This is a genomic window from Pseudomonas sp. ADAK2 TE3594 (assembly GCF_053628675.1).
On record NZ_JBRJGV010000001.1, the window covers coordinates 5,298,774 to 5,356,444 of the forward strand.

Annotated in this window: 49 protein-coding genes, 2 tRNA genes and 2 rRNA genes (2 of these 53 cut by a window edge); 25 read left to right on the forward strand and 28 right to left on the reverse strand. The window is 58.5% G+C overall.

Features of this window, described 5'->3' with window-relative positions; all coding sequences use genetic code 11:
* The 5 genes from AB7M22_RS23840 to tyrS form a co-directional block, all read right to left on the reverse strand.
* Nucleotides 1-1,933, reverse strand: a 23S ribosomal RNA gene (locus tag AB7M22_RS23840); it reaches 959 nt to the left of the window's first position.
* A gap of 229 nt (nt 1,934-2,162) precedes the next feature.
* Nucleotides 2,163-2,238 (reverse strand) — tRNA-Ala (locus AB7M22_RS23845).
* A 9-nt stretch (nt 2,239-2,247) separates the two neighbouring features.
* Nucleotides 2,248-2,324 (reverse strand) — tRNA-Ile (locus AB7M22_RS23850).
* A gap of 123 nt (nt 2,325-2,447) precedes the next feature.
* A 16S ribosomal RNA gene (locus AB7M22_RS23855) occupies nt 2,448-3,986 on the reverse strand.
* Together the 16S and 23S rRNA genes with 2 tRNA genes alongside form the textbook arrangement of a ribosomal RNA operon.
* A 563-nt stretch (nt 3,987-4,549) precedes the next feature.
* Complete coding sequence (gene tyrS / locus AB7M22_RS23860; RefSeq protein ID WP_305483466.1) at nt 4,550-5,749, reverse strand: tyrosine--tRNA ligase; 1,200 nt, start codon at nt 5,747-5,749, stop codon at nt 4,550-4,552.
* Nucleotides 5,750-5,959: 210 nt separating this feature from the next.
* Here tyrS and AB7M22_RS23865 point away from each other — a divergent pair, with 210 nt between their 5' ends.
* Both AB7M22_RS23865 and AB7M22_RS23870 read left to right on the forward strand, forming a co-directional pair.
* A complete protein-coding gene (locus AB7M22_RS23865; RefSeq protein WP_454187954.1) occupies nt 5,960-7,375 on the forward strand; it encodes a peptidoglycan DD-metalloendopeptidase family protein in 1,416 nt (471 codons plus the stop codon).
* Between the two features lie 3 nt (nt 7,376-7,378).
* The gene (locus AB7M22_RS23870) at nt 7,379-8,470 is read left to right on the forward strand and encodes an anhydro-N-acetylmuramic acid kinase (RefSeq protein WP_454187955.1); all 1,092 of its coding nucleotides are present in this window, start codon (nt 7,379-7,381) and stop codon (nt 8,468-8,470) included.
* A 75-nt stretch (nt 8,471-8,545) separates the two neighbouring features.
* Here AB7M22_RS23870 and erpA read toward each other — a convergent pair whose 3' ends face one another.
* Both erpA and argC read right to left on the reverse strand, forming a co-directional pair.
* Nucleotides 8,546-8,896, reverse strand: a complete 351-nt coding sequence (erpA, locus tag AB7M22_RS23875) for an iron-sulfur cluster insertion protein ErpA (protein WP_007906865.1) — start codon at nt 8,894-8,896, stop codon at nt 8,546-8,548.
* A gap of 167 nt (nt 8,897-9,063) precedes the next feature.
* Nucleotides 9,064-10,098, reverse strand: coding sequence for an N-acetyl-gamma-glutamyl-phosphate reductase (argC, locus tag AB7M22_RS23880; protein WP_008008353.1), 1,035 nt, complete (start codon nt 10,096-10,098; stop codon nt 9,064-9,066).
* Between the two features lie 135 nt (nt 10,099-10,233).
* Here argC and hemJ point away from each other — a divergent pair, with 135 nt between their 5' ends.
* From hemJ to coq7, 6 genes are all read left to right on the forward strand, one after another.
* Nucleotides 10,234-10,665, forward strand: a complete 432-nt coding sequence (hemJ, locus tag AB7M22_RS23885) for a protoporphyrinogen oxidase HemJ (RefSeq protein ID WP_454187956.1) — start codon at nt 10,234-10,236, stop codon at nt 10,663-10,665.
* A 34-nt stretch (nt 10,666-10,699) separates the two neighbouring features.
* Entirely contained in the window at nt 10,700-11,668 is a 969-nt protein-coding gene (locus AB7M22_RS23890; protein ID WP_454187957.1) for an NAD(P)H-dependent flavin oxidoreductase, read from the forward strand.
* Nucleotides 11,669-11,761: 93 nt separating this feature from the next.
* Nucleotides 11,762-12,739, forward strand: a complete 978-nt coding sequence (locus AB7M22_RS23895; protein ID WP_454187959.1) for a DUF805 domain-containing protein — start codon at nt 11,762-11,764, stop codon at nt 12,737-12,739.
* 62 nt (nt 12,740-12,801) lie between these two features.
* Nucleotides 12,802-13,590: an SDR family NAD(P)-dependent oxidoreductase gene (locus AB7M22_RS23900; protein WP_032835131.1), complete on the forward strand. Its 789-nt coding sequence runs from the start codon at nt 12,802-12,804 to the stop codon at nt 13,588-13,590.
* Nucleotides 13,591-13,671: 81 nt separating this feature from the next.
* Nucleotides 13,672-14,010, forward strand: coding sequence for a histidine triad nucleotide-binding protein (locus AB7M22_RS23905; RefSeq protein WP_454187960.1), 339 nt, complete (start codon nt 13,672-13,674; stop codon nt 14,008-14,010).
* Nucleotides 14,011-14,197: 187 nt separating this feature from the next.
* Nucleotides 14,198-14,845 carry a 2-polyprenyl-3-methyl-6-methoxy-1,4-benzoquinone monooxygenase gene (gene coq7 / locus AB7M22_RS23910; RefSeq protein WP_454187961.1) on the forward strand — a complete coding sequence of 216 codons (648 nt, stop codon included), beginning with the start codon at nt 14,198-14,200 and terminating at the stop codon, nt 14,843-14,845.
* A gap of 173 nt (nt 14,846-15,018) precedes the next feature.
* Here coq7 and AB7M22_RS23915 read toward each other — a convergent pair whose 3' ends face one another.
* Nucleotides 15,019-15,441 carry an OsmC family protein gene (locus tag AB7M22_RS23915; RefSeq protein WP_003176451.1) on the reverse strand — a complete coding sequence of 141 codons (423 nt, stop codon included), beginning with the start codon at nt 15,439-15,441 and terminating at the stop codon, nt 15,019-15,021.
* A 246-nt stretch (nt 15,442-15,687) separates the two neighbouring features.
* Here AB7M22_RS23915 and crp point away from each other — a divergent pair, with 246 nt between their 5' ends.
* Complete coding sequence (crp, locus tag AB7M22_RS23920) at nt 15,688-16,332, forward strand: cAMP-activated global transcriptional regulator CRP (protein WP_007941656.1); 645 nt, start codon at nt 15,688-15,690, stop codon at nt 16,330-16,332.
* 24 nt (nt 16,333-16,356) lie between these two features.
* Here crp and AB7M22_RS23925 read toward each other — a convergent pair whose 3' ends face one another.
* The 4 genes from AB7M22_RS23925 to AB7M22_RS23940 form a co-directional block, all read right to left on the reverse strand.
* Nucleotides 16,357-17,058, reverse strand: coding sequence for a lipoate--protein ligase family protein (locus AB7M22_RS23925; protein ID WP_454187962.1), 702 nt, complete (start codon nt 17,056-17,058; stop codon nt 16,357-16,359).
* Between the two features lie 145 nt (nt 17,059-17,203).
* Nucleotides 17,204-18,040, reverse strand: a complete 837-nt coding sequence (gene trpC / locus AB7M22_RS23930; RefSeq protein ID WP_454187963.1) for an indole-3-glycerol phosphate synthase TrpC — start codon at nt 18,038-18,040, stop codon at nt 17,204-17,206.
* On the reverse strand, nt 18,037-19,086 hold the full coding sequence (gene trpD / locus AB7M22_RS23935; protein WP_007906883.1) for an anthranilate phosphoribosyltransferase: 1,050 nt from the start codon (nt 19,084-19,086) through the stop codon (nt 18,037-18,039). The genes trpC and trpD overlap by 4 nt, the downstream gene beginning before the upstream one ends.
* A gap of 9 nt (nt 19,087-19,095) precedes the next feature.
* A complete protein-coding gene (locus tag AB7M22_RS23940; protein ID WP_007906885.1) occupies nt 19,096-19,689 on the reverse strand; it encodes an aminodeoxychorismate/anthranilate synthase component II in 594 nt (197 codons plus the stop codon).
* Between the two features lie 405 nt (nt 19,690-20,094).
* Between AB7M22_RS23940 and estP the strand changes: the two genes are divergently transcribed.
* A complete protein-coding gene (gene estP, locus AB7M22_RS23945; RefSeq protein ID WP_454187964.1) occupies nt 20,095-22,002 on the forward strand; it encodes an esterase EstP in 1,908 nt (635 codons plus the stop codon).
* A gap of 79 nt (nt 22,003-22,081) precedes the next feature.
* Here the strand turns inward: estP and trpE are convergent, their stop codons facing one another.
* From trpE to AB7M22_RS23995, 10 genes are all read right to left on the reverse strand, one after another.
* The gene (gene trpE / locus AB7M22_RS23950; RefSeq protein ID WP_454187965.1) at nt 22,082-23,563 is read right to left on the reverse strand and encodes an anthranilate synthase component I; all 1,482 of its coding nucleotides are present in this window, start codon (nt 23,561-23,563) and stop codon (nt 22,082-22,084) included.
* Nucleotides 23,564-23,634: 71 nt separating this feature from the next.
* Nucleotides 23,635-24,453 carry a phosphoglycolate phosphatase gene (locus AB7M22_RS23955; protein WP_007906890.1) on the reverse strand — a complete coding sequence of 273 codons (819 nt, stop codon included), beginning with the start codon at nt 24,451-24,453 and terminating at the stop codon, nt 23,635-23,637.
* Complete coding sequence (rpe, locus tag AB7M22_RS23960) at nt 24,450-25,124, reverse strand: ribulose-phosphate 3-epimerase (protein ID WP_008008336.1); 675 nt, start codon at nt 25,122-25,124, stop codon at nt 24,450-24,452. The genes AB7M22_RS23955 and rpe overlap by 4 nt, the downstream gene beginning before the upstream one ends.
* An 86-nt stretch (nt 25,125-25,210) precedes the next feature.
* Nucleotides 25,211-26,359, reverse strand: coding sequence for an iron-containing alcohol dehydrogenase (locus tag AB7M22_RS23965; RefSeq protein ID WP_454187966.1), 1,149 nt, complete (start codon nt 26,357-26,359; stop codon nt 25,211-25,213).
* Between the two features lie 222 nt (nt 26,360-26,581).
* Nucleotides 26,582-27,406, reverse strand: coding sequence for an ABC transporter permease (locus tag AB7M22_RS23970; RefSeq protein WP_008008331.1), 825 nt, complete (start codon nt 27,404-27,406; stop codon nt 26,582-26,584).
* Between the two features lie 12 nt (nt 27,407-27,418).
* A complete protein-coding gene (locus AB7M22_RS23975; RefSeq protein WP_008008329.1) occupies nt 27,419-28,666 on the reverse strand; it encodes an ABC transporter permease in 1,248 nt (415 codons plus the stop codon).
* A 206-nt stretch (nt 28,667-28,872) separates the two neighbouring features.
* The gene (locus AB7M22_RS23980; RefSeq protein WP_007904291.1) at nt 28,873-29,916 is read right to left on the reverse strand and encodes an ABC transporter substrate-binding protein; all 1,044 of its coding nucleotides are present in this window, start codon (nt 29,914-29,916) and stop codon (nt 28,873-28,875) included.
* Nucleotides 29,917-29,965: 49 nt separating this feature from the next.
* Nucleotides 29,966-31,090: an ABC transporter ATP-binding protein gene (locus AB7M22_RS23985; protein WP_007904290.1), complete on the reverse strand. Its 1,125-nt coding sequence runs from the start codon at nt 31,088-31,090 to the stop codon at nt 29,966-29,968.
* Between the two features lie 336 nt (nt 31,091-31,426).
* Complete coding sequence (locus tag AB7M22_RS23990; protein ID WP_032835147.1) at nt 31,427-32,056, reverse strand: response regulator transcription factor; 630 nt, start codon at nt 32,054-32,056, stop codon at nt 31,427-31,429.
* A gap of 155 nt (nt 32,057-32,211) precedes the next feature.
* Nucleotides 32,212-34,608, reverse strand: a complete 2,397-nt coding sequence (locus AB7M22_RS23995) for a PAS domain-containing sensor histidine kinase (protein WP_454187967.1) — start codon at nt 34,606-34,608, stop codon at nt 32,212-32,214.
* Between the two features lie 73 nt (nt 34,609-34,681).
* On the opposite strand from AB7M22_RS23995, the gene AB7M22_RS24000 reads away from it, so the two are divergent.
* Nucleotides 34,682-35,671 (forward strand): alpha/beta hydrolase family protein, encoded by a 990-nt coding sequence (locus AB7M22_RS24000; RefSeq protein ID WP_454187968.1) that lies wholly within the window; start codon nt 34,682-34,684, stop codon nt 35,669-35,671.
* A gap of 132 nt (nt 35,672-35,803) precedes the next feature.
* Here AB7M22_RS24000 and AB7M22_RS24005 read toward each other — a convergent pair whose 3' ends face one another.
* Genes AB7M22_RS24005 through AB7M22_RS24015 form a run of 3 tightly spaced genes read right to left on the reverse strand, consistent with a single transcriptional unit; the run spans nt 35,804 to nt 38,257 of the window.
* The gene (locus tag AB7M22_RS24005) at nt 35,804-36,568 is read right to left on the reverse strand and encodes a TerB family tellurite resistance protein (protein ID WP_454187969.1); all 765 of its coding nucleotides are present in this window, start codon (nt 36,566-36,568) and stop codon (nt 35,804-35,806) included.
* Between the two features lies 1 nt (nt 36,569).
* Nucleotides 36,570-37,241: an N-acetylmuramate alpha-1-phosphate uridylyltransferase MurU gene (murU, locus tag AB7M22_RS24010; protein WP_454187970.1), complete on the reverse strand. Its 672-nt coding sequence runs from the start codon at nt 37,239-37,241 to the stop codon at nt 36,570-36,572.
* On the reverse strand, nt 37,238-38,257 hold the full coding sequence (locus AB7M22_RS24015; protein WP_454187971.1) for an aminoglycoside phosphotransferase family protein: 1,020 nt from the start codon (nt 38,255-38,257) through the stop codon (nt 37,238-37,240). Before AB7M22_RS24015 ends, murU begins: the two co-directional genes overlap by 4 nt.
* A 130-nt stretch (nt 38,258-38,387) precedes the next feature.
* Between AB7M22_RS24015 and AB7M22_RS24020 the strand changes: the two genes are divergently transcribed.
* From AB7M22_RS24020 to AB7M22_RS24070, 11 genes are all read left to right on the forward strand, one after another.
* Entirely contained in the window at nt 38,388-41,186 is a 2,799-nt protein-coding gene (locus AB7M22_RS24020) for an LPS-assembly protein LptD (protein ID WP_454187972.1), read from the forward strand.
* The gene (gene surA, locus AB7M22_RS24025; protein WP_454187973.1) at nt 41,167-42,483 is read left to right on the forward strand and encodes a peptidylprolyl isomerase SurA; all 1,317 of its coding nucleotides are present in this window, start codon (nt 41,167-41,169) and stop codon (nt 42,481-42,483) included. Before AB7M22_RS24020 ends, surA begins: the two co-directional genes overlap by 20 nt.
* Nucleotides 42,480-43,469, forward strand: a complete 990-nt coding sequence (pdxA, locus tag AB7M22_RS24030; RefSeq protein WP_454187974.1) for a 4-hydroxythreonine-4-phosphate dehydrogenase PdxA — start codon at nt 42,480-42,482, stop codon at nt 43,467-43,469. The genes surA and pdxA overlap by 4 nt, the downstream gene beginning before the upstream one ends.
* Entirely contained in the window at nt 43,466-44,284 is an 819-nt protein-coding gene (gene rsmA, locus AB7M22_RS24035; RefSeq protein WP_454187975.1) for a 16S rRNA (adenine(1518)-N(6)/adenine(1519)-N(6))-dimethyltransferase RsmA, read from the forward strand. Before pdxA ends, rsmA begins: the two co-directional genes overlap by 4 nt.
* Before the next feature lie 115 nt (nt 44,285-44,399).
* A complete protein-coding gene (apaG, locus tag AB7M22_RS24040) occupies nt 44,400-44,780 on the forward strand; it encodes a Co2+/Mg2+ efflux protein ApaG (RefSeq protein WP_454187976.1) in 381 nt (126 codons plus the stop codon).
* The gene (locus AB7M22_RS24045; protein ID WP_454187977.1) at nt 44,780-45,661 is read left to right on the forward strand and encodes a symmetrical bis(5'-nucleosyl)-tetraphosphatase; all 882 of its coding nucleotides are present in this window, start codon (nt 44,780-44,782) and stop codon (nt 45,659-45,661) included. Before apaG ends, AB7M22_RS24045 begins: the two co-directional genes overlap by 1 nt.
* Nucleotides 45,662-45,694: 33 nt before the next feature.
* Complete coding sequence (gene glpE / locus AB7M22_RS24050; RefSeq protein ID WP_007904261.1) at nt 45,695-46,024, forward strand: thiosulfate sulfurtransferase GlpE; 330 nt, start codon at nt 45,695-45,697, stop codon at nt 46,022-46,024.
* A 297-nt stretch (nt 46,025-46,321) separates the two neighbouring features.
* Nucleotides 46,322-48,244: a PrkA family serine protein kinase gene (locus AB7M22_RS24055; protein WP_007904259.1), complete on the forward strand. Its 1,923-nt coding sequence runs from the start codon at nt 46,322-46,324 to the stop codon at nt 48,242-48,244.
* 201 nt (nt 48,245-48,445) lie between these two features.
* A complete protein-coding gene (locus AB7M22_RS24060) occupies nt 48,446-49,717 on the forward strand; it encodes a YeaH/YhbH family protein (protein ID WP_007904257.1) in 1,272 nt (423 codons plus the stop codon).
* On the forward strand, nt 49,714-51,276 hold the full coding sequence (locus AB7M22_RS24065) for a SpoVR family protein (protein ID WP_454187978.1): 1,563 nt from the start codon (nt 49,714-49,716) through the stop codon (nt 51,274-51,276). The genes AB7M22_RS24060 and AB7M22_RS24065 overlap by 4 nt, the downstream gene beginning before the upstream one ends.
* A 65-nt stretch (nt 51,277-51,341) precedes the next feature.
* Nucleotides 51,342-52,571, forward strand: coding sequence for a multifunctional CCA addition/repair protein (locus AB7M22_RS24070; RefSeq protein ID WP_454187979.1), 1,230 nt, complete (start codon nt 51,342-51,344; stop codon nt 52,569-52,571).
* 105 nt (nt 52,572-52,676) lie between these two features.
* Here AB7M22_RS24070 and folK read toward each other — a convergent pair whose 3' ends face one another.
* Nucleotides 52,677-53,195, reverse strand: a complete 519-nt coding sequence (gene folK, locus AB7M22_RS24075; protein ID WP_454187980.1) for a 2-amino-4-hydroxy-6-hydroxymethyldihydropteridine diphosphokinase — start codon at nt 53,193-53,195, stop codon at nt 52,677-52,679.
* Nucleotides 53,186-53,542, reverse strand: coding sequence for a dihydroneopterin aldolase (folB, locus tag AB7M22_RS24080; protein ID WP_454187981.1), 357 nt, complete (start codon nt 53,540-53,542; stop codon nt 53,186-53,188). The genes folK and folB overlap by 10 nt, the downstream gene beginning before the upstream one ends.
* Nucleotides 53,543-53,616: 74 nt before the next feature.
* Here folB and plsY point away from each other — a divergent pair, with 74 nt between their 5' ends.
* Complete coding sequence (gene plsY / locus AB7M22_RS24085; protein WP_007904248.1) at nt 53,617-54,186, forward strand: glycerol-3-phosphate 1-O-acyltransferase PlsY; 570 nt, start codon at nt 53,617-53,619, stop codon at nt 54,184-54,186.
* 23 nt (nt 54,187-54,209) lie between these two features.
* Here the strand turns inward: plsY and tsaD are convergent, their stop codons facing one another.
* Complete coding sequence (tsaD, locus tag AB7M22_RS24090; protein WP_454187982.1) at nt 54,210-55,235, reverse strand: tRNA (adenosine(37)-N6)-threonylcarbamoyltransferase complex transferase subunit TsaD; 1,026 nt, start codon at nt 55,233-55,235, stop codon at nt 54,210-54,212.
* 199 nt (nt 55,236-55,434) lie between these two features.
* On the opposite strand from tsaD, the gene rpsU reads away from it, so the two are divergent.
* On the forward strand, nt 55,435-55,650 hold the full coding sequence (rpsU, locus tag AB7M22_RS24095) for a 30S ribosomal protein S21 (protein WP_002551877.1): 216 nt from the start codon (nt 55,435-55,437) through the stop codon (nt 55,648-55,650).
* A 481-nt stretch (nt 55,651-56,131) separates the two neighbouring features.
* On the forward strand, nt 56,132-57,671 hold the 5' portion of the coding sequence (gene dnaG / locus AB7M22_RS24100) for a DNA primase (RefSeq protein WP_454187983.1). Its footprint extends 434 nt past the window's final position; 1,540 of the gene's 1,974 nt are visible here — the first part of the coding sequence; its start codon is at nt 56,132-56,134; the stop codon falls past the right edge of the window.

The following is a 57,671-nucleotide window of genomic DNA, read 5'->3' on the forward strand; positions in this document are numbered from 1 at the left end:
CAAGGAATTTCGCTACCTTAGGACCGTTATAGTTACGGCCGCCGTTTACCGGGGCTTCGATCAAGAGCTTCGCGTTAGCTAACCCCATCAATTAACCTTCCGGCACCGGGCAGGCGTCACACCCTATACGTCCACTTTCGTGTTTGCAGAGTGCTGTGTTTTTAATAAACAGTCGCAGCGGCCTGGTATCTTCGACCGGCGTGGGCTTACGCAGTAAATGCTTCACCCTCACCGGCGCACCTTCTCCCGAAGTTACGGTGCCATTTTGCCTAGTTCCTTCACCCGAGTTCTCTCAAGCGCCTTGGTATTCTCTACCCAACCACCTGTGTCGGTTTGGGGTACGGTTCCTGGTTACCTGAAGCTTAGAAGCTTTTCTTGGAAGCATGGCATCAACCACTTCGTCACCCAGAGGGTAACTCGTCATCAGCTCTCGGCCTTAGAATCCCGGATTTACCTAAGATTCCAGCCTACCACCTTAAACTTGGACAACCAACGCCAAGCTGGCCTAGCCTTCTCCGTCCCTCCATCGCAATAACCAGAAGTACAGGAATATTAACCTGTTTTCCATCGACTACGCTTTTCAGCCTCGCCTTAGGGACCGACTAACCCTGCGTCGATTAACGTTGCGCAGGAAACCTTGGTCTTTCGGCGTGGGTGTTTTTCACACCCATTGTCGTTACTCATGTCAGCATTCGCACTTCTGATACCTCCAGCAAGCTTCTCAACTCACCTTCACAGGCTTACAGAACGCTCCTCTACCGCATCACCTAAGTGATACCCGTAGCTTCGGTGTATGGTTTGAGCCCCGTTACATCTTCCGCGCAGGCCGACTCGACTAGTGAGCTATTACGCTTTCTTTAAAGGGTGGCTGCTTCTAAGCCAACCTCCTAGCTGTCTAAGCCTTCCCACATCGTTTCCCACTTAACCATAACTTTGGGACCTTAGCTGACGGTCTGGGTTGTTTCCCTTTTCACGACGGACGTTAGCACCCGCCGTGTGTCTCCCATGCTCGGCACTTGTAGGTATTCGGAGTTTGCATCGGTTTGGTAAGTCGGGATGACCCCCTAGCCGAAACAGTGCTCTACCCCCTACAGTGATACATGAGGCGCTACCTAAATAGCTTTCGAGGAGAACCAGCTATCTCCGAGCTTGATTAGCCTTTCACTCCGATCCACAGGTCATCCGCTAACTTTTCAACGGTAGTCGGTTCGGTCCTCCAGTTAGTGTTACCCAACCTTCAACCTGCCCATGGATAGATCGCCCGGTTTCGGGTCTATTCCCAGCGACTAGACGCCCTATTAAGACTCGCTTTCGCTACGCCTCCCCTATTCGGTTAAGCTCGCCACTGAAAATAAGTCGCTGACCCATTATACAAAAGGTACGCAGTCACCCAACAAAGTGGGCTCCCACTGCTTGTACGCATACGGTTTCAGGATCTATTTCACTCCCCTCTCCGGGGTTCTTTTCGCCTTTCCCTCACGGTACTAGTTCACTATCGGTCAGTCAGTAGTATTTAGCCTTGGAGGATGGTCCCCCCATATTCAGACAAAGTTTCTCGTGCTCCGTCCTACTCGATTTCATGACCAAGAGATTTTCGCGTACAGGGCTATCACCCACTATGGCCGCACTTTCCAGAGCGTTCCGCTAATCTCAAAGCCACTTAAGGGCTAGTCCCCGTTCGCTCGCCACTACTAAGGGAATCTCGGTTGATTTCTTTTCCTCAGGGTACTTAGATGTTTCAGTTCCCCTGGTTCGCTTCTTAAGCCTATGTATTCAGCTTAAGATACCTAACTTATGTTAGGTGGGTTCCCCCATTCAGACATCTCCGGATCAAAGTCTGTTTGCCGACTCCCCGAAGCTTTTCGCAGGCTACCACGTCTTTCATCGCCTCTGACTGCCAAGGCATCCACCGTATGCGCTTCTTCACTTGACCATATAACCCCAAGCAATCTGGTTATACTGTGAAGACGACATTCGCCGAAAATTCGCGATTAAACTCACAAATTTTACCTTAGCCTGAACAACACCAGTGAAAGTGCCATCCAGTCTATCTTTCTATCACATACCCAAATTTTTAAAGAACGATCTAATCAAAAGACTAGAAATCAATATTCACACCAGAATATTCATTTCTAAACTCTCAAACGTTTCGAAGCAGTTAATGGTGGAGCCAAACGGGATCGAACCGTTGACCTCCTGCGTGCAAGGCAGGCGCTCTCCCAGCTGAGCTATGGCCCCATACAAAATTGGTGGGTCTGGGCAGATTCGAACTGCCGACCTCACCCTTATCAGGGGTGCGCTCTAACCAACTGAGCTACAGACCCAATTTCGAGCGCGTAACTGTTAGCGTTGAGCTATCAGCTTGGAGCTTAAAGCTGCTTCTATCGTCTTCTTCAATGAATCAAGCAATTCGTGTGGGAACTTATGGAGCAGCTGATGTCGTCGATTAAGGAGGTGATCCAGCCGCAGGTTCCCCTACGGCTACCTTGTTACGACTTCACCCCAGTCATGAATCACACCGTGGTAACCGTCCTCCCGAAGGTTAGACTAGCTACTTCTGGTGCAACCCACTCCCATGGTGTGACGGGCGGTGTGTACAAGGCCCGGGAACGTATTCACCGCGACATTCTGATTCGCGATTACTAGCGATTCCGACTTCACGCAGTCGAGTTGCAGACTGCGATCCGGACTACGATCGGTTTTATGGGATTAGCTCCACCTCGCGGCTTGGCAACCCTCTGTACCGACCATTGTAGCACGTGTGTAGCCCAGGCCGTAAGGGCCATGATGACTTGACGTCATCCCCACCTTCCTCCGGTTTGTCACCGGCAGTCTCCTTAGAGTGCCCACCATGACGTGCTGGTAACTAAGGACAAGGGTTGCGCTCGTTACGGGACTTAACCCAACATCTCACGACACGAGCTGACGACAGCCATGCAGCACCTGTCTCAATGTTCCCGAAGGCACCAATCCATCTCTGGAAAGTTCATTGGATGTCAAGGCCTGGTAAGGTTCTTCGCGTTGCTTCGAATTAAACCACATGCTCCACCGCTTGTGCGGGCCCCCGTCAATTCATTTGAGTTTTAACCTTGCGGCCGTACTCCCCAGGCGGTCAACTTAATGCGTTAGCTGCGCCACTAAGAGCTCAAGGCTCCCAACGGCTAGTTGACATCGTTTACGGCGTGGACTACCAGGGTATCTAATCCTGTTTGCTCCCCACGCTTTCGCACCTCAGTGTCAGTATCAGTCCAGGTGGTCGCCTTCGCCACTGGTGTTCCTTCCTATATCTACGCATTTCACCGCTACACAGGAAATTCCACCACCCTCTACCATACTCTAGCTCGTCAGTTTTGAATGCAGTTCCCAGGTTGAGCCCGGGGATTTCACATCCAACTTAACGAACCACCTACGCGCGCTTTACGCCCAGTAATTCCGATTAACGCTTGCACCCTCTGTATTACCGCGGCTGCTGGCACAGAGTTAGCCGGTGCTTATTCTGTCGGTAACGTCAAAACAATTACGTATTAGGTAACTGCCCTTCCTCCCAACTTAAAGTGCTTTACAATCCGAAGACCTTCTTCACACACGCGGCATGGCTGGATCAGGCTTTCGCCCATTGTCCAATATTCCCCACTGCTGCCTCCCGTAGGAGTCTGGACCGTGTCTCAGTTCCAGTGTGACTGATCATCCTCTCAGACCAGTTACGGATCGTCGCCTTGGTGAGCCATTACCTCACCAACTAGCTAATCCGACCTAGGCTCATCTGATAGCGCAAGGCCCGAAGGTCCCCTGCTTTCTCCCTTAGGACGTATGCGGTATTAGCGTCCGTTTCCGAGCGTTATCCCCCACTACCAGGCAGATTCCTAGGCATTACTCACCCGTCCGCCGCTCGCCACCAGGTACAAGTACCCGTGCTGCCGCTCGACTTGCATGTGTTAGGCCTGCCGCCAGCGTTCAATCTGAGCCATGATCAAACTCTTCAGTTCAAACATCTTTGGGTTTTTAAGAAACCCTAAACTTGGCTCAGCAATCGTTGGTTACATCTTTGATTTCTCGCGGAGTAACTTGTGATGCTGATAATCTTGTTGACTATCAGTCTGACTCCACAAGCACCCACACGAATTGCTTGATTCAGTTGTTAAAGAGCGGTTGGTTAAGATCTTTCGTCTCAACCGAGGCGCGCATTCTACAGCAGCCTCTGTTGCTGTCAAGCGGTTATTTTCAGAAGTTTTCAAAGTTTCGCTTGGAAATCTTTAACAACTTCAACCACTTGCGCTTTCGATCTCTCGTTAGCGGGAGGCGAATTCTACAGCGTTACTCGCTGCTGTCAACACCTCTTTTTCTCCGCTTTCGACCGAGATGATCGAACCGTCAATAAGGCGAAAACACACTGCCCTACCAACTCCTTCTGGCTTCGATGAACTGAAGCGTAACCGCTGCCGAAAACTGCGTAACTCTTTGTTTACCAAGGAGTTTTCCGTTTCGACTGCGCCGGAAGTGGGGCGAATTATAGACTTCCAGAATCTGCCGTCAACCCCTGATTTCAGCTTTATTCGGATTTGAGCGTAATACGCGCAAATGCCTTCTTCCCGGCCTGGCAAACATGGGTCGCGCCCAGTACGTATATAAAGGTGCGATCGACAACCTCACCATCTATACGCACACCACCAGAACCGAGAAGGTCGCGCGCCACTGCGGAGTTCTTCACCAGGCCCGCTTTATTAAGGACAGCAGCAATCGGCATATCCTCGGCAGCGGTCAGCTCGATCTCTGGCAGATCATCCGGCAGCTCACCGTCTTTCATACGGTTGCCCGCCGCACGGTGAGCATTGGCCGCAGCCTCTTCACCATGGAAACGCGCAACGATCTCTTCGGCCAGCTTGATCTTGATGTCACGTGGATTCGCGCCCGCTTCAACGTCAGCCCGAAAAGCATTGATCTCTTCCATGGAGCGGAAACTGAGCAATTCGAAGTAACGCCACATCAGCACATCCGGAATAGAGACCAGCTTGCCGTACATGACACCTGGCGCCTCCTGGATGCCGACGTAGTTGCCCAGCGACTTGGACATCTTCTTCACGCCATCCAGACCTTCGAGCAATGGCATGGTCAGAATGCATTGAGCCTCCTGACCATAACTACGCTGCAGCTCGCGCCCCATCAGCAGGTTGAACTTCTGATCGGTACCACCCAGCTCGACATCCGCACGCAAAGCGACCGAGTCATAACCCTGAACCAGCGGATAGAGGAATTCGTGAATGGCGATTGGCTGATTGGTCGTGTAGCGCTTGTCGAAATCGTCGCGCTCGAGCATGCGAGCCACGGTGTATTGCGAAGTCAGACGAATAAAGTCGGCCGGCCCCATCTGATCCATCCAGGTGGAGTTGAACGCTACTTCGGTCTTGGCTGGATCAAGAATCTTGAAGACTTGAGTCTTGTAGGTCTCGGCATTCTCGAGAACCTGCTCACGGGTGAGCGGAGGACGTGTTGCGCTCTTGCCGCTCGGATCACCGATCATCCCGGTGAAGTCACCTATAAGGAAGATCACCTGGTGCCCCAGATCCTGGAACTGACGCAGCTTATTAATAAGCACGGTGTGACCCAGGTGCAAATCCGGCGCAGTCGGATCGAAGCCTGCCTTAATACGTAGCGGCTGGCCACGCTTGAGTTTCTCGATCAGCTCGGACTCGACCAACAGTTCTTCTGCACCACGTTTGATCAGCGCTAGCTGCTCTTCAACCGACTTCATAACAGACCCGCAAGGCTCAGATTCAAAGGGGAACAACCATACAAGATCGCGCACCAAATACAAGTTTTGCCCGGCGCACGGACGCCAATCCACGGACAGAGCGTTCGCAGGCTTGCTTCAGAGATGATTTGGTTATATTTTATACAGTTATTTCGTCTTCATCATGTCATTCATCTTTTCCAATTCATCTTTTCAAAGTCAAAATTACCTATGACCACAGAACCGTCTAAAGCGCCGCCGCTTTACCCGAAGACCCACCTGCTCGCAGCAAGTGGCATCGCCGCCCTTCTCAGCCTGGCGCTTCTGGTATTCCCTTCCAGTGATGTTGAAGCCAAAAAGACGACCCTGAGTCTTGAACTGGAAAGCCCTGCAGAACAACTGACACAAGATCAAGACGCCGCCGACGTCGTCCAAGCCACAAATGAGCCGGCAGCCTCCCCTTTCGCGCAGATCGAAAACAGCGCCGAAGACACCCAGGAAACCGCTCAGGTCGCCCCCGCGCCAGTCGTCGAAGAAAAGAAGGCGCCAGGCCACAGGGAAGTGATTGTCAGCAAAGGCGACACTCTCTCGACTTTGTTCGAGAAAGTCGGCCTTCCGGCCACTTCGGTGCATGAAGTACTGGCCAGCGACAAGCAGGCCAAGCAGTTCAGCCAACTCAAACATGGCCAGAAGCTTGAGTTCGAACTGAGCCCGGATGGCCAGCTGACCAACTTGCACAGCAAAGTCAGCGATATGGAAAGCATCAGCCTGACCAAGAACGACAAGGGTTATGCGTTCAACCGCATTACCGCCAAGCCCACTGTTCGCTCCGCCTACGTTCATGGCGTGATCAACAGTTCGCTGTCGCAATCTGCCGCCCGAGCCGGTTTGTCCCACAGCCTGACCATGGATATGGCCAGTGTGTTTGGCTACGACGTCGACTTCGCCCAGGATATTCGCCAGGGTGACGAGTTCGATGTGATCTATGAACAGAAGGTCGTCAATGGCAAAGCAATCGGCAACGGCCCGATCCTCTCCGCACGCTTCACCAACCGCGGCAAGACTTACACCGCGGTGCGCTACACCAACAAACAAGGCAACAGCAGCTACTACACGGCTGACGGCAACAGTATGCGCAAGGCGTTTATCCGTACCCCGGTAGACTTCGCCCGCATCAGCTCGAAATTCTCCATGGGCCGCAAGCACCCGATCCTGAACAAGATCCGCGCCCACAAAGGTGTCGATTACGCCGCACCACGCGGTACGCCGATCAAGGCTGCCGGTGACGGCAAAGTATTGTTGGCGGGTCGTCGCGGTGGTTACGGCAACACCGTGATCATCCAGCACGGTAATACCTACCGCACGCTGTACGGCCACATGCAGGGCTTCGCCAAAGGCATCAAGACTGGCGGCAGCGTCAAGCAAGGTCAGGTGATCGGTTACATCGGCACCACCGGCCTCTCCACCGGCCCGCACTTGCACTACGAGTTCCAGGTCAATGGCGTGCACGTCGACCCGCTGGGTCAGAAGGTGGCGATGGCCGATCCGATCTCCAAAGCTGAACGCTCACGCTTCCTCGCGCAAAGCCAACCGCTGATGGCGCGCATGGATCAAGAGAAAACCACTCAGCTGGCTTCGAAACGCTAAGCCATGGCGCTCTATATAGGTGTGATGTCCGGGACCAGCCTTGATGGCCTGGACATTGCGTTGATCGAGCAAACCCCGGCGATCAAGCTGATCGCCACCCATTACATCCCTATGCCTGATTCCCTGCGCGCCGAGCTGCTTGGCTTGTGCGCCAGCGGCCCGGACGAGATTGCCCGCTCCGCCATTGCCCAGCAGAACTGGGTGAAACTGGCCGCACAGGGCATTCACACCCTCCTCGACCAACAAAATCTGAAACCCGACGACATTCGCGCGATTGGCAGCCACGGCCAGACCATTCGCCACGAGCCGGCGCGCGGGTTCACGGTGCAAATCGGCAACCCGGCCTTACTCACCGAGCTGACCAGCATCACCGTGGTCAGCGATTTCCGCAGCCGCGATGTAGCCGCTGGCGGACAAGGCGCGCCACTGGTTCCAGCCTTTCACGAAGCCCTGTTTGAAGAACGACCTGGCAACCGCGCGGTATTGAACGTCGGCGGGTTCAGCAACCTCAGCCTGATCGAACCCGGCAAGCCTGTTGCCGGGTTTGACTGCGGCCCCGGGAACGTCCTGCTGGATGCCTGGATTCACCAGCAACGCGGCGACAACTTTGATCGTGACGGCCATTGGGCTGCCAGTGGCAAGGTTGAACCTGCCCTGTTGAACGAGCTGCTCAGTGATCCGTTCTTTGTGACTCAAGGCCCGAAGAGCACCGGCCGCGAAGTGTTCAATTTGCCGTGGCTGATGCAGCATCTATCACAGCTACAGACCTTCGCTGCCGAAGATGTACAGGCCACGCTGCTTGAGCTGACTGCGCTGACCATTGTCGAGTCATTGCAAAGCGCCCAATCGGATACCCGGGAGCTGCTGGTTTGTGGTGGCGGCGCGCACAACGCCACGCTGATGAAGCGCCTGGCCAGTCTGTTGCCGAACGCGAAAGTCAGCAGCACTGCTGCGTATGGTGTAGACCCGGACTGGGTCGAAGCCATGGCCTTCGCCTGGCTGGCCCATTGCTGCCTGGAAGGTATCGCGGCTAACCGTCCGAGTGTCACCGGTGCCCGCGGCCTGCGCGTACTCGGCGCCATCTACCCCGCCTGAGCCTGAAACCCCAGACAGCAAAACGCCGCAGAGTCCTGAGACCTTGCGGCGTTTGGTAATGCGGTGAGGGTGCGATCAGATCGAGAACGAAGAGCCGCAGCCACACGTGGTGGTAGCGTTCGGGTTCTTGATCACGAAACGCGAACCTTCCAGACCTTCCTGGTAATCCACTTCGGCACCTGCCAGGTACTGGAAGCTCATCGGATCGACCACCAGGCTGACGCCTTCGCGCTCGACGATGGTGTCGTCATCGGCCACTTCTTCATCGAAGGTGAAGCCGTATTGAAACCCTGAACAACCGCCGCCCGTAACGAATACGCGCAGCTTCAAGCGATCATTCCCCTCTTCATCGACCAGGCTCTTCACCTTGTGCGCGGCACCGTGGGTGAATTGCAAAGCCGTGGGGGTGAAGGATTCGACGCTCATGCTGACTATCTCCCGGCGTTACGCCGCCATAATGCGTGATGACGCGCATTATCCGCTTCTCCCAGAAAATCGGTCAACTATTGTTACGGTATATCAATCAACCCAATTGTCAGACCAAAATGCAAAAAGGCCCGTACGACGGGCCTTTTTGCTGAGTGGGATAAGCCTTACGGCAGCATGCCCGCATGGGACAGACCCAAGCGCTCATCCAGGCCGAACAGGATATTCAGGTTCTGCACCGCCTGACCCGACGCGCCTTTGACCAGGTTGTCGATCACCGACAACACCACCACCAGATCACCATCCTGCGGACGGTGCACGGCAATACGGCAAACGTTGGCACCACGCACACTGCGGGTTTCCGGATGGCTGCCGGCAGGCATCACGTCGACGAACGGTTCGTTGGCATAGCGCTTTTCGAACAACGCTTGCAGATCCACCGAACGATCCACGACAGTCGCGTAGAGCGTCGAGTGAATGCCGCGAATCATTGGCGTCAGGTGCGGAACGAAGGTCAGCCCCACGTCCTTGCCCGCTGCACGACGCAGGCCCTGGCGGATTTCCGGCAAGTGACGGTGCCCTTTGACGGCGTAAGCCTTCATGCTTTCCGACGTCTCGGAGTACAGCGAACCTACAGAAGCGCCACGACCGGCACCGCTGACGCCGGATTTGCAGTCTGCGATCAAGCGCGAAGTATCCGCCAGACCCGCTTCAAGCAAAGGCAGGAAACCCAATTGCGTGGCAGTCGGGTAGCAACCCGGCACAGCGATCAGGCGCGCCTGTTTGATTTGCTCACGATTGACTTCCGGCAAGCCGTAAACCGCCTCCTCCAACAGTTCCGGCGCGCCGTGCGGCTGACCGTACCATTTGGCCCACTCATCGGCGTCTTGCAGACGGAAGTCTGCCGACAGGTCGATCACCTTGGTCCCGGCAGCCAGCAACTCACCCGCCAGGGCATGGGCGACACCGTGCGGCGTGGCGAAGAACACCACGTCGCAGGCCCCGAGGGTCTTGATATCCGGAACGCTGAATGCCAGGCCGTCGTAATGGCCTCGCAGGTTCGGGTACATGTCGGCCACGGCCAGGCCGGCCTCGGATCGGGAAGTGATCACTACCACTTCAGCTTGCGGATGCTGTGCCAACAGACGCAGCAGTTCGACACCGGTGTAACCCGTGCCGCCGACGATACCGACCTTGACCATAAACCTGCCCTCAACGAACCCACTGGAAAGCCGTCGATAATAGGGGCCGCGCGGCCCTGCGACAACCGTCAAGGTGACGTGCGGACGCTCTACCCCCTACTATCTTCGCTACCGTGAACCTTGGAATAACTAAAAATGCTTTATCTGTGGCTCAAAGCGCTTCATATCGTCAGCATGGTCTGCTGGTTTGCCGGCCTGTTTTACCTGCCGCGCCTGTTCGTCTATCACGCCCAAAGCGAAGACACCGTCAGCAAGGACCGCTTCAGTATCATGGAGCGCAAGCTGTATCGGGGCATCATGGGCCCGGCGATGATCGCCACCCTGGTGTTCGGCATCTGGCTGATCAGCCTCAACCCGAGCGCCTACTTCACCCAAGGTGCATGGATGCATGCCAAATTGACCTTGGTCGTTATCCTGATCGGCTACCACCACATGTGCGGCGCACAGGTAAAACGTTTTGCCCGTGGCGAAAACACCCGCAGCCATGTCTTTTATCGCTGGTTCAATGAAGTGCCGGTTCTGATATTGCTGGCTATCGTAATTCTGGTCGTCGTTCGGCCGTTTTAATCCAACAGGCATCATTCACCCCGGGGTACTTCCAATGTCGCTGCCCGCTTTGCTCGAACAACGCTTGCGTCTGCCCGTGGTGGCGGCGCCGATGTTCCTGATTTCCAACCCTGAACTGGTGCTCGCCTGCTGCCGTAATGGCGTGGTCGGCAGCTTTCCTGCGCTGAACCAGCGTGAGAGCAGCGGCTTCAAGGCCTGGCTGGAAGAAATCGAAGCAGGGCTGGCGAAACTGGAAAACCCCGCGCCTTACGCGGTGAACCTGATCGTCCACAACAGCAACCCGCGATTGCAGGCGGATCTGGCGATCTGCATTGAGCACAAAGTACCGATCGTGATCACTAGCCTCGGTGCCGTGAAAGAACTGGTCGACGCCGTGCACAGCTACGGCGGCCTGGTGTTTCATGACGTGACGACCCGTCGCCACGCGGAAAAAGCCGCCGAGGCCGGCGTGGACGGTTTGATCGCCGTGGCTGCAGGCGCCGGTGGTCACGCCGGGACCTGGAGCCCGTTTTCGCTGATCGCCGAGATTCGCCAGTTTTTCGACAAAACCCTGTTGCTGGCCGGCTGCCTGAACCATGGCCATGAAATTCTTGCCGCGCAGTTGCTCGGTGCAGATTTGGCCTACTTCGGTACGCGATTTATCGGCACCACTGAAAGTCATGCGCCTGACGCGTATAAGGAGATGCTCCTGACTTCCAGAGCCGCAGACATCGTCCATACTCCAGCGGTGTCGGGAGTACCGGCAAGCTTCATGCGCCGGAGCCTGGAGGCCGCCGGTTTCGACATGGCAGCCCTGCAAGGCAAGGGTGAGGTGAACTTCGGCTCCAAGCTCAAGCCGTTGAGCGATGAAGCCAAAGCCTGGAAAACCGTGTGGTCCGCAGGCCAGGGCGTCGGAGAAATCGATGACCTGCCGAGTGTCGATCAACTGGTCGCACGTCTCGACACCGAATACCGCAAGGCGCTGGAACTGGCGGCGGCGTTGCCCAAGCGCTGGCCGCGCTGACAGAAAAACTTGGCCAGCCCAATCCGGCTGGCCCTACACTCCATATTCGCAACTCCGTCTATTACAAACTCTCGCGACAAGGATGCCTCGGCCATGAGCGAAAACCGTTTCAAGATCGTCTTCGATGGCGCTCTGCAGCCAGGTGTTGACGCCACCACCGCGAAGCTCAATCTCGCCGAGCTGTTCAAAAGCGATGTTGCGGCCATCGAGCGCCTGTTCAGTGGCCGGACGGTTGCACTCAAGCGCGACCTGTCACACGCCGATGCGCAGACTTACCTTCAGGCGCTGACGAAAACCGGCATCGATGCCCGAATCGAAACAGAACCCTCGATCGAGCTGAACCTGTCCGACGTTCACGAACACGCCCCTGCCTACAGCCAACCTGTCACGGCAGATCCCGATTCTCCCTATGCACCGCCCCGTGCCTCTGTCGGCGAAGCACTCCCGGAGTTTTCTGCACTCAAGGCATTCAGTTTCGTTGGCCGCATCGGTCGCTTGCGCTTTCTGGCCTGGACGATGGCTCTTACGCTGGTGACCCTTGGCGTTGGTTCCATGCTGGCTATTTTCGGCTTCGCGCTCATCAGCACAGACTCGACCGCCGGCTTGATTCTCGCTGGCCTGCTGGCCTTTATCCTGGTCGTGGTGCTCGCCTTCATCAGCATCCAGTTCAGCGTGCAGCGCCTGCACGATATCGGCTGGTCCGGCTGGCTCTGGCTGCTGAACCTTGTGCCGGTCGTGGGCAGCGTTTTTCCATTTGTAATAATGATCGTGCCGGGTAACAACACGGCCAACCGATATGGCGCACCACCACCGCCCAACAGCAACGCGGTCAGGGTGCTGGCTTCACTGTGGCTGGTGTTTATCGCGATCATGTTCGTCGGCGGGCTGACTGGTGGCCTCACTGCGATCCAGGATGAGTATGAAAGCGCCACCGAGAGCACCTATCAAAGCAGCTCGATGATCACCGACGAAGTTGAAGTGGAGCCGGCCGATGAGGCCGAACAAGCGCCAAATTCATCCGATGATGCAGCCGAAGCAGCCGAGGCCCCTGTAGACTCTGCGAAAGAATGAACAGCGCTCCCCGCCCGTGACACCTGCGTCGCCGGCGCGGAGCTGTTGCGATGGAGAACTGCATGACCCGTTACGCTCTGATCACTGGCGCTTCCAGCGGCATCGGCCTGGCGATGGCCGAAGCGCTGGCCCGGCGCGGCCGCAGCCTGATTCTGGTGGCCCGACAGCGTGATCAGCTGGAAAGCATTGCGATTGAACTGACTCAACGTTTTGGTGTGGAGGTGCTGTTTCGCGCCTGCGACCTGGGCGAGCCGCTGAGGCTGTCCGGTTTTTTGCTGGAGCTGGAGGAAGGCGACAGGCAGATAGATTTGCTGGTCAACTGTGCCGGCATCGGTACCTGCGGCCCATTCCTGGCCCAGGACTGGATGACCGAGCAGGACTTGATCGAAGTGAACATCCTGGCCCTCACTCGCTTGTGCCATGCCATCGGCAACAGCATGGCCTTGCAGGGCGGCGGGCAGATTCTGAACGTCGCCTCGGTCGCGGCGTTCCATCCCGGTCCCTGGATGAGCACTTACTACGCCAGCAAGGCTTACGTACTGCATTTTTCCGAAGGTTTACGCGTCGAACTGAAGAAATGTGCGGTCAAGGTATCGGTGCTGTGCCCCGGCCCGACCCGCACGGCGTTTTTCCGCACCGCGCAACTGGACACCGACAAACTGGTCGAGAGCAAACTGCTGATGAGTCCAGAAGAAGTCGCGCTCTATACCGTGCGAGCGCTGGCGAAAAATCGCGCCATTATTATCCCCGGTCGCCTGAATCGCTGGTTCGCGTTCCTGCCGCGGCTCGGCTCACGCTGGCTGACCCGGACAATCGCGGGCATGGTCAACAAAGCCTATTGCCCGCGCTGATCAATCCTCAAGGCAAAAGACTGGGCTCTGACATAACCCATGGTTACACTCAGGCCAGCCCAAACAACGGAGAAAACAGCTGTGGATACTCTGTTCACCAAGATCATCAACCGGGAAATCCCGGCCAGGATCATTTACGAGGACGACCAGGTACTGGCCTTCCACGACATCGCACCACAGGCCCCCGTGCATTTCCTGGTTGTCCCGAAGAAACCGGTGCGTACCCTTAACGACCTCACCGAGGACGACAAGGCTTTGGCCGGGCATATTCTGTTCACGGCCCAGCGCCTGGCTCTGGAATTGGGCTGTGAAGAAGGTTTCCGGGTGGTCATGAACTGCAATGAATTGGGCGGGCAGACCGTCTATCACATTCATATGCACGTGTTGGGTCAGCGCCAGATGCACTGGCCGCCGGGCTGATCCAGCAACCGCCCCCTGTAGGAGCGAGGCTTGCCCGCGAAGGCGTCCTCAAGTGCGCCAAAAGCTTCGCGGGCAAGCCTCGCTCCTACAAGGATTGGTGGTGACACCACCGGAAATGACCCAACGCAAACCCTCCCCCCCGCCGATTGGGTTAAACTGGCCGCCGAGATTCTTCCCGGAGGTCAGCATGACTACCCAACGTCACTACTCGCCAATTGACCGTCTTCTGCTGCAAGCCGACGCCGCGATGCGTACTTTGCTGCCCTTCAGTGGTCAGCCCTACCGTCCGTCGCCGGCCATCGTGCAGCCGGATGCGCAAATGAGCGACGAGGACACCCGACACGTCGCTGGTTTAATGCGCATCAACCATACCGGCGAAGTCTGCGCCCAGGCGCTGTATCAAGGTCAGGCCCTGACCGCCAAGCTGCCGAAAGTGCGCGCCGCCATGGAGCACGCCGCCGAAGAAGAAATCGACCATCTGGTCTGGTGCGAACAGCGCATTCATCAGTTGGGCAGCCACACCAGCATCCTCAATCCGCTGTTCTACGGTATGTCGTTCGGGATTGGCGCGGTCGCCGGATTGATCAGCGACAAAGTCAGCCTGGGTTTCGTTGCGGCCACCGAGCATCAGGTCTGCAAACACCTGAACGAACACCTTGAGCAACTGCCTGCCGGGGACGAAAAATCCCGAGCGATCCTGGAGCAGATGCGTATCGATGAAGAGCATCATGCTGAAAGTGCGCTGGATGCAGGTGGATTTCGTTTTCCGGCACCAGTGAAGTTCGGGATGAGTTTGTTGGCCAAGGTGATGACGAAGAGTACTTATCGGATCTAAGTATTGCAGCGCCCGCGACGTCCCCATCGCGGGCAAGCCCGCTCCCACAGGGACCGCGTTTCGGTAATAAAAAAGGCGACTACCCAATGTAGTCGCCTTTTTTGTACTCGGAACTCTTAGTTCGGCATGTTGCGCGCGTAGAAAATTTGCATCACCTGAGTCTGCACGTTGATTCAACCGAGCTCGATGATTTCGTAGTCGTGGGTAATCGCCACGCCGGCCGCGCCGAGCATAATCGAGGCCGAGCAATACTTCTCGGCCGACAGCTCGATGGCGCGCTTGACCTGAGCTTCTTTCAGCCCGCGGCCTTTGACCACGAAGTGCATGTGGATTTTGGTGAAAACCTTCGGGTCTTCGGTCGCACGCTCGGCTTCGAGGAACGCTTCGCAGCTTTCGACGGCCTGACGGGACTTCTTGAGGATGCTGACCACATCAAAATTGCTGCAACCGCCAACACCTAGCAGAAGCATTTCCATCGGCCGGACACCCAGGTTACGACCGCCGGCTTCGGGCGGTCCGTCCATGACCACGACATGACCGCTGCCGGATTCGCCGAGGAACATGGCTTCGCCAGCCCATTGGATGCGTGCCTTCATCGCCAAGACTCCACTGTCTAAAAAAGGGTCGCCAGCTTAGCACAGGGCCCTTGATTGGCAGCGCTTCGCCTTCCTAGGACATAACCATCTGCGTCGTAGGCAAATTCTCGAATCTTGAAGGAATGCGTCTGTTAAGCTGACGCCAAATCAATGGCGTATCGCCAGCTTTGCAGCGAATAAAAAGGATCGCAGGCTTCGCCAGCGCCTACAAAAAAACATACCGTGCAGTCTTTTCGGGATACAACCATGGTTGCTATTACCCCAACACCCAAAATCAAGAACCTCGACAAACTGTTGATGCACTGCCAGCGCCGTCGCTATGCCGCCAAGAGCAACATCATTTGTGCCGGTGACCGCTCGGACACGCTGTTTTTCATCATCAAGGGTTCGGTGACCATCCTGATTGAGGATGACGACGGCCGTGAAATGATCATTGCCTACCTCAACTCCGGCGACTTTTTCGGCGAGCTGGGTCTGTTTGAGCAAGCCGGCCTGGAACAGGAACGCAGCGCTTGGGTACGTGCCAAGGTCGAATGCGAAGTCGCGGAAATCAGCTACGCGAAATTCCGCGAGCTGTCCCAACAAGATCCAGACATTCTTTACGTGCTCAGCGGACAAATCGCACAGCGCCTGCGCAATACCACGCGCAAGGTCGGCGACCTGGCGTTCTTCGACGTGACCGGTCGCGTTGCGCGCTGCCTGCTGGAACTGTGCAAGCAACCAGACGCCATGACCCACCCGGACGGCATGCAGATCAAGGTGACCCGTCAGGAAATCGGCCGGATTGTCGGTTGTTCCCGTGAGATGGTCGGCCGCGTACTCAAGGATCTGGAGGAGCGCAACCTGGTCGACGTCAAAGGCAAGACCATGGTGGTCTTCGGCACGCGCTAAGCTCGAAAACCAGGCTTCGAGAATTCAAGCTCCGAGCATGTCTGCCAGCAGCTGTCGGTATAGCGCATCGAGCCGTTCCAGTGCCTCAGGAGCGGCAAACTTTTCATGCAGGGCGATGTGGCTTTCAGCGCGAACCCGCTGCTCCAGGCCACAGGCTTCGTTAAAGCGATTGACCGCCGCGACCATCGACTCTCGCTCGTCATCGATCAACATCGCCCCGTGCACCAGGCCGACCGGACGCTGACCGCCCTTGCTCTGGCGCCAACGCTGGGCGGTACCCACCATCTTTCGACCATCGAGGTTGACGTTGAAACGACCGTCGCAGAACGCGCCCTCGATTTCGCCCAGGGACGAAGTACCGCCCAGCTCATCCAGTAACTGACAGATCGGATCGCACAGACGCCGGTAGCCGGTTTCAATGCGGTTCAGATCGCCTTCACTGCGCGGAGGGGCATAAACCAGAGCGATGTTGATGGTCGATGCCGATTGCGGCACTGGCTCACCGCCGGTTTCACGCAGCAGCACCGGCCAGCCCGCGGCGGCGGAGACTTCGCACGCCGCCTCAAACTGTGGCAGACGATTCAAGCGGCGGGGCATGACCAATGCGCGGTCAGTGGGTTGCCAGAACAGCAGACCGAACTCCGACTCACCGGTGCACACATGGGCCAACAGATCCCGCTCGGCGAGCAGGCCGGCTTCAATGGTCAGAGGGGTTGGTGAGGTCATAAGGTATTCCGTTGGACATGAAGCCTGTGGTGCTACTTATGCCGCTATCGCGAGCAGGCTCGCTCCCACATTGGATCTCTGATGTTAGTAGATCTCTTGTGGGAGCAAGCCTGCTCGCGATGGGGTCGACTCGGTCTGCGTGTAATCAGTCGAGCGTAGAACCGCTCACTGGAATGCCACGCTCGGGAAAGAACAGGCGCTGCAGTTCGGTACCCGGGCTTTCGGCGCGCATGAACGCTTCGCCGACCAGGAACGCATACACATCGCTGATTTCCATCAGTTCGACATCGGCCCGGTTAAGAATGCCACTTTCAGTGATCACCAGACGATCGCGCGGAATACGCGGCAACAGGTCGAGGGTAGTTTCCAGATTGACGTCGAAGGTGTGCAGGTTGCGGTTGTTCACGCCCACCAGCGGTGTGTCGAGGGTTTTCAAGGCCCGCTCCAGCTCGTCGCCATCGTGGACTTCCACCAGCACATCAAGACCGACACTTTTGGCCACGGCCGCCAGCTCGGCCATCTTCACGTCGTCCAGTGCGGAGACGATCAACAGCACGCAGTCAGCACCCAATGCACGGGATTCGACGATCTGGTAAGGATCGATCATGAAGTCCTTGCGGATCACCGGTAACTTGCACGCCGCCCGGGCCTGTTGCAGATACGCATCGGCGCCCTGGAAGTAATCGATATCGGTGAGCACCGACAGGCAAGTGGCCCCGCCCTTTTCGTAACTTTTGGCGATGTCGGCGGGAACGAAGTTCTCGCGAATCACGCCTTTGCTCGGCGAGGCTTTCTTGATTTCCGCAATGACTGCCGGCTGCTTGAGTTTGGCCTGCGCAATCAACGCCTTGGCAAAACCACGGGGTGCATCGGCCGCCTTGGCCAGATTTTCCAGCTCTGCCAGGCTCACACGGGCGCTACGCTCGGCGACTTCCTGGACTTTGCGGGCCAGAATATTTTCCAGAACCGTCGGTACACTCATCCCTCATTCTCCACTTTGAATACCGCGGTAAATGCACCCAACTCCTCAAGTTTTTCCCGAGCGAGGCCTGTGTGCAGCGCATCGTGCGCCAGGGCAACGCCTTCTTTCAAACTGCTGGCATGGTCGGCGGCGTACAACGCGGCACCGGCATTGAGCACGATCATCTCGGCGGCTTTCTGACCGTTCTCGGTCTTGCGCTTGCCCAAGGCATCGCGAATCAGCTCAAGGGAGGCCGCCGGGCTTTCCACCGCCAGACCGTGCAGGCTCTGGCTCTTCATCCCCAGGTCTTCGGGTTCGACCCAATACTCGGTGATCTGGTCATTCTTCAATTCCGCCACAAAGGTCGGAGCCGCCAGACTGAACTCATCCAGACCATCCTTCGAATGCACCACCAGCACGTGTTTGCTGCCCAGACGTTGCAAAACTTCGGCCAATGGCCGGCACAACGCCTGGCTGAACACACCCACCACCTGATGTTTCACACCGGCCGGATTCGTAAGCGGGCCGAGCATGTTGAACAGCGTGCGCAAGCCCAGCTCGCGGCGCGGGCCGGCGGCGTGCTTCATGGCACTGTGGTGGGTTTGGGCAAACATGAAACCGATACCGACATTGTCGATGCAGCGTGCCACCTGAACTGGCGTCAGGTTCAGGTAGATACCCGCGGCCTCCAGCAAGTCGGCGCTGCCGCTTTTGCCCGACACTGCACGGTTACCGTGCTTGGCCACCGTGCAACCGGCCGCCGCGACCACGAACGACGACGCGGTGGAAACGTTGAAAATGTTCGCACCGTCGCCACCGGTCCCGACCACATCGACCACGCCGTCGAGGGTATTGAGTTCAACCTTGTCCGCCAACTCACGCATCGCCGTCACGGCACCGACGATCTCATCGATGCTTTCGCTCTTCATGCGCATGGCCATCATGAACGCGCCGATCTGCGCATCCGTGCATTGCCCGGTCATGATTTCGCGCATGACATCGCGCATCTCATCGGTACTGAGGTCGAGGTGGCCGACGATACGGCTCAGGGCTGTCTTGATATCCATGGAAAGTCCTTAGCGCGTGCCGCCGGTTTGTTTGAGGAAGTTGGCGAACAGCTCGTGGCCCTGTTCGGTGAGGATAGACTCAGGGTGGAATTGCACACCTTCGATGTTCAGCGTCTTGTGACGCAGGCCCATGATCTCGTCGACCGAGCCGTCTTCGAGCTGGGTCCAGGCGGTCAGCTCCAGGCAATCGGGGAGGGTTTCGCGCTTGACGATCAGCGAGTGGTAACGGGTGACCGTCAGCGGGCGATTCAGACCTTCGAATACGCCCTTGTCCTCGTGGAATACCGGGCTGGTCTTACCGTGCATGACTTGACGGGCACGGACCACATCGCCACCAAAGGCCTGGCCGATGGACTGGTGACCCAGGCAAACACCGAGAATCGGCAGCTTGCCGGCGAAGTGCTTGATCGCTTCGATGGAAATACCGGCTTCGGTCGGGGTGCAAGGACCGGGAGACACGACAATGCGCTCAGGGTTGAGGGCTTCGATTTCGGCAATGGTGAGCTCATCGTTGCGCACGACTTTGACCTGGGAGCCGAGCTCACCGAGGTATTGCACAACGTTGTAAGTAAAAGAGTCGTAGTTATCGATCATCAGCAACATGGCGTTAAGAACCTCTTGAATTTACTGACTTTGAATACAGCCTTCGAATGATTTACCCGCAACGTCCTGCACTTTGTCAGTCGCTGGAGTTGCGCTGCAAAGCGGTTTGTCTTGCGGGTAAAGAAGGCAAAGCGGTAAAGATCCGGCCGGGCCGGCAGAAGGATTCAGGCGCGCCAACGCCAACGGGCGTGTGCCTTGATGACTTGATCCAGAAGTTTGCTGACGATCAACACGGGGAAGGTCTCATTTATACGTCTTGGCACAGTAACTTAGCTGGGCAGAGCGTGCAATATGGGCGATCGAAGCGCGTGAAACAATCGACCGGTTCGCGCCGAACGGCAACAGGCTCTATAGTTTTTGGCACCATCGTTTTGCTCACTACAACAATAACAAACGGACTTGCTCATGATCAGACAGACGTTGGCTGTACCGCTTGCCGGCTGCTTGCTCGCCATGGCCTGCACCCAGGCGATCGCGGCGCCCAACCCTTATTCGAATTTCATTGTCTTCGGCGATAGCCTCAACGATGCCGGGCAGTTTACCGACACGGGCGGCCCTGCCGGTGCGACCCTGCGCTTCACCAACCGGACCGGACCGGTTTACCAGAACGGCAGCGGCGAAGTCTATTCCGCCAACTCGACCCAACTGCTGGGTGAAAGGCTCGGGTTTTCACCGGACCAGACGGCCGCTTCAACCTCGGCGGTGCGTGCGAACCAGGGCCTGCCGGATGGCAATAACTGGGCCGTCGGCGGTTACCGCACCGACCAGATCCTCACCTCGATCACGAGCGTATCCGCCACGGGTGAACGCACGCGTTCGGGCTATCTGCCGACAAACAACTTCAGCGCCAATCCGAATGCGCTGTATTACATTTCCGGGGGTGGTAACGATTTTCTCCAGGGACTTGTACAAAGTGGCGCTCAGGCGAATGCCGCCGCGGATCGACTGGCAAACAGCGTCCAGGTCTTGCAGGCCGCCGGCGCCCGGTACATTGTGGTATGGCTGCTGCCCGACCTGGGTTTGACGCCTGCCATCAACGGCACGCCCCAGCAGACACCCACCTCACTACTGAGCTCTGCCTTCAACCGGCAACTGGTCACTCGACTGGCAGGGATCGATGCCGAAATCATCCCATTGAACATTCCGCTGCTGCTGCAGGAAACCTTCGCCGATCCGGCGCGATTCGGTTTTGCTACAGGCCAGAACCTGACGGCGACCTGTTTCAGCGGTAACAGCTGCACCGAAAACCCTACGTATGGCATCAACAGTGCCACGCCGGATCCCAGCAAGCTGATTTACAACGATGGGGTCCATCCGACCGAGGCCGGGCAAAAACTGATTTCCGACTACGCCTACTCCCTTCTGGCGGCGCCGTGGGAGCTGACATTGCTGCCGGAAATGGCCCACGCTACCTTGCGTGCGCACCAGGACGAACTGCGTAGCCAGTGGCAATCCGACTGGGAGAACTGGCAAGCCGTCGGCCAATGGCGCGCGATTGTCGCCGGTGGCGGTCAGCATCTGGATGTCGATAGCCAAAGCAGCGGCGCCAGCGCCGACGGTAACGGCTACAACCTGAATATCGGCGGCAGCTATCGCCTTAATGAAGCTTGGCGCGTCGGTGTCGCAGCAGGCTTCTATCGTCAGAACCTGGAAGCAGGTAGTAACGATTCGGACTACAAACTCAATAGCTATCTGGCGACCGCCTTCGCCCAGTTCCAGCAGAATCGCTGGTGGGCCGATGCCGCGTTGACCGGCGGCAAGCTGGATTACGACAACCTCAAACGCAAATTCGACCTGGGTGCCAGCGAAGGTGCGGAGAAAGGCGATACCGATGGCGATCTCTGGGCCTTCAGCACTCGCCTTGGCTATGACATTGCCCAACCGGGCAGCGAATGGCACCTGTCACCGTTCATCAGCGCCGATTACGCCAAAGTGGAAGTCGACGGCTATTCGGAAAACAGCACTCGTTCCACAGCACTGACCTTTGATGATCAGACCCGCGATTCAAAGCGTTTGGGCGCCGGCCTGCAGGGTAAGTATCAGATCACCCCGCAGACTCAAGTGTTCGGCGAATACGCGTATGAGCGTGAATACGAGGATGACACTCAGAAAGTAAACATCGCGCTCAACAGCCTACCGTCCCTGGACTTCAAGCTGGACGGCTATACACCACAAAGCCACTTGAATCGCGTGAGCCTGGGGGTCAGTCACAAATTGACGGCCGATCTGGCGCTACGTGGTGGGTACACGTTCCGCAAGGATGATGACTTTACCCAGCAAGGGCTTACCGTCGGGGTTGCGCTGGACTTCTGATCCGGCAAACAGCAGGCAAAAAAACGCGGTGCCCTCACAGGTGCCGCGTTTTTTATGCCAGTGAATTCCCTGTGGGAGCTCAGGTGTCCGGGGTTTGCTCGGCCAGGGCCACCGCGCGGAACATGGCGCGGCGCTTGTTCAGGGTTTCTTCCCATTCCAGTGCCGGCACCGAGTCAGCAACGATGCCGCCACCCGCCTGCACGTGCAGTTCGCCGTTCTTGATCACTGCGGTGCGGATTGCAATCGCGGTGTCCATGTTGCCGTTCCAGGCGAAGTAACCGACCGCGCCGCCGTAGACGCCACGCTTGACCGGTTCCAGCTCGTCGATGATTTCCATCGCGCGAATCTTCGGCGCGCCAGACAAGGTGCCGGCCGGCAGAATCGCCCGCAGTGCGTCCATCGCCGTCAGCCCGGCCTTCAATTGGCCGGTAACGTTGGACACGATGTGCATCACGTTTGAATAACGCTCGATCACCATCTTCTCGGTGAGTTTCACCGAACCGATTTCCGAGACGCGACCGGTGTCGTTGCGGCCCAGATCGATCAGCATCAAGTGCTCGGCGATTTCCTTGTCGTCCGACAGCAGGTCTTTTTCCAGCGCCACGTCAGCCTCTTCGTTGGCGCCTCGCGGACGGGTGCCGGCAATCGGGCGCACGGTGATCAGGTTGTCTTCGACCCGCACCAGTACTTCCGGCGAACTGCCGACGACGTGGAAGTCGCCGAAGTTGAAGAAATACATATAAGGCGTCGGGTTGAAGCAGCGCAGCGCCCGGTACAGGTCGATAGGCGCAGCCTTGAAGTCGATCGACATGCGCTGGGACGGCACAACCTGCATGCAGTCACCGGCCAGGATGTATTCCTTGATGGTATCGACGGCTTTTTCGTAATCGTCCTGGGTAAAGCTCGAACGAAATACCGGATCAGCAGACTGTTGCTTGCTGAAATCCAGGCCGCGGCGCGGGGTAATCGGCTGACGGAGTTTTTCCAGCAGCTCCTCCAGACGCGCCTGACCTTGTTCGAAAGCATCGTCCTTCGAGGGATCGGCCAGGACAATCGCGTGCATTTTGCCGGCGAGGTTGTCGAACACCACCACCGCATCGGACACCATCAGCAGAATGTCCGGTACGCCCAGTGGATCCGGGTTCGGGCACTTGCCCAAACGCTTCTCCACATAGCGCACGCAGTCATAGCCGAAGTAGCCCACCAGACCGCCATTGAAGCGCGGCAGGCCAGGGATGGTCGGCACGTTGTAGCGAGCTTTGAATTCTTCGACGAAGGCCAATGGATCTTCAACGTCGTGGCTTTCGATCTCGACGCCGTCGTGAGTCACGCTGACGTGGTGATCGTGAACCCGCAGCACGGTGCGGCACGGCAGGCCGATGATCGAGTAACGCCCCCACTTTTCCCCGCCCTGTACTGATTCCAGCAGGTAGGAGTTCGGCTCGTCGGCCAGCTTCAGGTAGATCGACAGCGGCGTGTCGAAGTCGGCCAGGGTTTCGCAGGCAAGCGGGATGCGGTTGTAGCCGGCAGCGGCCAAACGCAGGAATTCTTCGCGGATCATGGGGTAGCCTCGTGGCTTGAGGGTCTAACGGTCAGGTATGCAAACGCGCCGGTACGCCGGCCAGGAACAAGTCAGGCGCGCCAACGCCAGCGGGCCAGGGCCTTGATGACTTTCATCCAGAGTTTGCGAGTGACCACCACGATGGCGTTTCCAGGAGGGGATTGAACAGCGTCGGGCAACGTTATCTCAGCGGCCGGATCCAGGCAACCGGGAATTAGTTTGCGCAGATCATCGATCACCAGCGCCGGCGATTCTTCGGCAATCGGCCGACCGTGGTTATAGCCATAACTGAGGGCCACGCATTTGACCCCCGCCGCTTTCGCCGCCAGCACATCGCTGCGCGAGTCGCCGACGAACAACGATTGCGACGCCGGGATGTTGGCCATTTTCATCACGAAAAACAGCGCGGCCGGGTCAGGTTTCTTATTCGGCAGGGTGTCGCCACCGATGATCCATTTGAAGTAACGGCCGATCTTCATCTGATCCAGCAGCGGCGCGACGAAGCGCTCCGGTTTATTGGTGATCAGCGCCATTTCGACGCCTTGTTTGCTCAGCCACTTGAGGGTGTCACGCACGCCGGGGTAAACCACCGTCAGTTCGTGACCGTCCTCATAAAAGCCATTGAACAATTCCAGGGCATGCTCGGCCTCGACCTCATCGACACCCTCGCCGTCGATGTGGTTGGCCAACGCCCGGCGCACCAGCATATGCACGCCGTTGCCAACCCACTCGCGCACCGGTTCGATACCGGCAGGTTGACGCCCGAGTTTGAGCAGCATGTTATCCACAGCCGCCGCGAGATCAGGGACCGAATCGACCAGCGTGCCATCCAGATCGAACATCACCAGCCGCGGCAGACGCCCGGGGAACAGCTGCTCAAAACCACTCATGGGCGAGCCAGCGCCAGTTCGGAGCGCATTTTTTCAATCACTTCCTGATAGTTCGGCGCATTGAAGATCGCCGAACCAGCCACGAAGGTGTCGGCGCCAGCAGCAGCGATTTCGCGAATGTTGTTCACGTTCACCCCGCCGTCGATCTCCAGGCGGATATCACGACCGGAGGCATCGATCAGCGCCCGCGCTTCACGCAGCTTGTCGAGCGTGCCGGGAATGAACTTCTGGCCGCCGAAACCCGGGTTGACGCTCATCAAGAGGATCATGTCGACCTTGTCCATGACGTACTTGAGCACGTCCAGCGGGGTCGCCGGGTTGAATACCAGGCCGGCCTTGCAGCCACCTTCGCGGATCAGTTGCAGGGAACGATCGACGTGCTGCGTGGCTTCCGGGTGGAAAGTAATGTAGGTCGCACCGGCTTCGATGAAGTCACCGACGATGCGGTCCACCGGGCTGACCATCAAGTGCGCGTCGATCGGCGCGGTCACGCCGTACTTGCGCAGCGCGGAGCAAACCATCGGGCCGATGGTCAGGTTTGGCACGTAGTGGTTGTCCATGACATCGAAGTGCACGAAGTCGGCGCCGGCGGCCAGGACGTTGTCCACTTCCTCGCCCAGGCGGGCGAAGTCGGCGGAGAGAATCGACGGAGCAATGACGAAGGGCTGCATGACGCACCTTTTTTGAGCAGAATCACGATGGCGCGCATTGTATACCTCATGCTTTGACGCGCGCACCGTGCTGCGATGATTGGGCTCTAATAGGCCGCTCGGTAGATCTTCTCGATATCGATGGCGCTCAGCTTTCGCGGATTATTGCGCATCAGGCGCTCGATGCCGGCGGCTTCCACAGCCATGGCCGGGATCGCATCCTCGGGCACCCCGAAACTGCGCAGGCCCAGCGGGATTTCCACCGCGGCGCACAGCTCGGTCATCGCCTCCACGGCTTTGTCCGCCGCTTCATTGGCGCTCAGATGAGCAGTCTTCACCCCCATGGCCTCGGCAATATCCTGCATACGCTCCACGCAAGCCATCTTGTTCCAGGTCATGACATACGGCAGCAGCAAGGCATTACTGATGCCATGGGCAATGTTGAAACGCCCACCCAGCGGATACGCCAACGCATGCACTGCGCCGACCCCGGCATTGCCGAACGCCATGCCGGCCATCAGGCTGGCGGTGGCCATGTCTTCGCGGGCTTGCAGGTGGGATGGATTGGCGTAGGCCTTGGGCAGCGCCTGGGTAATCAGCTTGATCGCGCCAATGGCCAGGGCATCGGTGATTGGCGATGCATTGAGCGACAGGTAGGACTCGATGGCGTGCACCAGCGCATCGACGCCACTGGCAGCGGTGACACTGCGCGGGCAGGTCAGGGTCATTTGCGGGCTGACCAGTGCCACGTCCGGCAACAGGTAATCACTGATAATGCCCTTCTTCAGCTGCGCAACCTTGTCGGAGAGGATGGCCACGTTGGTCACTTCCGAACCGGTGCCAGCAGTGGTCGGGATGGCGATCAGCGGCGGGCCTTTGCGCGGCACCTGATCGATGCCGAACAAATCCTCCAGCGCGCCGTGGTAACCGGCATAGGCAGCAACACTCTTGGCGATGTCGATGGCACTGCCGCCACCGAGGCCGATCAGTCCGTCATGCCCGCCTTCACGGTAAACCCGCATGCAATCTTCGACGATGGCAATTTCCGGATCCGGCAACACCCGGTCGAAAATCTCGTAACTGCGCTCGCCCAGCTGCGCCAGCGCCAGCTCTACCGTACCGGACTTGACCAATGCGGCATCGGTGACGATCAACGGGTTGTCGACATCCAGGCGTGTGAGTTCAGCGGCCAGTTGCTCGATGGCACCTGCGCCGGTGATCAGTTTGTGAGCGATTTTGAAAGAGGAAAGACTCATGTGCGCAGCCTCTTATAGATAGGGGAGCTGGGCACAATAGTAGCTGGGGATTGGGGTTTGTCTGCTATTAAATTGGTGAATGACCGCCAATCCCGAAAACCACACAAAACACCTGTGGGAGCGAGCCTGCTCGCGATAGCGCAGTGTCAGTCGACATCAATGTTGAATGTCGATCCGCTATCGCGAGCAGGCTCGCTCCCACAGGTTGATCGGGGTGCTGCTTTATACCTGGGCGGTGCGCAGTTTTTCGCTGCGCCCACGCAGCCATTCCAGCGTCAGCAGCAGGACCACCGAGAACGCAATCAGCAGCGTCGCGGCAGCGGCAATCGTCGGGCTGAGGTTTTCGCGGATGCCGCTGAACATCTGCCGAGGCAAGGTCGCTTGCTCAGGACCAGCGAGGAACAGCGTCACCACCACTTCATCGAAGGAGGTGGCAAAGGCAAACAGCGCACCGGAAATCACGCCCGGCGCAATCAATGGCAAGGTCACCCGACGAAACGCGGTCAGCGGCGAAGCTCCCAGGCTTGCAGCGGCCCGTACCAGGTTCTGGTTAAACCCCTGCAACGTCGCCGATACCGTGATGATCACAAACGGCACACCTAGGACGGCGTGCACGACGATCAGCGAGGTATAGCTGTTGCCAAATCCCAGTGGGGCAAAGGTCAGGTAACTGGCCACACCAATGATCACTACCGGCACCACCATCGGCGAAATCACCAGCGCCATCACCAGCGGTTTGCCCGGGAAATCGCCCCGGGTCAGGCCGATCGCTGCCAGCGTACCGAAGATCATCGCCAGCACGGTCGCCGCCGGAGCCACGATCATGCTGTTCTTCAACGAACGCATCCATTCCGCCGAAGCAAAGAAGTCCTGGTACCAGTGCAGTGAGAAGCCTTGCAGCGGATAGACCAGAAAACTCCCCGAGTTGAACGACAGCGGAATGATCACCAGCACCGGCAAGATCAGGAACAACAAAATCAAGCCGCAGAGGATCCGCAAGCTGTAGAACCACACCCGTTCGATGGGCGACATATAAGGACTCAGCATTTCATTCTCCCCTTAGCTCAGGCGCAGGCGACTGGCGCCCACCAGCCAGCTGTAAATCAGATAAAGCACCACCGTCGCCAGCAGCAATAGCCCACCGAGCGCGGTCGCCATGCCCCAGTTGATGCTGGTGTTGGTGTAGAAGGCGACGAAATAACTGACCATCTGATCGTTCGGGCTGCCCAGCAACGCCGGGGTGATGTAGTAGCCGATGGCGAGGATGAACACCAACAGGCAACCGGCGCCGACACCGGCATAGGTTTGCGGGAAATACACCCGCCAGAAACTGGCGAACGGGTGGCAGCCGAGGGAAATCGCCGCGCGCATGTAGGTCGGTGAGATACCTTTCATTACGCTGTAGATCGGCAGAATCATGAACGGCAGCAGGATGTGCACCATCGAGATGTAGACCCCGGTGCGGTTGAACACCAGCTCCAACGGCTTATCGATAATGCCCATGGCCATCAGGCCGCTGTTGATCAAACCGCCCGATTGCAGCAACACGATCCACGCGGCGACCCGCACCAGAATCGAGGTCCAGAACGGCAACAGCACCAGAATCATCAACAGGTTGCTTTGCCGCGATGGCAGGTTCGCCAGCAGGTAAGCCAACGGATAGGCCAGCACCAGGCAGATCACGGTGATGATCAGGCCCATCCAGAAGGTCCGGGCAAAGATATCGAGGTAGATCGCCTGATCGGGAGTGGCCGGGGCCACTTCGCCGAGATCGTCGATACGGTGGTCGACGGCGGCCAGCAGGTAATAAGGTGTGACGCCACTGGTGTTGCGGCGCACGACTTGCCAATAGGCCGGATCACCCCAGCGCTCGTCGAGGCCTTCCAGCGCTTCTTTATAAGAAGCCGGCTCAGTGGCGAACGGCAAGGCGCGTGCGGTTTTGGTCAACAGGCTGCGGTAGCCGGCCAACTCCATGTTCAAGCGCTTGGACAAGTCGCCCAAGGTCTGATTCTTGCGGGCTTCGGCGAGGTCTTCGCTGGCGGCCTTGTACACAGGCTCTGCCGGCAGACCTCGGCCGTCCCAACTGGCGATGGCCGCCACGGTGCGTGGCATGGCGCCGACCACTTCCGGGTTACCGACGCTTTTGTAGAGCAGCGCCACGATCGGCACCAGGAACACCAGCAACAGAAACAGCACCAACGGCGCGATCAAGGCTTGTGCTTTCCAGCGGTTGATCCGCTCGGCGTGCTTGAGCCGCTGCTTCAAGGTGGGGTCGGTGCCCGCGTTCAGGGGAATGGCGGTGGCCATGGCGTACTCCGGAAATCTTTGATCGTTACAGAGGCGGCATTCCGTGACCGCAAGGCCACCTCTGTTCTTGATAACTACGCATCACCCTTGTAGGAGCGAGGCTTGCCCGCGAAGGCGCTGTGTCAGTCAACATTAATGTTGAATGTGCTGACGTCTTCGCGGGCAGGCCTCGCTCCTACAAGAGTGGGTAAGCCCACGGGGTGGTCTTACTTCGCAGCCCAGGAATTGAAGCGCTGTTCCAGTTGCTCGCCGTTGTCAGCCCAGAAGCTGACGTCGATCTGCACCTGGTTGGCGATGTTTTCCGGGGTGGTCGGCATGTCTTTCAGGACATCCTTGGACAGCAACGGCACGGCTTGGGTGTTGGCCGGGCCATAGGCGATGTTTTCCGAGTAGGTCTTCTGCTGCTGCGGAGCTACCGAGAACGCGATGAATTTCTTCGCCGCTTCAGCACGGGTTTTATCCAGACCTTTTGGAATCGCCCATGCGTCGAAGTCGTAGATACCGCCGTTCCACACCACTTTCAGGTTGCTTTCTTTCTGTACCGCCGCGATCCGGCCGTTGTAGGCCGAGCTCATGACCACGTCACCGGACGCGAGGTATTGCGGCGGTTGTGCGCCGGCTTCCCACCACTGGATGCTTGGTTTGAGCTCATCGAGTTTCTTGAACGCACGGTCCTGACCATCCTTGCCGGCCAGTACTTTGTAGACGTCTTTCGGCGCAACGCCGTCAGCCATCAGTGCGAATTCCAGGGTGTACTTGGCGCCTTTACGCAGGCCACGTTTGCCCGGGAATTTCTTGGTGTCCCAGAAATCGACCCAACTGGTCGGTGCGGATGCCAGCTTGTCAGCGTTGTAGGCCAACACGGTCGACCACACGAAGAAGCCCACGCCGCATGGCTGGATGGCGCCTTTGACGTAGTCTTCGGTCTTGCCGAACAACTTCGGATCAAGCTGCTCGAACATGTCCTCGTCGCAACCACGGGACAGTTCTGGCGATTCAACTTCCACCAGGTCCCAGGACACGCTCTTGGTGTCGACCATGGCTTTGACCTTGGCCATCTCACCGTTGTATTCGCCCGCAACGATCTTGCCGTTGCCCGCCGCTTCCCACGGTGCGTAAAAGGCTTTTACCTGCGCGGCTTTGTTCGCCCCGCCAAAGGACACCACGGTCAGGTCCGGGCCCGCCGCCATCGCGTGTGCCGCACCGATCATACCCATGACCAAAGCGGTGAATTTCAGGGATCTCAACATTTATTGTTCTCTCCACGTGCAGGGTTGGTGTTGGTGAAGCAGGGGGCGATCAATGCGCCTCTAAAAGTGGGTCGAGCGCGCGAACGTGTTCGACCTGCCAGCCAAGCGGTACCACGTCGCCGACAGCGAGCGCGGGATCGAGCTCGGCAATCGGTTGTTTCACGAAGAAGTCGGTCTTGCCGCAGACTTCCAGGCGAACCCGGACGTGGTCGCCCAGATAGATGAATTCCGCCACCCTCCCTGAGAAGCGGTTGACGCAAGACTCGCTCGAACCATTGAGGCTCACGCGCTCCGGGCGAATCGACAGCGTGACGGGTTCGCCGGTCTTGCCGACGTTGACTGCGAGCGCTTCGACCTTTTCACCACGACCCAACTCGACCACGCAGCGGTCGCCGGTATGGCTGTGCAAGCGGCCGTTGAGGCGGTTGTTCTCGCCGATGAAGTTGGCGACGAAGGTATTTTTCGGCTCTTCGTAGAGTGTGCGCGGTGGCGCGATCTGCTGAATCTCGCCCTGATGGAACACAGCGACGCGGTCGGACATGGTCAGGGCTTCCCCCTGGTCGTGGGTCACGTAGACCACGGTCACGCCGAGACGCTGGTGCAGGTGTTTGATTTCCATCTGCATGTGTTCACGCAGTTGTTTGTCCAGTGCGCCGAGGGGTTCGTCCATCAGCACCAGTTGCGGTTCGAACACCAACGCACGGGCCAAGGCCACACGCTGTTGCTGGCCGCCGGACAGTTGTGCCGGATAGCGCTGGGCGAAGGTGTCGAGCTGAACCATGCTCAAAACACGCTTGACCCGGTCACTGACATCGCTTTTGTTCAAGCCGCGCACGGTCAGCGGGAACGCCAGGTTCTCGGCCACGGTCATGTGCGGAAACAATGCATAGTTCTGGAACACCATGCCGATGTCGCGTTTATGCGGCGGCACGTTGTTGATGGAGCGCCCGGCCAGTTGAATCTCGCCGGCGGTCGGCGTTTCGAAACCGGCGAGCATCATCAGACTGGTGGTCTTGCCGGAGCCGGACGGCCCGAGCAAGGTGAGGAATTCGCCTTTGCGAATATCCAGGTTGAGGTCTTTGACGATCAGGTTCTCGCCGTCGTAGCTCTTTTGCACTCCACGAAAGCTGACCAGAATGTCATTGGCCCCTGCGCTTGAATCGACCTGGCTCATACCCACACCTTTGTTATTGATGACTGCTGTGGACTAAGCCTAGTGGACGCTGGGAGCGGCGCAAATCGGGGCGCAGGAGAGAATCGCCTCAGCCGGATGGAAGATTGGGGGTAGGGATTGCCCTACAAGGATGGCGGGGATGGATATGTCGATTTGCGATAGCGACAGGCGGTGAGCTGCAAGCCATAAGAACCGGCAAAAGCGGCATTGTGTGCATGTCGCAAATGGACATGCCTCAACGATCCCGTAGGAGCGAGGCTTGCCCGCGAAGGCGTCCTCACTGACGCTAAAAGCTTCGCGGGCAAGCCTCGCTCCTACGGGGGATCGTGTTCAGAATCAGAGGAGCTTGTGCTCCATCGCGTACTTCACCAGTTCGGCCAAGGAGGTGATGTTGAGTTTCTGCATCAGTCGCGCTTTGTGGGTGCTGATGGTTTTGCTGCTGAGGGCCAGTTGTTGGGCGATGTCGTTGACGTTGGCGCCTTGGGCCAGGCGTTCGAACACCGAGAATTCACGCTCCGACAGCAACGAGTGCAACGGCCGCGAATCAGTCAGGCCGACTTCAAAGACCATACGGTCGGCCAGGTCCGGGTCGATGTATCGCCCGCCCGCCGCGACTTTGCGGATTGCCGTCAGCAGCAATGCCGGATCGCTGTCCTTGGTCGCATAGCCTGCGGCGCCAACCTTCAACGCCCGAGCGGCCATTTGCGCTTCGTCATGCATCGACAACACCAGAATCGCCGGGGGATTGTTCAAGGCGCGAATCCGCGGAATCGCTTCCAGGCCGTTGACCCCTGGCATGGAGATATCCAGCAACACCACTTCGCAGGGAACATGGCGCAAGGCCTCGAGTAACTGTTCACCATTGCTCGCCTCCCCTACCACCAGCAAGTCCTTGGCCAGGCCGATCAATTGCTTGATGCCTTCGCGAACGATGGTGTGGTCTTCGGCTACCAGTACACGGATCACGTTCTTCTCCATTCTTCTTATGTCAGAGCCAGGATCTATCGCGGGCAAGCCCGCTCCCACAGTGATTGAGGGGAGTCAAAGATCTGCGCACTTACACAAACCCCTGTGGGAGCGGGCTTGCCCGCGAAGGCGCCAGCTCAAACAACACAAAACCATCAGGCTTCATCCAGCGGCACTCGCACAGTCAGGGTCGTGCCCTCCCCCGGCTCACTCTCAAGCGACAACTGCCCGCCCATGATCAACACCCGCTCACGCATGCCGACCACACCAAAGGATGTCGGCCTGCCAGGAGCGGCGACAAATCCTACGCCATCATCGCTAACAGTCAGACAAAGTTCGTCGCCCTCAAGGGCCAGTGTCAGTTCAACAGTATGCGCTTGGGCGTGGCGCATGACATTGGTCAGCGCTTCCTGAAGGATCCGAAACAGCCCGATGGCCTTGGCATCACTGAGCACCGGCAAGTTATCCGGCACTTGTACCAGGCACGGGATCTGCGTGCGCGCCTCGAACCGCCGGGCCTGCCATTCGATGGCCGAGGCAATCCCGGCATCGAGAATCGGCGGCCGTAGCGCCGTGGCTACATCGCGCACCAGTTGAAACAGCTGAGCGATCAGCCGCTTCATGCTGTTCAAGCGCTCATGCAGACCCGGGTCGAGCTGGGCGTAGGCCAGTTCGCACATGGACGTTTCCAGCTTCAGCACGGTCAACATCTGACCCAACTCGTCGTGAACTTCCCGGGCGATACGGGCCTTTTCCTCTTCCCGAACGCTCTCCAGGTGGGCGGACAACTCGCGCAATTGCTCGCGGGAACTGGCCAGTTCCAGTTCGATGCGCTTGCTCTCGGTGATGTCCCACACGATCCCGTCCCAGACATAGGCGCCGTCCTCGAGCCGACGAGTGATGGCCTTGATCTCGGCCCAGCGCTGCTCGCCCTGACGGGTCAGAATCCGTCCCTGCCACGACCAGTCACTGTCGGTGTCCAGTGCATGGTCCTGAGTCTGGTGATAACTGGCTTTGTCATCCGGATGCACCAGGCTGCGCAAGCCTTTGTCGCGATGGGCCAGAGTCGCCGGCGAGTACCCCACCAGGCTCTCACTGCCTTCACTGATGTAGGCAAAGTCGATCTGCCCGGTCACCGGCGCGCGCTCCAGACGAAAGACCAGGCCAGGGACGTTGGCGGCGATCCCTTGCAGCCGCGCTTCGCTTTCCTGCAACGCGGCCAGGGCGCGACGACGTTCGGTGACGTCATTGAGGTAAACCACCAGGTATTCGCCATCGCGAAAGCGCAAAAAGCTCAACGAAACATCCGCCGGCAGAATACTGCCATCGGCTCGCACGCAATTGGTTTCGAAACTTTGCGGCCCTTCTTCACTGGCCCGGGCGCGTTTCCACAGGCTCAGCCAGCGGTCCATGTGCAAGCCGGGCTCGAAGTCGATCAATGGCCGATCGATGATCCCGCCCGCCGGGTAGCCGAGCATGGTTTCGGCCGCTCGGTTGGCATAGCGCACATGGCTGTCCCAGTTGACCCAGAGGATGCCGACGGTGCTCTGATCGATGGAAAACTGCGTGAGGCGCAAGGCCTCTTCGCTGGCCTCGCGCAGGGCAATGTCTTCGCGCGCCGCCAGCAATCGTTGCTCCAGACTGTATTGTTGACGGCGCTGCCAGAACACAATGGCCATGCTGCTCAGCAGCAACACCATCAGGAGCAGGCAGAGGTTCTGCCAGAAACCCGGCGACTCGGACAGTCGCGGATACTTGGGTTGCACCCATTGATTGTGCAGTTGCTCCAGATCCTTCGCCGGGATCGCCCGCAGCGCGCTTTCGACGATGCCGGCCAACTCCGGCCAGTCCCGGCGCGTGGCCACTCGCAGCAGTTGCGGGAAACCGATATCGCCCACCACGGCCAGCCCGGAGAACTCAGGCTCGGCAGACAGACGCCCGAACTGCGCTTCATCGACCACGGCGTAACCGGCCTGCTGACTCAACAACAGTTGCAGCGCCTGGCGCTCCAGAGGCACGCCTTGCAGGTTCAGATGAGGATAGGTGCTGCGCAAATAATCGGCGGTGACGCTGGGCATGCGCACGGCGACGCGGGTCTGGCTATCGAGTTTTTCCAGTTCTACCGCACCGGTGCTTTTCTGGTCGCTCACCACCAGTTGCGGCACCCGCATGTAAGGGTCGGAAAACTGCCAAAGCCGCAACCCTGCGGGGGTTTGCGTCAGGCCTGGCGCGATATCGATGTCGCCTTCACGCGCTGCGGCTTCCAATTGCGCAAGATCAGGATAATTACGCCAGCTCAGTTCGAGCTTAAGGGCCTTGGCCAGCCACTTCATCAGTTCGACGTTAACCCCGGACAGGCGCTGCAAGCGGCGATCGTATTGAGCATAGGGCGTTTGCAACACCACTGCGACCCGCAACTCGCCATGCTGCGCCAGCCATTGCTGTTGCGCTGGCGACAGGTGCACGACGTGCGCCGGTGGCGCGGGCGCCGCCCAGCCCATCAAGGGAAACCATAAACAGCCGATAACCCACAGGCAGCGAAAATGCATCATCGAAGTCTCACACACTGACAAATACTGACCAACCCATTAGGCTGCCGGAATAACTTCTGGCCTGGAATATCCGATGCCCCCTGTCTACCGCCTGGCACTGCCAGCATTGTGCCTGTCGTTGATCCTGCCTTGCGCGTTTTCCGTCGAGGCGGCCGACCCGGCACCTGCCGCTGCGGAAAAACCCGCAGAAGAAAAACCGGTTGAACGCCAGCCTCTGCTTGAGCGTAGTCAGGAAGAAGCGAGCGCACTTGAGCGAAAAATCCCGGCGCAGGAACAGCAACAACTGCAAGCCGGCACCGACAACTTTCTCGCCTTGTGGAAACCGGCCAATACCGCCGAACCCAAAGGCGCGGTGATTATCATCCCGGGCGCCGGTGAAACCGTTGACTGGCCGCAAGCGATCAGCCCATTGCGGCGCAAGTTGCCGGACGCCGAGTGGAGCAGCCTGAGTATCACCTTGCCGGACCTGCAAAGCGAAGCCATTGCGCCACGCATCGTCGAAGTGGCGCCAGCGCCTAAAACGCCTGATGCCGGCAGCAAAGATTCCACGACTGCGGCGCCCATCGAACAGGCGGCCGGCGGCGAAGCGGACGTGGCCGACAAGGCCATCGTCGAAACCACCGAAGAACAGGCCAAAGCCGACGCTGAGCGAATCTTCGCCCGCATCGATGCAGCCATCGCCTACGCCGAACAGCAAAGCGCTCGCAGTATCGTCGTGTTGGGCCATGGTACCGGCGCTTACTGGGCCGCGCGTTATCTGAGCGAGAAGCAGCCATCGCAAGTGGAGAAGCTGGTGATGGTCGCCGCCCAGACGCCTGTTACAGCAAAACCGGGGCTGGCTGAGCTCACACCCACCTTGAAGCTGCCTACCGCAGATATCTTCTATATGGATAAGTCGGGGGATCGTAACGCGGCGCTGGAACGCTTGCAGGCCAGCAAGCGCTTGAAGACTTCGGGGTTCAGTCAGGTATCGCTCAAGGCGCTGCCAAATGCCAAGGCAGAACAAGAGCAGCTGGTTCGTCGGGTGCGCGGGTGGTTGAATCCACAGAATGCGGCGGACTGATAGACCGAGTCGTCCCCATTCGTGGGCAAGCCTCGCTCCTACAGGTTACGTGTCGCGCCCGGCGATCATAAAACCTGTAGGAGCGAGGCTTGCTCGCGAAGACGGAATCACTGACAACACAACTCCACCCTGCTAACGAAAATCCCGCCGCTCACGAATCAATGTGTAAGCGGTATGCAGCTCGCGAGTCTTGTCCGTGGCCTCGCGAACCTGCAACGCCGTCGCACCGCTGCCGGCAATCTTGTCCGGATGATGACGACTGAGCAGGCGTCGATAGGCGCGCTTGATTTGTGCCGGCTCACTGGTCGCCGACACTCCCAATAGCTGCAAGGCGTCTTGATAAGTGATCGCGCTGCTGACCGATGGGCGCTTCGGCTCGTAGTCGCTCGCCAGCGCATGCACTTGATGCGACGTCCAGCCCAACCATTTGCCCCACTGGGCAATCAGCTCGCGCTCACTGCTACCGGCGCGGCCATCAGCCCAGACCATCCGCCAACAGGCACGTAGCACACCTTCCGCCGCATGGGGTTGAGCACTCAGGCGTCGCAGATAACCGCGCAACCGGTCATGTCCCGACTTACCGCGGTTGAACGCCGCAATCGCTCGACGCTGCGCCGGTTCGCTCATCTCCAGCGAACGCATTTCCTGCCGCGCCTGCTGGATGTGGCCATCCACTACCCGCCCATCGCTCTTGGCCAATCGGCCCAACAACACGAACAGCAGTTCATCGTTGCGCAGCACCGAGCGACCGCCGAATTTTTCCCATAAATGCGCCCAGCTCTGCAGGTGCAAGCGCCGGTCCAGCGCCTGCCCCAATAAAGCACCGAGCATGGCCCCCGGAATGCTGGCTATGGCAAAGCCCGCTCCGGCTCCAATCAGAGTCCCTGGCCACAACATGTCAGCGTCTCGCTTCTATCAGAGTTTCTACTTCAGTCAGGCGCTCGTGGGTGCCGACATCCACCCAATGCCCATTCAGGCGTTCGCCGCTCACTTGCCCGTCAGCCATGGCTTTGCGCAGCAGCGGCGCAAGTTTGAAGGCACCGGCCGAGCACCCGTCAAACAGCTGTGGGTGCAGCACGGCAATACCACTGTAGGTCAGGGTTGATGTGTCCGGCTGACCGTCCTGCACCTGACCATCGAGCAGGGTGAAATCCCCGGTCGGATGATGAGCCGGGTTGTCCGCCAGCACCAAATGAGCGAGCCCGGCGATGGGCTGGTGCAACACGCTAAAATCGTAGTCGGTCCAGATATCACCATTGACCACCACAAAGGCCTCGTCACCCAACAACGGCAACGCACGGAAAATACCGCCACCGGTCTCCAGCGGCTCACCTTCCGCCGAGTACTGAATGCTCACGCCATACCGTGAGCCATCGCCCAGATAATCTTCGATCTGCTGACCGAGCCAGGCATGGTTGATCACTATCTCGGTAAACCCGGCAGCCGCCAGGGCATGCAGGTGATACTCGATCAGGGGCACTCCGCCGGCGCGAACCAGCGGTTTTGGCGTGGTCAGGGTCAGGGGACGCATGCGCTCGCCTTTACCCGCGGCCAGAATCATTGCCTTCATGCAGTCGCTCCAGCACGCAGACTGGCCAGCAATTCACCCAACTCCGCCAGTTCAGGGCGACGGGCGATGACCGCGTCTATATAAGCAAAGAAGCGCGGTACATCGCCGAGGTAGCGCGGCTTGCCATCGCGATGGCAGATCCGGGCGAAAATGCCGATGACTTTCAGGTGGCGCTGCACGCCCATCAGGTCGCTGGCGCGCAGGAAATCTTCGAAGTCAGGTTGCACCGGGATGTCGAGTGCGCCAGCTTGCTGCCAGTAATCCTCCAGCCAGCTACGCACACGCTCTTCAGGCCAGCTGAGGAAGGCGTCCTTGAACAGGCAAGTCACGTCGTAGGTCACAGGACCGTAAACCGCATCCTGGAAATCCAGCACGCCGGGATTCGGCTCGCTGAGCATCAGGTTGCGCGGCATGTAGTCGCGATGCACCAGGACTTTGGGCTGAGCCAGAGCGCTGTCGATCAGCAGGTCGCTGACCTGCTGCCAAAGTGTTTGCTGCGCCGAGTCGAACTCAATGCCCAGCTCACGTTTCACGTACCACTCGGGGAACAGTTCCAGCTCGCGACGCAGCAGTGCCACGTCATAACTTGGCAGCGGCGCCACCATCGGCAACTGTTGGAAAGCCAGCAGCGCTTGCAGGGCATCCTTGAACAAATCGTCGGCGTTTTCGCTGTCGATCACGTCCAGGTAAGTCTTGTTGCCCAAGTCATTGAGCAAAAGAAAACCACGATCGAGGTCTTCGGCATAAATTATCGGTACGTTTATTCCGGATTTCGCCAGCAGAAAAGCGATATCCACGAAGGGTTTGCAGTTTTCCTGGGGCGGCGGCGCGTCCATCACGACGAAACTCCGGCCTGCGCCTTCCCAGCGGAAGTAGCGCCGAAAACTCGCGTCGCTACTGGCCGCAGTCAACGTGGCCGGGGGTACGACGCCCCAGCCGTGTTCTGCAAAGAGGATAGCCAACTGTTCATCGAGCCAAACTTTCAGGTGTTGCAAGCGTACATCTTGGTCAGGCATTGCAAGGGTCTCCGACGGCGCTAGCCGTCAAGCGGGTCATGCTTTATTATCCAGCATCTTTTTCAGACCATCGAGAGGCGTGCGGCCCACACCGCGGGCAGATGGCACGCAGGAAGCCCGGACTAATAAGATGGCATTGAAATCCCCCGCGTTTCGTAAAAAATTTCCGTTGTTGGTTACCGGCAGTCTGCTGGCCCTGCAACCTCTAGCCACTTCGTTCGTGGTCGCCGCGGAACAGTATGACTGCTCAGTCTCTGCTTCGGGTGCCTGGGACTGTGCGCCAAAGGCGCCGGCTGCTGCATTGCCGCCACGCCCCGTCCATGACGGCAGCGCAGTTTCCGCCACTGGTGAAGCCGCGGCAGACACCGGCTCCAGCGCAGACACCGGCGCCAAACCAGTGCTGGTTACCGAGTCCAAGGGCCGCGGCCTGAAGTCGCGTAGTGAAGACTACAGCCACCTCGACTGGGTTCCGCGCGAGAAGCTCACTGCAGCGCAATTGGCCGAAACCGGTCCTTACTGCTCTGGTTCCTATATCGAACCGATTCGTCCTGGCATGAATGACAAGACGAATAAAAGTGACGCGCCAACCTTTCTCGGTGCCAAGGCCTCCCGCTATAAGCAGGAGGAGCAGGTCGCGACCCTGGCCGGTGACGTGGTCATGCGTCAGGGCAGCATGCAGGCCGAAGCCGACGAAGCGAACCTGTACCAGGCCGAAAGCCGTGGCGAACTGAGCGGCAACGTGCGCATTCGCGACAATGGCGCACTGATCGTGGGCGACCACGCCGATGTGCAGCTCGACACCGGTGAAGCCAAGGTCGACAACGCCGAATACGTGATGCACAAATCGCGTATCCGCGGTAATGCGCTATACGCCAAACGTGCCGAGAACGCGATCATCCGCCTCAAGGATGGTACGTACACCACGTGCGAACCGAACAGCAACGCCTGGCAGCTCAAGGGCAACAACATCACCTTGAACCCGGCGACCGGTTTCGGTACCGCGACCAACGTGACACTGCGGGTCAAGGACATTCCGGTTCTGTACACGCCGTACATCTACTTCCCGATCGACGACCGTCGCCAGTCCGGCTTCCTGCCGCCAACCATTGGCACCGGCAGCGATACCGGCTTCATGCTGGTCACTCCGTACTACTTCAACCTGGCGCCGAACTACGATGCCACGTTGTACCCACGCTACATGAGCAACCGTGGCCTGTTGATGGAAGGCGAATTCCGCTACCTCACCAAGTCCAGCGAAGGTCAGTTCGGCGCCGCCTACCTCAACGACGAGGAAACCGAGCGCAGCAAGCAGAGCGACTACGAAAAAACCCGCTACATGTACAACTGGCAGCACAAGGGTGGCCTGGACTCGCGCGTAATGACTCAGGTCGATTACACCAAGATCAGCGATCCGTATTACTTCCAGGATCTGCAGACTGACCAGATTGGTGTGAAAAGCGCTGATTACGTGAACCAACAAGGCTCTGTCACCTATCGTGGCGATAGCTACACCGCTCGCTTGAATGCCCAGGCTTATCAGCTGGCGACTGTTTCGAACATCACGCCTTATGATCGTTTGCCGCAGATAACCTTCAATGGCCAGCTGCCGTATCATCCGGAAGGTCTGGATTTCGATTACGAGACTGAAATCGTCCGGTTCGACCGTGACTTGAAAAATGGCAACTTCGTAAACGAAGATGGCACCGTCGCACCGCGACTTGATAACAACGTAACCGGCCTGGCTCGCGCTAACGGCGACCGTTTGAATCTCAAGCCGAGTGTCAGCCTGCCGTTGGACTGGACCTATGGGTTCTTGAAGCCGTCTCTGAAATATCAGTACACCCAGTACCAGCTGGATCTGGACGGCAAAGGTAAAAGCGACATCGCTTTGCAGGATGCAGAGGCAGACCGTATCAATGGTACGTTCAGCAGCAATCAAAACCGTGGCGTACCAATTGCCAGCATCGACAGCGGCCTGTACTTCGATCGCGACACGCAATGGTTCGGCAAGAACTATCGCCAGACTCTCGAGCCGCGCCTGTTCTATCTCTACGTCCCTGAGACTGACCAAGAGGACATTCCGGTATTTGATACAGGCGAATACACCTTCAACTACGCCTCGCTGTTCCGCGACAACCGCTTCTCCGGCTCCGACCGTGTCGGCGACGAGAACAAACTGTCGCTGGGCGTGACCAACCGCTGGATCGAAGAAAACGGCTTCGAACGTCAACGCATCAGCGTCGGCCAGGCTGTGTACTTCAAGGACCGCGAAGTCCAGTTGCCAGGTATCGATGCAAAAACCCGCGACGATGCACAAGCCAAAGTTTCGCCGTACGCACTGGAATACGAATACCGCTGGAACCGCGATTGGCGCACCACCGCCGATTACAACTGGGACCCGGACAGCCGCAGCCCTCGCTCGGGCAGCGCGATGTTCCACTACCAGCCTGAAGACAACCCGAACAAGGTCATCAACGCCGGTTATCGCTATCGCAATGACCAGGTTCGTTATGACCAGAACACCGGTAAATGGTCGGTAGGCGGCGGTGACTACGGTACTCCGGGCACTCCTGGCTACGTGAAGGACTACTACAAGATCAAGCAGCACGACTTCTCGGTGATCTGGCCGATCGTGCCGCAGTGGAACGCTATCAGCCGCTGGCAGTATGACTACAACCGCAACCGTACTCTGGAAGCTTTCGGTGGTTTCGAATACGACAACTGCTGCTGGAAATTGCGCCTGATCAACCGTTACTGGGTCAGCTATGACGAGTTCAGTCAGAACGCCCCGGAAAACGAAAAAGGCGACCACGGCATCTTCCTCCAAATTGTTCTGAAGGGACTCGGCGGCCTCACCGGCGCCAAGGTAGAGAGCTTCCTCGACAAAGGCATCCAAGGTTATCGTGAACGTGAAGACCAAGCTTTCTGATTGTCTGCGCCCGCTGATGCTGGGCGCGCTGTTCCTGGGTACCGCGGCCAACGCCGCGGTACAGTCCATCGATAAAGTGGTGGCTATCGTCGACAACGACGTGGTCATGCAGAGCCAACTGGACCAGCGCGTTCACGAAGTTCAGCAAACCATCGCCAAACGCGGTGCTGCCGTACCGCCTGCGGGCGTGCTGGATCAGCAGGTGCTCGAGCGTCTGATCGTCGAAAACCTGCAACTGCAGATCGGCGAGCGTTCCGGCATCCGCATTACCGATGAAGAACTGAACCAGGCTGTCGGCACCATTGCCCAGCGCAACAACATGTCGATTGAACAATTCCGCTCCGCTTTGTCTCGCGACGGTCTGTCTTATGACGACGCTCGTGACCAGATCCGCCGCGAAATGATCATCAGCCGTGTACGTCAGCGCCGTGTGGCTGAACGCATCCAGGTGTCCGAGCAGGAGGTGAAGAACTTCCTGGCGTCCGACCTGGGCAAGATGCAGCTGTCCGAAGAGTTCCGCCTAGCCAACATCCTGATTCCTACGCCAGAAAGCGCCAACTCTGACGCGATTCAGAATGCCGCCAAACAAGCCGACGCGGTTTACCAGCAGCTCAAGCAAGGCGCTGACTTCGGTCAGTTGGCAATCGCCAAATCCGCCAGCGAAACCGCGCTGGAAGGCGGCGACATGGGCTGGCGTAAAGCCGCTCAACTGCCACCTCCGTTCGATCGCCTGCTGGGCACCATGGCAGTGGGTGACGTGACCCAGCCTATGCGTACCCCGGGCGGCTTCATCATTTTGAAGATCCTCGACAAGCGTGGCGGCGAAGCCCAGGTGCGTGACGAAGTGCATGTGCGTCACATCCTGGTAAAACCAAGCCCGATCCGCGACGAAGCAAAAACCAAGGCTCTGGCTCAATCGCTCTACTCCCGCATCGAAGCGGGCGAAGATTTCGGCGAGCTGGCGAAAAGCTTCTCGGAAGATCCGGGCTCCGCCCTCAACGGTGGCGACCTGAACTGGATCGACCCAAATGCACTGGTGCCTGAATTCCGCGAAGTGATGGCCAAGACCCCACAAGGTCAGCTGTCCAAGCCGTTCCAGACTCAATATGGCTGGCACGTTCTGGAAGTCCTTGGCCGCCGCGCCACCGACAGCACCAACCAGGCCCGCGAACAGCAAGCAATGACCGTACTGCGTAACCGCAAATACGATGAAGAGCTGCAAACCTGGCTGCGTCAGATCCGTGACGAAGCGTATGTAGAAATCAAGCTCCCTGGTGCAGACCAGGCAACGCAGTGAAACCCAAGCGTTTCGCGTTGACCCCCGGCGAACCGGCCGGCATAGGTCCCGACCTGTGCCTGCTGCTCGCCTCGCAAGCTCAGCCACATCCCCTGATTGCCATTACCAGCCGCGACCTGCTCATCGAGCGGGCCGCGCAGCTGGGCGTGGCTGTCAATCTGCTGCCGGTAGCGCCGGACAGCTGGCCAGATACTCCGGCCCCGGCCAACAGCCTGTATGTGTGGGATACGCCGCTTAACGCCAAGGTCATCGCCGGGCAACTGGACAAAGCCAATGCGGCTTTCGTTCTGGAAACCCTGACGCGTGCTGGCCAGGGCTGCCTGGACGGGCATTTCGCCGGCATGATCACCGCCCCGGTGCACAAGGGCGTGATCAATGAATCCGGAATCGCCTTTTCCGGGCACACGGAGTTTCTCGCTGACCTGACTCATACCGCGCAAGTGGTGATGATGCTCGCCACCCGCGGCTTGCGCGTGGCATTGGTGACCACTCACCTGCCCCTTCGCGAGATTGCCGATGCAATCACACCGGAGCGCCTGGAGCGGGTCACGCGGATCCTGTACGCCGACCTGCAAGAAAAATTCGGCATCGCCCAGCCACGCATCCTGGTTTGCGGGCTTAACCCGCACGCCGGTGAAGGCGGTCATCTGGGCCATGAAGAAATCGACATCATCGAACCTACATTAGAGCGCCTGCGCGGCGAGGGCATGGACCTTCGCGGTCCCCTGCCCGCCGACACTCTGTTTACCCCCAAATATCTGGAGCACTGCGACGCGGTGCTGGCGATGTACCACGACCAGGGCCTGCCCGTGCTGAAATACAAAGGCTTCGGCGCGGCAGTCAACGTGACCCTCGGCTTGCCGATCATCCGCACTTCGGTCGACCACGGCACCGCCCTGGATCTGGCCGGTAGCGGCAAAATCGACACCGGCAGCCTGCAAGTCGCCCTGGAAACCGCCTACCAGATGGCCGAGACCCGTTTATGACCGAGCATTACCAACACCGGGCGCGCAAGCGCTTCGGCCAGAACTTCCTGCACGATGCCGGCGTTATCGACCGTATCCTGCGTTCCATCCATGCCAAGCCTGAAGACCGTCTGCTGGAAATCGGCCCGGGCCAGGGTGCATTGACCAAAGGCCTGCTCGACAGCGGCGCCCAGTTGGACGTAGTAGAGCTGGACAAGGACCTGATCCCGATCCTCAACCAGCAGTTCGCCGGCAAGAGCAATTTCCACCTGCATCAGGGTGACGCGCTGAAGTTCGACTTCAACAGCCTGAACGCTGCGCCGAACAGCCTGCGAGTGGTCGGCAACCTGCCGTACAACATCTCTACGCCGCTGATTTTTCATCTGCTGCACAACGCAAGCCTGATTCGTGACATGCACTTCATGCTGCAAAAGGAAGTGGTCGAGCGTCTGGCGGCGGGGCCTGGTGGCGGTGACTGGGGTCGCCTGTCGATCATGGTTCAGTATCACTGCCGGGTAGAACATCTATTCAACGTGGGCCCGGGCGCATTCAATCCACCGCCGAAAGTCGATTCAGCCATCGTGCGGCTGGTCCCTCACGCGGTACTCCCGCATCCAGCCAAAGATCACAAACTGCTGGAGCGCGTCGTGCGCGAAGCCTTCAACCAGCGCCGTAAAACATTGCGAAACACTCTCAAATTGCTGCTGAGCAACGCCGAAATCGAAGCCGCCGGCGTCGATGGCAGCTTGCGCCCCGAGCAGCTCGATCTGGCTGCCTTCGTGCGCCTGGCCGACAAGCTCAGCGAACAAGTCCTACAAAAGCCTGCCACCGACTGAAAGGCGATGAGCGCTATCGGGTAGGACGCCACTCTGGTTTACTACCCGATACTTGGCCTAGACTGAGTTCTATCAGCTATGCCCCGCGTCCCGCTTCGTTTCTAAGGCCTTTTGCATGTCCGATCCTCGTTATCAGGTCGACGTCAGCGTCGTCACCCGCTATCTGGCAGAACAATCGCAACCCGAGCAAAATCGCTTTGCCTTCGCCTATACCATCACCGTGCAGAACAATGGCCTGGTGCCCGCCAAACTGCTTTCACGGCATTGGGTGATCACCGACGGTGACGGGCATGTCGAGGAGGTTCGCGGTGCAGGCGTCGTCGGCCTGCAGCCGTTGATCGCCGTGGGCGAGAGCCATACTTACAGCAGCGGCACCGTCATGACCTCCAAGGTCGGTACGATGCAGGGCACCTATGAGATGGTCGCCGACGACGGCAAACACTTCGATGCTGTCATCGCTCCGTTTCGTCTGGCGGTACCCGGAGCCCTGCACTGATGGCGACGTATGCCGTCGGCGACTTGCAAGGTTGCCTTGAGCCGCTGCAATGCCTGCTCAAGCAAGTCGCTTTCGACCCGGCCCAGGACCGGTTATGGCTGGTGGGAGATCTGGTCAACCGAGGCCCACAGTCGCTGGAAACCTTGCGCTTTCTCTATAGCCTCCGCGAATCGCTGGTGTGCGTGCTCGGCAACCATGACCTGCACTTGCTGGCCGTCGGGCAAAACATCGAACGCCTGAAGAAGGCGGATACGCTGCGCGAGATTCTTGAAGCACCCGATTGCGCGGAGCTGCTGGAGTGGGTTCGGCAACAAAAGCTCATGCATTACGACGAACAGCGCGATATCGCCCTGGTCCATGCCGGCATTCCGCCGCAATGGTCGCTGCGCAAAGCCTTGAAGTGCGCCGCCGAAGTCGAAGAAGCCCTGCACGACGACAACCGCTTCGCGCCTTACCTCGACGGTATGTACGGCAACGAGCCGGTGAAATGGGACAACGACCTCAAAGGCGCCGCGCGCTTGCGAGTCATCACCAACTATTTCACCCGGATGCGCTTTTGCACCAGCGACGGCAAACTCGATCTCAAGGGCAAGGAAGGCATCGACACCGCACCGCCGGGCTATGCGCCGTGGTTCACCCACAAGGAGCGCAAGACCAAAGGCCTGAAGATCATCTTCGGCCACTGGGCGGCGCTCGAAGGCCAGTGCAACGAGCCGGGCCTGTTTGCGCTCGACACCGGTTGCGTCTGGGGTGGCGCCATGACCCTGATGAACGTCGACACCGGTGAGCGCCTGCAGTGTAAATGCGACGCCCATGGCCACACTCGGCCGGTTGTCGCCGCCCCTATTCCCGAACAAACGTCAGCCAGCGCCCCGCGCTAGACTGCGCTTTCAGCCGAGCCACAGGAGCCCGCCATGAGCGAATTCAAACGTATCCCCCCAGAACAGGCCCAAGCCCTGCGCGAACAAGGCGCGGTGGTGGTCGATGTCCGCGATCCGGCAACGTTTGCCGCGCTGCACATCGCTGGCTCCAAGCATCTGGACAATCATTCCCTGCATGCTTTCATTCAGGGCGCTGACCTGGACGCGCCGACAGTAGTGGTCTGCTATCACGGAAATTCCAGCCAAGGCGCGGCTGCCTATCTAGTCAGCCAAGGCTTCTCCGACGTCTATAGCATGGATGGCGGTTTCGAGTTGTGGCGTACGACCTATCCTTCGGAAACGGCGCAAGGCACTTCCGAATAATTTTTTTCAATGCGCGCAAGCCCCGGTCCCCGCGGGCTAGCGCGGTGACAGACGAACGGTCTGCCACAACTTATTACGCATCTTGCATTTACCTTCCGAATTCCCAACTATCCTTAAGCGCAGGCCATCCAAAACAGGGGAGAGCCGGTACACCGGCGCGCGGGTCATCGGGAGTAGCTTTCGGAGTCGTCAGCTCCGGGAGAGTTCTGGGGGGTAAACAGCAACTGCCTGTTCGGTTGCTGCCAGCATCGACTGAGTGATCCGGCGTCGGCTCCACGTATCGAGCGAGGTGACGTCATGAGTATCTTTAGCCACTTCCAACAACGCTTCGAGTCCACGCGCCAGGAAGAACTCTCTCTGCAGGAGTACCTGGAGCTGTGCAAAAAGGACCGCAGCGCCTACGTTTCCGCCGCCGAGCGTCTCTTGCTGGCCATCGGAGAACCGGAGCTGCTCGACACCTCGACCAACTCGAGGCTGTCGCGAATCTTTTCCAACAAGGTGATCCGCCGCTATCCGGCCTTTGAAGACTTCCACGGGATGGAAGAATGCATCGACCAGATCGTGTCGTATTTCCGCCATGCCGCTCAGGGTCTGGAAGAAAAGAAACAGATCCTCTACCTGCTGGGCCCTGTCGGTGGCGGTAAGTCATCCCTGGCCGAAAAGCTCAAGCAACTGATCGAGAAAGTGCCCTTCTACGCAATCAAGGGCTCGCCGGTTTTCGAGTCGCCCCTGGGTCTGTTCAACGCCACCGAAGATGGCGCGATCCTCGAAGAAGACTTCGGTATTCCCCGGCGCTATCTCAATACCATCATGTCGCCATGGGCCACCAAGCGCCTGGCCGAATTCGGCGGCGATATCAGCCAGTTCCGCGTGGTGAAACTCTATCCGTCGATCCTCAACCAGATTGCGGTCGCGAAAACCGAGCCGGGAGATGAAAACAACCAGGACATCTCGGCACTGGTGGGCAAGGTCGATATCCGCAAACTGGAAGAGTTCCCGCAGAACGACGCCGATGCCTACAGCTACTCGGGCGCACTGTGCCGGGCGAACCAGGGCCTGATGGAATTCGTCGAAATGTTCAAGGCACCGATCAAGGTGCTGCACCCATTGCTGACGGCTACCCAGGAAGGCAACTACAACAGTACCGAAGGCCTGGGGGCGATTCCGTTTACCGGGATCCTGCTGGCCCACTCCAACGAATCGGAATGGCACACCTTCCGTAACAACAAGAACAACGAAGCATTCATCGACCGGATCTATATCGTCAAAGTGCCGTACTGCCTGCGCGTCAGCGACGAGGTGAAGATCTACGACAAACTTCTGTTCAACAGCTCGCTGGCCAAGGCCCATTGCGCGCCCGACACCCTGAAAATGCTCGCGCAGTTCACCGTGCTCTCACGCCTCAAGGAGCCGGAAAACTCCAACATCTACTCCAAGATGCGCGTGTATGACGGCGAAAATCTCAAGGACACCGATCCGAAGGCCAAGTCGATCCAGGAATACCGCGACGCAGCGGGCGTCGACGAAGGCATGAACGGTCTGTCGACCCGCTTCGCCTTCAAGATTCTGTCGAAGGTCTTCAACTTCGATCCGCACGAAATCGCCGCCAACCCGGTACATCTGCTCTACGTACTGGAACAGCAGATCGAACAGGAACAGTTCCAGGCCGAGACCCGGGAACGCTATCTGCGCTTCCTGAAAGAGTACCTGGCGCCACGTTATATCGAATTCATCGGCAAGGAGATCCAGACTGCCTACCTCGAGTCTTACAGCGAGTACGGCCAGAACATCTTCGATCGCTACGTGCTGTACGCCGACTTCTGGATTCAGGATCAGGAATACCGCGATCCGGAAACCGGCGAGATCCTCAACCGCGTAGCCCTGAACGAGGAACTGGAGAAAATCGAAAAACCGGCCGGCATCAGCAATCCGAAAGATTTCCGCAACGAAATCGTCAACTTCGTACTGCGCGCCCGAGCCAACAACAACGGCAAGAACCCAACCTGGCTCAGCTACGAAAAACTGCGGGTGGTCATCGAGAAGAAAATGTTCTCCAACACCGAGGACCTGCTGCCGGTCATCAGCTTCAACGCCAAGGCCAGCAAAGAGGACCAGCAGAAGCACAACGACTTCGTCACACGGATGGTCGAGCGGGGCTACACCGACAAACAGGTACGACTGCTGTCCGAGTGGTACTTGCGGGTCAGAAAATCACAGTAACCCGCTGCCGGTCAGACCGGTTGTCGTTAGCCCGAGGCCTGTTTACGCTTTTTCTGTTACACAGGCCTCTGGAGGTGTCCGAAATGCGGTAGCGAGGTTCAGGCAGCATCAAAGCGCTTGGGGGAGCGTGTACACCCTCCAGCACTGGCCTTATGCTGCGTTAACGCTCGCCCCTTTCAGGACAGCTTCTAAGGAGCAGTCATGAGCTATGTGATCGACCGACGTCTCAATGGCAAGAACAAGAGCACGGTAAACCGCCAGCGGTTTCTGCGGCGCTATCGTGATCACATCAAAAAGGCAGTCGAAGAGGCGGTCAGCCGGCGTTCCATAACCGATATGGAACACGGCGAGCAAATCAGCATTCCCGGCCGCGACATCGACGAGCCGGTGCTTCACCACGGTCGTGGCGGCAAGCAAACCATCGTGCACCCCGGCAACAAGGAATTTACCAGCGGCGAGCACATTGCCCGTCCGCCCGGAGGTGGCGGCGGCAGAGGCCCCGGCAAGGCCGGTAACACGGGTGAAGGGATGGACGAGTTCGTCTTCCAGATTACCCAGGAAGAATTCCTCGAATTCATGTTCGAGGACCTTGAATTACCCAATCTGGTCAAACGCCACCTGACCGGCACCGACACCTTCAAGACCGTACGCGCAGGCATCAGCAACGAAGGCAACCCGTCGCGGATCAACATTATCCGCACGCTGCGTTCGGCACATGCACGGCGCATTGCCTTGTCCGGCAGCAGCCGGGCGAAGTTGCGCGAAGTCAAAGAGGAACTGCTACGGCTTAAACGCGAAGAGCCGGACAACTTCGGCGATATCCAGGAGCTCGAAGCAGAAATCGAGAAGCTCAGCGCGCGCATCCACCGAGTGCCATTTCTCGACACCTTCGACCTCAAGTACAACCTGCTGATCAAGCAGCCGAACCCCAGCTCCAAAGCAGTGATGTTCTGCCTGATGGACGTATCCGGCTCCATGACCCAGGCAACCAAGGACATTGCCAAACGCTTCTTCATCCTGCTGTACCTGTTCCTCAAGCGCAATTACGACAAAATCGACGTCGTGTTCATCCGCCACCACACCAGTGCCCGTGAAGTGGATGAGGAGGAGTTTTTCTACTCCCGGGAAACTGGCGGCACCATCGTTTCCAGCGCCCTGAAACTGATGCAGGAGATCATGGCCGAGCGTTATCCGAGCAATGAATGGAACATCTATGCCGCCCAGGCGTCCGACGGCGACAACTGGAACGACGATTCGCCGATCTGCCGCGACATCCTGATCAATCAGATCATGCCGTTCGTGCAGTACTACACTTATGTTGAGATTACCCCGCGCGAACACCAGGCCTTGTGGTTCGAGTACGAACGCATCGCCGAAGCCTTCTCTGATACTTTTGCCCAGCAGCAACTGGTCTCGGCCGGGGATATCTATCCGGTCTTTCGTGAACTCTTCCAGCGCAGGTTAGTGACATGACCGCCAAAGAGCAGAAGCGCCAACCCATTTCCACCGGCTCCGAATGGACATTCGAGCTGATCCAGGCCTACGACCGCGAAATCAGTCGTCTCGCGGCCCGCTATGCGCTGGATACCTACCCCAACCAGATCGAAGTGATCACCGCCGAGCAGATGATGGACGCCTACGCCTCTGTCGGTATGCCGTTGGGTTATCACCATTGGTCCTATGGCAAACACTTCCTCAGCACCGAAAAATCCTACAGCCGCGGCCAGATGGGCCTGGCCTACGAGATTGTGATCAACTCCGACCCCTGCATTGCCTATCTGATGGAAGAAAACACCATCTGCATGCAGGCTCTGGTGGTGGCTCATGCCTGCTATGGCCATAACAGCTTTTTCAAAGGCAACTACCTGTTCCGCACCTGGACCGACGCCAGCTCGATCATCGATTACCTGGTGTTCGCCAAGCAGTACATCATGCAGTGCGAAGAACGCCACGGCATCGACGCGATAGAGGACTTGCTCGATTCCTGCCATGCGCTGATGAATTACGGGGTCGACCGGTACAAACGCCCTTATCCGATTTCCGCCGAAGAAGAACGTCGTCGGCAGAAGGATCGGGAAGAGCATCTGCAGAAGCAGATCAACGATTTGTGGCGAACCATTCCAAAAGGCGCGGACAAGTACAGCGACAAGGACAACGCACGCTTCCCCGCCGAACCTCAGGAAAACATCCTGTACTTCATCGAAAAACACGCTCCGCTGCTGGAGCCCTGGCAACGCGAAATCGTGCGGATCGTGCGCAAGATCGCCCAGTATTTTTATCCACAGCGCCAGACCCAGGTGATGAACGAAGGCTGGGCCACGTTCTGGCACTACACCTTGATGAACGACTTGTATGACGAAGGCCTGGTCACCGATGGCTTCATGATGGAGTTCCTGACGTCCCATACCAGCGTGGTTTTTCAACCCGGCTTCGACAGCCCCTACTACAACGGCATCAACCCCTACACCCTGGGTTTTGCCATGTATCGCGATATCCGCCGGATATGCGAACACCCCACCGAAGAGGACTATCGCTGGTTTCCGGAAATCGCCGGCACCGACTGGCTGCCCAGCATCAAATTCGCCATGAGCAGCTTCAAGGACGAGAGCTTCATCCTGCAGTACCTGTCACCCAAGGTGATCCGCGACCTCAAGCTGTTCAGCATCCTCGATGACGATCAGAAGGACGATCTGCTGGTTCCGGCGATACACGACGAGGACGGCTATCGAACCATTCGTGAAACCCTGGCGGCGCAATACAACCTGGGCAATCGCGAACCCAACATACAGATCTACAGCATCGACCGGCGTGGCGACCGCTCCCTGACCTTGCGTCACCAGCAACACGACCGCAAACCGCTGGGCGATTCCACCGACGAAGTGCTCAAGCACCTGCACCGTCTTTGGGGCTTCGACATTCACCTGGAAACCCTGCAAGGGGACCAGGTGATGAAAACCCACCATGTCCCGCCCAGAAGTGAACACGGCGAGGGGGATTACGGCCGGCTGGACCTGGCAGTCATTCATCTTTGATCCTGTTTTTCTGCCTCCGGAAGTTCGACGCAAAGGTTATTCTGTCGGGCTAACGGAGGTTTTTTATGCAGATTTATAAAGTCGGTGGAGCGGTCCGTGATCGCCTGCTGGGCAAACCTGTTACCGATATCGACTGGGTCGTTGTGGGCGCCACCACCGAAGAAATGCTCGCCAAGGGCTTTCGTCCAGTGGGCGCGGACTTCCCGGTATTTCTTCACCCCAAAAGCGGTGAGGAATACGCCCTCGCCCGCACCGAACGCAAAAACGGGCGCGGCTACGGCGGCTTCATCTTTCACGCCAGCCCCGACGTCACGCTCGAAGAAGATCTGATTCGTCGCGACCTGACGATCAACGCCATGGCTGAAGACGACCAGCAGAACCTGACGGACCCCTACCAAGGCCAGCGGGATCTAGAGGCGCGCCTGCTTCGTCACGTTTCCCCCGCGTTCGCCGAAGATCCTCTCCGTGTTCTGCGCGTTGCCCGCTTCGCCGCGCGTTATGCGGAACTGGGTTTCACCGTTGCCCCCGAGACATTGGAGCTGATGCGTCAACTCAGCGAATCAGGTGAATTGGAGGCATTGACCGCGGAACGCAGTTGGAAAGAAATCGCTCGCGCACTGATGGAAGACCAACCCCAAGTATTTATCGAGGTGCTGCGCGAATGCGGTGCTCTCAAGGTACTGATGCCGGAAGTCGACGCGCTGTTCGGTGTACCGCAACCCGCAGCCCATCACCCGGAAATCGACACGGGCGTGCATACCCTGAGCGTGCTGGAGCAAGCGGCGCTGCACAAACAACCGCTGACCGTACGCTGGGCCTGCTTGCTGCATGACCTGGGCAAAGGATTGACGCCCGAGGAAGAATGGCCCCGCCACATCGCTCACGAGCACAAAGGCCTGAAGTTGATCAAAGCGGTCAACGAGCGCTTCAAGGCACCGAAGGACTGTCAGGAACTGGCGCTGCTGGTGGGCGAGTATCACACCCATGGCCATCGTGCGTTGGAGTTGAAACCGTCGACCTTGTTGGAGTTACTGCAGAGTTTCGACGTCTATCGTCGACCTCAGCGCTTTGAGGAATTTATCGCGGCGTGCGAGATGGACGCTCGAGGGCGTAAAGGCCTGGAGCAGAGAAGTTATCCACAGGCGGATTATTTGCGGGGTGCGGCAACTGCGGCGCGAAGCATTGCGATTCAGCCGTTGCTGGAGAAGGGATTCAAGGGGCCGGAGTTGGGCGAGGCGATCAAGCGCGAGCGGCTCAAGGCGTTGAAAGCTTACAAAGCGGCGGCGCCTGCTTGAAAAGCATCGCGGGCAAGCCCGCTCCCACAGGTGCGAGTCGTTTGTCGATTATGTAAACGACGCTAACTTGTGGGAGCGGGCTTGCCCGCGAAGGCGTCTTGCGCCTCACAACAAACTCAAAGGGGTCAACTGCTCACCGCGCCACTCAAAAGCTACCGGCGCCAACACCTGATCGATCTGCGCTTCACTCCACAAGGTCGCAAAGCTCTTGCCTACGCCCGGATGCACTCTATCAGGCGCAATCAGCGACAACGGCCATAGCACGAATGCATTTTTCAGAATTTCGGCCCGCGGCAAGATCAAGCCATCGAAGTTGCCCACCAGGTCGCCGAATAGCAGCACGTCGATATCCAGCGGCAAGCCCTTGCGGTCCGGCGCGTAACGGCCGTTATCCGCTTCGATGAATTTCAACCGTCGATCCAGCTCCATCAGCGGCAGATCGGTGAAGGCCGATACCACAAAGTTGAAAAACGGGCCGCTCTTGATCCCCACCGGCTGGCTTTCGAATACCGCCGAGCAGCGCATATCCACCAGGAAACCCGCCAGGGCGTCCAGGCCTGCCTGCAAATGGGCTTCGCGCTCGATGTTGCTACCGAGCCCGAGATACACCTGAGTCAGCGACATCCGCGCTCGATCTCCACGCCCACACCACCCGCGGCAGCCGGAATGGCACCTGGCTTGGTCAGTTTGAGGCGCATCCAGGTGATGTTGAATTCGCTCATCAGAACTTCCGCCAGACGCTCGGCAAAGGTCTCGACCAGCTGAAATTGCGCCTGCTCGGCAAACGCCTGAATACGCGACGAAACGCTCGCGTAGTCGAGCGCCAGGGTCAGATCATCACCGGCGGCGGCCGGACGATTGTCCCAGGCGAAGCTCAGATCAAGTCGAAGACACTGTCGGATGCCTCGTTCCCAGTCGTAGGCACCGATCACGGTGTCGACTTCCAGGCCCTCGATAAACACTCTGTCCAAGCACTTCTCTCCACTGCACGACAAGGGCGCAATGCGCCGTTAGAATCAGGGCGTCCTCGCCCGGAATAGTTAGCATGTTTTGGTTACTGGCGATCCTCGCCTACCTGCTCGGCTCTCTGTCCTTCGCCATTTTGCTCAGCCGCCTGACCGGTAACCCCGATCCGCGAATGAGTGGCTCGGGCAATGCCGGTGCCACCAACATGTTGCGCCTGGCCGGCAAGAAACTCGCCATCCTGACCTTGCTCGGCGACCTGAACAAAGGCCTGCTGCCCGTATTGATCGCGGGCGCAATAGGCCTTTCACTACAAGAACAGGCCTGGATCGGCGTCTGCGCCGTTATCGGTCACCTGTTTCCGCTGTACTTCCGCTTTCGCGGTGGCAAGGGTGTCGCCACCGCGGCCGGCATGCTGCTGGGGCTCTACCCGCCCGCCGCGCTGCTGGCGGTCTGCGCCTGGCTGCTGACGTTCTACCTGACCCGCACCAGCTCACTCGCCGCCCTGATTGCCACGCCACTGACCCTGCCGCTGCTTGCCTGGCAAGAACCGGCGGCACTGCTACCCATGAGCGCGCTCACAGGCCTGATCGTCTGGCGTCATCGCGGCAATCTACGCGACCTGTTTGCCGGGCGCGAACGGCATTTTTAAATACCGCACGTGAGCGCCGCTCATCACAGCGCCGACAACTGCTCCATCGGCCAGCGCGCCTGCACGCTGATCGCCAGGCTTTCATGCTGGCCGGCCTGCAAGCGCTGGCAGCCGGCAAACGCAATCATCGCGCCATTATCGGTGCAGAACTCCGGACGGGCATAAAACACATCGCCCTTCATGTCGCCGAGCATTTTCTCCAGTGAAACCCGCAGTGCTTTGTTGGCGCTGACGCCCCCTGCGATGACCAGACGCTTGAGACCCGCCTGTTTCAGGGCACGCTTGCACTTGATGGTCAAAGTCTCCACCACGGCCTGCTGGAACGCCAGCGAGATGTCGCAACGGGCTTGCTCGCTGTCGTCCCCGGCGTTGACGCTCTGCTGCCAGGTGTTCAGAGCAAAGGTTTTCAGGCCACTGAAGCTGAAAGCCAAGCCTGGACGATCACACATCGGACGCGGAAAGGTGAAACGTCCTGCAACGCCTTGCTCTGCCAGACGAGCGATCTCCGGGCCGCCCGGATAATTCAGGCCCATCATCTTCGCGGTCTTGTCGAATGCTTCGCCGGCAGCATCGTCGAGGGTCTCGCCCAAGAGCGTGTATTGGCCGATCCCATCGACCTGAACCAGCTGCGTATGACCACCCGACACCAACAAAGCGACGAACGGGAACTCCGGTGGTTGCGACTCCAGCATCGGCGCCAGCAAGTGACCTTCCATGTGGTGCACGCCCAAGGCCGGAATGCCCCAGGCAAAGGCCAGCGCCTGGGCGCACGAAGCCCCCACCAGCAGGGCTCCGACCAGGCCAGGACCCGCGGTATAAGCGATGGCGTCGATCTCGGTCGGCACACAGCCGGCCTCGGCCAGCACCTGACGAATCAAGGGCAGCATGCGTTTGACGTGATCACGCGACGCCAGCTCCGGCACCACGCCGCCATAGGCACGATGCAGATCGATCTGACTGAACAGCGCGTCGGCCAACAACCCGCGTTCACTGTCGTAAAGTGCGACACCGGTTTCGTCGCAAGAGGTTTCTAATCCCAGTACTAGCATGGGTTTGCGCCTTGTAGAGGCTGAATTCGAAGGCGCGCATAATAGTCGTCGCGTGATGCCCCGACCAGCGGTTTTCGATCAGAGGCTTTGCATTCCGAGCGATGAGGGGTTAACATCCGCAACCCTTAAAAACCGACGTCTTCAAGTGCTCTTTTGCCGCGAGGATGTTGACCCCGGTAATGAATGAAGGTAGCTCTGGATGCCAGCCGTCAAAGTAAAAGAGAACGAACCCTTCGACGTAGCTCTGCGTCGTTTCAAGCGCTCCTGCGAAAAAGCCGGTGTACTGGCTGAAGTTCGTAGCCGCGAATTTTACGAGAAGCCAACTTCTGAGCGTAAGCGTAAGGCAGCAGCCGCTGTTAAGCGTCACGCCAAGAAAGTTCAGCGCGAACAGCGCCGCGCCGTTCGTCTGTACTAATACACAGACGATCGTAGCAAGCTTCTGCCAAGCCCGGCCCTCAGCCGGGCTAATGGCATTTGCGGAAAACGCTTGATGCTTCACCGTCAAAGCCGCAGACGCGACCGAGACAAATCTGCTTCACAGCGTCAGACCTGGCTCTTTTGCCAGCGGTGCACGTCTTTTCTGACGAGCCTTCCAAGGCTACTGACGAGCACACCCACTGATTCCTCTCACGACGATCAGCCCAAGGCACCTTCTTGCGTGCCCGCTTATGAGCTATCCGAGGCCAATGACTGGCCGTCGCCGGATTCAGCGAAACACTTTCAAATAGTCGAATACTGATTGGTACTAACGTCAGTGGATTTTCGGCAGATACACTTCCCGACAGCGATACGCAGACGACACCGGTCGAGCCGCACACCCTGCGCGCCTCAAACAACGACCCGCGTTCGGCCGCCCTTCGTTTTGGGTCCATTTCAGCGCAGATGACGAGAACGCCATGGCCGGGCTAATTCCCCAGAGCTTCATTGACGACCTTCTGAACCGTACCGACATCGTCGACGTGGTCAGCTCGCGCCTGCAAATGAAAAAAGCCGGCAAGAACTACACTGCCTGCTGCCCGTTTCACAAAGAGAAAACCCCCTCCTTCAGCGTCAGCCCCGACAAACAGTTCTATTACTGCTTCGGCTGCGGCGCTGGCGGTAACGCCCTCGGCTTCATGATGGACCATGACAACCTGGATTTCGTCCAGGCTGTCGAAGAACTGGCCAAAGCCGCCGGCATGGAAATTCCCCGCGAGGAGAGTCGCCGGCCGCACAAACCGCGGCAGCCCACCGATTCGCCGCTGTATCCGCTGCTCACTGCCGCCGCCGATTTTTATCGTCAAGCCCTGAAAAGCCATCCATCGCGCAAAGCCGCCGTGGATTACTTGAAGGGTCGTGGACTGACGGGAGAAATCGCCCGTGACTTCGGACTCGGTTTTGCCCCACCCGGCTGGGACAATCTGTACAAGCACTTGAGCAGCGATACCCTGCAGCAAAAAGCCATGATCGATGCTGGCCTGCTGATCGAGAACGCCGAAACCGGCAAACGCTACGACCGCTTCCGCGATCGCGTGATGTTCCCGATCCGCGACAGCCGCGGGCGAATCATCGCCTTCGGTGGCCGGGTATTGGGCGACGACAAGCCGAAATACCTGAACTCACCGGAAACCCCGGTCTTCCATAAAGGCCAGGAACTCTACGGCCTCTACGAAGCACGCAAGAACAACCGCAACCTCGACGAAATCATCGTCGTCGAAGGCTATATGGACGTCATCGCCCTCGCCCAGCAAGGCCTGCGCAATGCCGTCGCAACCTTGGGTACCGCCACCAGCGAAGAGCACTTGAAGCGCCTGTTTCGCGTCGTGCCCAACGTACTGTTCTGTTTCGACGGCGACCAGGCGGGCCGAAATGCCGCCTGGCGGGCGCTGGAGGCAACCCTGCCATGCCTGCAAGACGGACGTCGGGCGCGCTTTCTGTTCCTGCCTGAGGGCGAGGATCCGGATACCCTGGTCCGCTCCGAGGGCACTGACGCCTTCCGCGCGCGCATCAATCAGCACGCCCAGCCATTGGCCGATTACTTTTTTCAACAGTTGACCGAGGAATCGGACCCGCGCTCTCTCGAAGGCAAGGCCCACATGGCCACCCTCGCCGCGCCACTGATCGACAAAGTCCCGGGGGCCAACCTGCGCATCTTGATGCGCCAGCGCCTGAGCGAAATTACCGGGCTTAGCGGTGAAGCCGTGAGCCAACTCGTGCAAAGCACGCCTCAGCCTCAGGAAGCGCCACCCGCTTACGATCCGGGCATCGATTACGACGCCATGCCGGATTACAGCGACTACCATCAGCCGCAGGCGCAAGAGATGTACGCGCCGCAGCAGGAATGGACGCCGAAAAAGCCTGGCGCAGGCGGCAAGAAATGGGACAAGAAGCCGTGGGACAAGAACGGCAAGCGTGGCGGCGATCGTGATCAACCGCGGGCGCCACGGGTGCCAGCCG

Bases quoted from the DNA above. Each gene is read 5' to 3' on its own strand.
- tyrS (WP_305483466.1), bottom strand. From the start codon at position 5,749: ATGAAGTCGGTTGAAGAGCAGCTAGCGCTGATCAAACGTGGTGCAGAA.
- AB7M22_RS23865 (WP_454187954.1), top strand. From the start codon at position 5,960: ATGACCACAGAACCGTCTAAAGCGCCGCCGCTTTACCCGAAGACCCAC.
- AB7M22_RS23870 (WP_454187955.1), top strand. From the start codon at position 7,379: ATGGCGCTCTATATAGGTGTGATGTCCGGGACCAGCCTTGATGGCCTG.
- erpA (WP_007906865.1), bottom strand. From the start codon at position 8,896: ATGAGCGTCGAATCCTTCACCCCCACGGCTTTGCAATTCACCCACGGT.
- argC (WP_008008353.1), bottom strand. From the start codon at position 10,098: ATGGTCAAGGTCGGTATCGTCGGCGGCACGGGTTACACCGGTGTCGAA.
- hemJ (WP_454187956.1), top strand. From the start codon at position 10,234: ATGCTTTATCTGTGGCTCAAAGCGCTTCATATCGTCAGCATGGTCTGC.
- AB7M22_RS23890 (WP_454187957.1), top strand. From the start codon at position 10,700: ATGTCGCTGCCCGCTTTGCTCGAACAACGCTTGCGTCTGCCCGTGGTG.
- AB7M22_RS23895 (WP_454187959.1), top strand. From the start codon at position 11,762: ATGAGCGAAAACCGTTTCAAGATCGTCTTCGATGGCGCTCTGCAGCCA.
- AB7M22_RS23900 (WP_032835131.1), top strand. From the start codon at position 12,802: ATGACCCGTTACGCTCTGATCACTGGCGCTTCCAGCGGCATCGGCCTG.
- coq7 (WP_454187961.1), top strand. From the start codon at position 14,198: ATGACTACCCAACGTCACTACTCGCCAATTGACCGTCTTCTGCTGCAA.
- AB7M22_RS23915 (WP_003176451.1), bottom strand. From the start codon at position 15,441: ATGAAGGCACGCATCCAATGGGCTGGCGAAGCCATGTTCCTCGGCGAA.
- crp (WP_007941656.1), top strand. From the start codon at position 15,688: ATGGTTGCTATTACCCCAACACCCAAAATCAAGAACCTCGACAAACTG.
- AB7M22_RS23925 (WP_454187962.1), bottom strand. From the start codon at position 17,058: ATGACCTCACCAACCCCTCTGACCATTGAAGCCGGCCTGCTCGCCGAG.
- trpC (WP_454187963.1), bottom strand. From the start codon at position 18,040: ATGAGTGTACCGACGGTTCTGGAAAATATTCTGGCCCGCAAAGTCCAG.
- trpD (WP_007906883.1), bottom strand. From the start codon at position 19,086: ATGGATATCAAGACAGCCCTGAGCCGTATCGTCGGCCACCTCGACCTC.
- AB7M22_RS23940 (WP_007906885.1), bottom strand. From the start codon at position 19,689: ATGTTGCTGATGATCGATAACTACGACTCTTTTACTTACAACGTTGTG.
- estP (WP_454187964.1), top strand. From the start codon at position 20,095: ATGATCAGACAGACGTTGGCTGTACCGCTTGCCGGCTGCTTGCTCGCC.
- trpE (WP_454187965.1), bottom strand. From the start codon at position 23,563: ATGATCCGCGAAGAATTCCTGCGTTTGGCCGCTGCCGGCTACAACCGC.
- AB7M22_RS23955 (WP_007906890.1), bottom strand. From the start codon at position 24,453: ATGAGTGGTTTTGAGCAGCTGTTCCCCGGGCGTCTGCCGCGGCTGGTG.
- rpe (WP_008008336.1), bottom strand. From the start codon at position 25,124: ATGCAGCCCTTCGTCATTGCTCCGTCGATTCTCTCCGCCGACTTCGCC.
- AB7M22_RS23965 (WP_454187966.1), bottom strand. From the start codon at position 26,359: ATGAGTCTTTCCTCTTTCAAAATCGCTCACAAACTGATCACCGGCGCA.
- AB7M22_RS23970 (WP_008008331.1), bottom strand. From the start codon at position 27,406: ATGCTGAGTCCTTATATGTCGCCCATCGAACGGGTGTGGTTCTACAGC.
- AB7M22_RS23975 (WP_008008329.1), bottom strand. From the start codon at position 28,666: ATGGCCACCGCCATTCCCCTGAACGCGGGCACCGACCCCACCTTGAAG.
- AB7M22_RS23980 (WP_007904291.1), bottom strand. From the start codon at position 29,916: ATGTTGAGATCCCTGAAATTCACCGCTTTGGTCATGGGTATGATCGGT.
- AB7M22_RS23985 (WP_007904290.1), bottom strand. From the start codon at position 31,090: ATGAGCCAGGTCGATTCAAGCGCAGGGGCCAATGACATTCTGGTCAGC.
- AB7M22_RS23995 (WP_454187967.1), bottom strand. From the start codon at position 34,608: ATGATGCATTTTCGCTGCCTGTGGGTTATCGGCTGTTTATGGTTTCCC.
- AB7M22_RS24000 (WP_454187968.1), top strand. From the start codon at position 34,682: ATGCCCCCTGTCTACCGCCTGGCACTGCCAGCATTGTGCCTGTCGTTG.
- AB7M22_RS24005 (WP_454187969.1), bottom strand. From the start codon at position 36,568: ATGTTGTGGCCAGGGACTCTGATTGGAGCCGGAGCGGGCTTTGCCATA.
- murU (WP_454187970.1), bottom strand. From the start codon at position 37,241: ATGAAGGCAATGATTCTGGCCGCGGGTAAAGGCGAGCGCATGCGTCCC.
- AB7M22_RS24015 (WP_454187971.1), bottom strand. From the start codon at position 38,257: ATGCCTGACCAAGATGTACGCTTGCAACACCTGAAAGTTTGGCTCGAT.
- AB7M22_RS24020 (WP_454187972.1), top strand. From the start codon at position 38,388: ATGGCATTGAAATCCCCCGCGTTTCGTAAAAAATTTCCGTTGTTGGTT.
- rsmA (WP_454187975.1), top strand. From the start codon at position 43,466: ATGACCGAGCATTACCAACACCGGGCGCGCAAGCGCTTCGGCCAGAAC.
- apaG (WP_454187976.1), top strand. From the start codon at position 44,400: ATGTCCGATCCTCGTTATCAGGTCGACGTCAGCGTCGTCACCCGCTAT.
- AB7M22_RS24045 (WP_454187977.1), top strand. From the start codon at position 44,780: ATGGCGACGTATGCCGTCGGCGACTTGCAAGGTTGCCTTGAGCCGCTG.
- glpE (WP_007904261.1), top strand. From the start codon at position 45,695: ATGAGCGAATTCAAACGTATCCCCCCAGAACAGGCCCAAGCCCTGCGC.
- AB7M22_RS24055 (WP_007904259.1), top strand. From the start codon at position 46,322: ATGAGTATCTTTAGCCACTTCCAACAACGCTTCGAGTCCACGCGCCAG.
- AB7M22_RS24060 (WP_007904257.1), top strand. From the start codon at position 48,446: ATGAGCTATGTGATCGACCGACGTCTCAATGGCAAGAACAAGAGCACG.
- AB7M22_RS24065 (WP_454187978.1), top strand. From the start codon at position 49,714: ATGACCGCCAAAGAGCAGAAGCGCCAACCCATTTCCACCGGCTCCGAA.
- AB7M22_RS24070 (WP_454187979.1), top strand. From the start codon at position 51,342: ATGCAGATTTATAAAGTCGGTGGAGCGGTCCGTGATCGCCTGCTGGGC.
- folK (WP_454187980.1), bottom strand. From the start codon at position 53,195: ATGTCGCTGACTCAGGTGTATCTCGGGCTCGGTAGCAACATCGAGCGC.
- plsY (WP_007904248.1), top strand. From the start codon at position 53,617: ATGTTTTGGTTACTGGCGATCCTCGCCTACCTGCTCGGCTCTCTGTCC.
- tsaD (WP_454187982.1), bottom strand. From the start codon at position 55,235: ATGCTAGTACTGGGATTAGAAACCTCTTGCGACGAAACCGGTGTCGCA.
- rpsU (WP_002551877.1), top strand. From the start codon at position 55,435: ATGCCAGCCGTCAAAGTAAAAGAGAACGAACCCTTCGACGTAGCTCTG.